The organism is Pseudomonas sp. 910_21 (assembly GCF_052850735.1).
Genome location: NZ_VXCY01000012.1, coordinates 115344 through 173014 on the forward strand (window position 1 = coordinate 115344; position 57671 = coordinate 173014).

Sequence of the window (57671 nt, forward strand, 5' to 3'; positions counted from 1 at the left end):
CCAATCCCCTAGTGCCCGGGCTGTGCAGCGAACATCTGGCCTATGTGATCTACACCTCCGGCTCCACCGGATTGCCCAAGGGGGTGATGGTGGAACACGGCACCCTGGAAAACCTCGTGGACTGGCACTGCCAGGCGTTCGACCTGGGACCGGGGCGCCATGCTTCCTGTGTTGCCGGCCTGAGCTTCGATGCCATGGCCTGGGAGTTCTGGCCGACCCTGTGCGGCGGCGCCACCCTGCACCTGCCGCCGGCCAGCATCGGCCACCAGGACCTCGACCAGCTCCTGCAGTGGTGGCGAGCCCAGCCCCTGGACCTGAGCTTCCTGCCCACTCCCGTGGCGGAATACGCCTTCAGTCAGCCGCTCGGGCATCCGACGCTGCGCACCCTGTTGATCGGTGGCGACCGTCTGCGGCAGTTCAACCAGCCGCAGAGTTTCGCCGTGATCAACAACTACGGCCCCACCGAAGCCACGGTGGTGGCGACCTCCGGGCTGATGCAAGCCGGCGGTTCCCTGGACATTGGCCGGCCCATCGCCAACGCGCGGATCTACCTGCTCGATGAGTTGCAGCGGCCGGTGCCCATCGGTGTGGCCGGTGAACTCTATGTGGGGGGCGCCGGGGTGGCCCGGGGTTACCTCAATCGCGACGAGCTGACGGCCGAACGTTTTCTCCAGGACCCCTTCAGTGACCGGCCCGGGGCACGCATGTACCGCAGCGGCGACCTGGCTCGCTGGCGGGCGGACGGACGCATCGAGTACCTGGGCCGTAACGATGATCAGGTGAAGATCCGTGGCGTGCGCATCGAGCTGGGGGAGATCGAGACCTGCCTCAACCGGTTGCCCGGGATCAAGGAAGCGGTGGTGCTGGCCCGGGAGGATCGACCGGGGCAGATCCGCCTGGTGGCCTATTTCACCGCGACCGGGGCCGTCACCGTGACCCCGGCGGCGTTGCGCAGCCAATTGCTCGGGCACTTGCCCGAGTACATGGTGCCGCTGGCCTACGTGGGCCTGGAGGCGCTGCCTTTGACCGCCAACGGCAAGCTGGATCGGCGGGCGCTGCCCCGGCCCGAGCTCGATGCACTGCTGACCCGGGACTACGTGGCCCCCCAGGGCGCCAGTGAGATCGCCCTGGCGCAGATCTGGAGCGAGCTGCTGCAAGTACAGCAGGTCGGACGTCACGATCACTTCTTCGAACTGGGAGGGCATTCGCTGCTGGCCATGCGCATGCTGTCCCAGGTGCGCCAACGCCTGGGGGTGGAGCTGGCCCTGGCCGAGCTGTTCGCCAATGCCCAGCTCAGCGCCGTGGCCCAGGCCCTGGAACGGGCCGAGCGCAGCAGCCTGCCGGACCTGTTGCCGACACCGCGCAATCAGCCGTTGCCCTTGTCCTTCGCCCAGCAGCGTCTGTGGTTCCTGGCGCAGATGGAGGGGGCCAATACCGCCTACAACATTCCCATTGGCCTGCGCTTGCGCGGGCAGCTGGACGGCGATGCCCTGCAACGGGCTCTGGAGCGTATCGTCGCGCGCCATGAAACCCTGCGCAGCCGATTTGCCCAGTACGGCGACGAGGCCGAGGTGCTGATCGCACCCGTGGAGGCGGGGCTGGGCCTGCTGCTGGAGAACCTGCGGGGTCATCCACAGGCCGACGAAGCCTTGCAGGCTCTGGTGCAAGGGGAGGCCTCGGCGCCCTTCGACCTGCAGCGCGGGCCGCTGATCCGCGGTCGCCTGATCAGCCTGGCGGACGATCATCACGTGTTGCTGCTGACCCTGCACCATATCGTCAGCGATGGCTGGTCCATGGGCGTGCTGACCCGGGAGCTGGTGGCGCTGTACGCCGCCTTCAGCCGCGGTCTGCCCGATCCGCTGCCGCCGCTGGCGGTGCAATACAGCGACTTCGCCCACTGGCAGCGGCGCTGGCTCAGCGGCGCGGTGCTGGAGCAACAGGCGCAGTACTGGCGCCAGGCCCTGGAGGGCGCGCCGCCCTTGCTGATGCTGCCCGGCGACCGGCCGCGGCCAGCCCAGCAGGATTACGCCGGCAGCAGCGTCGAAGTGCGCCTCGATGCTGCCTTGACGGCCGGGCTGCGGGCCTTGAGCCAGCGCCATGGCACCACCTTGTACATGACCCTCATGGCGGCCTGGGGGCTGCTGTTGGGGCGGCTGTCCGGGCAGGCCGAAGTGGTGATCGGCACCCCGGTGGCCAACCGCATGCGCGCCGAGGTCGAAGGGCTGATCGGCCTGTTCGTCAACACCCTGGCCCTGCGCCTGGACCTGGGGGCCGCGCCGCGAGTGGAGGCCTTGCTGGCCCAGGTCAAGGCCCGGACCCTGGAAGCCCAGGCCCATCAGCACCTGCCGTTCGAGCAGGTGGTGGAAGTCCTGCGTCCTGTGCGCAGCCTGTCCCACAGTCCGTTGTTCCAGACCCTGCTGACCTGGCAGAACGGCGACGGGCCGCAACTGGTGCTGGGGGACCTGCGCCTGGAAGCCATTCACGAGGCCAGCCACTTCGCCAAGTTCGACCTGTCCCTGAGCCTGGGGGAGGTGCAGGACCGGATCGAAGGCAGCCTGGAGTACGCCACGGCGCTGTTCGATGAGTCGACCATGAGGCGTTATGTCGGTTACCTGCAGCGGGTGTTGCAGGCCATGGTGGCGGACGACCAGACGCTGCTGGAGCAGGTGCCGCTGCTGGATGCCGGCGAACGCCGGCAACTGCTGCACGGCTTCAACGCCACCGCCCGGGACTACCCCCTGGAGCAGACCCTGCACGGCTTGTTCGAGGCCCAGGTACTGCGCAGCCCCGAAGCACTGGCGGTGCAGGCCGGTGAACAGCGCTTGAGCTATCGCCAGCTCAACCAGCGGGCCAACCAGTTGGCCGGGCACCTGCTGCACCTGGGCGTGGGCCCGGACAGTCGGGTGGCGATCTGTGTCGAGCGCGGCCTGGAAATGGTCGTCGGCCTGCTGGCGATCCTCAAGGCCGGCGGCGCCTATGTGCCCATCGACCCGGCGTACCCCGCAGAACGCATCGCCTACATGCTCCAGGACAGCGCGCCCCAGGCGCTGCTGGTCCAGGGCGCCACCCGGGAGCTGCCGGGCAGCCCGACAGTGCCCTTGGTAGACCTGGACCAGCCACTCTGGGAGCGCCAGCCCCGGGTCAATCCCCGGGTCAACGGGCTGACCCCGGGGCACCTGGCTTATGTGATCTACACCTCAGGCTCCACCGGCCAGCCCAAGGGCGCGATGAACGAGCACCGGGCGGTGGTCAACCGCCTGCTGTGGATGCAGGAGCAGTACGGCCTGACGGCCGCCGACGTGGTGCTGCAAAAGACCCCTTTCAGCTTCGACGTTTCGGTCTGGGAATTCTTCTGGCCGCTGTTCACCGGTGCACGGTTGGTGATGGCCCGGCCCGAAGGGCACAAGGACCCGGCCTACCTGCGCCAGGTGATCCGCGACGAAGGCATCAGCACCGTGCATTTCGTGCCGTCGATGCTCGATGTGTTCCTGGCCTATGGCGATACCCGGGACTGCAGCGGCCTGCGCCAGGTGATGTGCAGCGGCGAGGCCTTGCCGGGCAGCCTGGTACGGCGCTTCAAGCAGCAGTTGCCGCAGGTCGCCCTGTACAACCTCTATGGCCCCACCGAAGCGGCGGTGGACGTCACCGCCTGGGATTGCGCCGGACCGTTGGCCGAGACCCCGGACAACACCCCGATCGGCAAGCCCATCGCCAACACCCGGATGTACCTGCTGGACGGGCAGATGCAACCGGTGCCCCTGGGGGTGGTGGGCGAGTTGTACATCGGTGGGGTACAGGTGGCCCGGGGATACCTCAATCGAGATGAGCTGACCGCCGAGCGCTTCCTCAAGGACCCGTTCAGCGATGCGCCCGGCGCGCGCATTTACCGCACCGGCGACCTGGGCCGTTACCGGGCCGACGGCACTCTCGAGTACCTGGGGCGCAACGACGATCAGGTGAAGATCCGTGGCCTGCGCATCGAACTGGGGGAAATCCAGGCCCGCCTGACCCAGCTGGACGGGGTCAAGGAAGCGGTGGTCCTGGCCCGGGAGGACGTGCCCGGGGATCTGCGCCTGGTGGCCTACTACACCTGCGCCGCCGGGCACCCGGCCCTGGCCGTGGAGCAGTTGCGTCAGGCGCTGTTGGAGCACCTGCCGGACTACATGGTGCCGGCGCTGTTCGTGCACCTGGAGGCGCTGCCCTTGAGCCCCAACGGCAAGCTGGCGCGCAAGGACCTGCCGGTTCCGGGGCTGGAGGCGGCCAGCGTGCGCGAGTACGAGGCGCCGGTGGGCGAAGTGGAAATCCTCCTGGCCGGGCTCTGGGCCGAGTTGCTCAATGTCGAGCGGGTGGGGCGTCACGATCATTTCTTCGAACTGGGCGGCCACTCACTGCTGGCGGTGAGCCTGATCGGCCGCATGCGCCGGGCCGGGCTCTCGGCCGATGTGCGGGTGCTGTTTGGCCAGCCGACCCTGGCGGCCCTGGCCGCCGCCGTGGGCCGTGGCCGTGAAGTGCAGGTGCCGGCCAACCTGATCTACCGCGACTGCCCGCGCATCACCCCTGAGCTGCTGCCGTTGCTGACGCTGGATCAGGCGGCCATCGATCGGGTGGTGGCCACGGTTCCCGGCGGCACCGCCAACGTCCAGGACATCTACCCCCTGGCGCCGTTGCAGGCCGGCATCCTGTTTCACCATCTGGCCGCCGGCCAGGGCGACCCCTATGTGTTGCAGGCGCAGTTTGCCTTCGACACGGTGCCACGCCTGCAAACCTTTGCCCGGGCCTTGCAGGGGGTGATCGAACGCAACGACATCCTGCGCAGCGCGGTGCTCTGGGAAGGGCTGGACGAGCCGCTGCAAGTGGTCTGGCGCCAGGCGCCCCTGGAGGGTGAGGAAATCGTCCTCGACCCGGGTCAGGGCGACATCCTCGGTCAGTTGCAGGCGCGCTTTCACAGCACGCACTATCGCCTGGACATTGCCCGGGCGCCGCTGTTGCGCCTGGTCTACGCCCGGGACCCGGTCAACCAGCGGCTGGTGGCGCTGTTGCTGTTCCATCACCTGGTGATGGATCACGTGGCGCTTGAGGTGCTGCAGCATGAACTGCAGGCCTTCCTCCTCGGTCAGCAGCAGCGGCTGGGTGACGCCGTGCCCTATCGCAACTACGTGGCCCAGGCCCGACTGGGTATCGGCGAAGCGGAACATGAAGCCTTCTTCCGCGAGATGCTCGGTGATATCCAGCAACCGACCCTGCCCCTGGGCTTGCAGGAAGTGCAGGGCGCCAGCGCGCCGCTCAGCGAGGCGCGCCAACCCCTGGACCGCCTGTTGAGCCGGCGCCTGCGCTTGCAGGCGCGGCAGTTGGGGGTCAGCGCGGCGAGCCTGATGCACCTGGCCTGGGGCCGGGTCCTGGGCTGCCTGGCGAACCAGCAGCAGGTGGTATTCGGCACCGTGCTGCTGGGACGGATGCAGGGCGGCGAGGGCGCCGAACGGGCCCTGGGGGTGTTCATCAACACCTTGCCGTTGCGGGTGGACCTGGGGGACCTGCCGGTGCGCAATGCGCTGCTGGCCACCCATGAACGCCTGGCGCAACTGCTGGGCCATGAACAGGCGCCCCTGGCCCTGGTGCAGCGTTGCAGCGCAGTGGAGGCGGGTACGCCGCTGTTCAGCAGCCTGCTCAACTACCGTCACAGCGCGCCGTCGGCCGGCCTGTCCGGGCAAGCCGGCGCTGCCTGGGAGGGCGTGCAGTTGCTTAATGCCCAGGAGCGCAGCAACTACCCCCTGACCCTGAGCATCGACGACCTGGGGGATGGCTTCATGCTCACCGCCGTGGTGGCGGGCATCGATGCCCGGCGCATTTGCAACTACCTGCACGAGGCCCTGGAAAACCTGCTGCAGGCCCTGGAGCAGACGCCCGATCTGGCCATCGGCCAAGTGCCGGTGCTGCCGGCTGCCGAGCGTCAGCAGGTGCTGGTGAACTTCAACGCCACCGTCCGCGACTATCCACGCCGGCAGACCCTGGACCAGCGCTTCGAGGAACAGGTGCTGGCCCATCCCCAGCAGGTGGCGGCGGTCCATGGCGAGCAAGTGCTGAGTTATGCCCGGCTCAATACCCGGGCCAATCAGCTGGCCCATCACTTGCTGGGGCTCGGGGTCCAGCCGGGGGACAGGGTGGCGCTGCTGTTGCCACGCTCCCTGGACCTTTTGCTGGCGCAGTTGGCGGCCAGCAAGTGCGGCGCGGCCTATGTGCCGCTGGACATCAACGCCCCCGCCGAACGCCAGGTGTTCATGCTCCAGGACAGCGGCGCCAGGGTGCTGCTTGCGCACGCGGCGGTGGCCCCCGAGGTGGCGCCGCCGGGTGACCCACAGCTGGGGGCGCAGCTGCTGCGGGTGGAGCTGGATCGCCTGCGCCTGGACCGCTTGCCGGGGCACAACCCGGCCCTGGCCCAGTCCTCCGAGGCGGTGGCCTACATCATGTACACCTCCGGCTCCACGGGCGTGCCCAAGGGCGTGCTGGTGCCGCACCGGGCCATCACTCGGTTGGTGATCAACAACGGCTACGCCGATTTCAACCCCGGGGACCGGGTGGCCTTTGCCTCCAACCCGGCCTTCGACGCCAGCACCATGGACGTCTGGGGGCCCTTGCTCAACGGCGGCCGGGTCGTGGTGGTGGACCACCAGACGCTGCTGGACCCCGAGGCCTTCGCCGGGTTGCTGAAGGCCTGCGGAGTCACGCTGCTGTTTCTCACCACCAGCCTGTTCAACCAGTACGTGCAGCTGATGCCCCAGGCGTTCAGTGGCCTGCGCATGCTCCTGTGCGGCGGTGAGCGGGCCGACCCGGTGGCCTTCCGGCGGATGCAGGCCGAGGTGCCCGGCCTGCGTCTGGTGAATGGCTACGGACCGACGGAAACCACCACCTTCGCGGTGACCCATGAGCCCGAGGCCCTGGCGGCCGACGCCGACAGCGTGCCCATCGGCCGGCCGCTGTCCAACACCAGCGTCTACATCCTCGATGCCCAGGGCCAGCCGCTGCCCATCGGCGTGGTGGGAGAGATCTACATCGGCGGCCAGGGCGTGGCCAAGGGCTACTTGAATCGGCCTGAGCTGAGCGCCGAGAAGTTCCTCCCCGATCCCTTCAGCACTGAAACGTTCAGCTCTGAGCCCGAACCCCTGATGTACCGCACCGGCGACCTGGGGCGCTGGCAGGAGAACGGTCTGCTGGAATGCCTCGGGCGCAACGACCAGCAGGTGAAGATCCGTGGTTTGCGTATCGAACCGGGGGAGATCGAAGCGCGTCTGGCGAGCTTCCCCGGATTGCGCGATGGGGTGGTCCTGGTGCGCGAGGAGGCGCCCGGGGACTTGCGTCTGGTGGCCTACTACAGCGTGCAGCCACAGGTGCCGGAGCCGGCCGTCGAAGCCTTGCGCAACCACCTGCTGGAGCAACTGCCGGAGTACATGGTGCCCCAGGCCTATGTGCGTCTGGAGGCGCTGCCCCTGACCAACAACGGCAAGCTGGACCGCAATGCGCTGCCGGCACCGACGCCCGCGGCGCAGGTCACGGCGTGTTTTGAAGCGGCGCAAACGCCCCTGGAGCAGACCCTGGCGGCCCATTGGGCGCAGGTGCTGAAACTTGATCAAGTAGGGCGCCACGAGCACTTCTTCGAACACGGCGGGCATTCGCTGCTGGCGATCCAACTGATCAACCGCCTGCAACAGGCCGGGCTCGAAGTGAGCCTGGCGCAGTTGTTCCAGCACCCCAGCGTGGCCGCCATGGCGCGTTTGCTGGAGGCGCGCCCGGCGACCCCGCAACAGGACCCCGAGTGGGTCACGGTGCGCAGCGGCGGCAGCGGTCCGGCCCTGTTCCTGGTGCATGAGTTCACCGGCCTGGACGCCTACTTCCCGGCACTGGGGCAGCACCTGGAAGGGGACTTCCCCATCTACGGCCTGCCGGGTATCGCCATTGGCCAGCCGCAGTTGCGCACCCTGGAGTGTCTGGCCACACGCTTGCTGGAGGTCATGCGTCGGGTCCAGCCCGAAGGGCCGTATCGCCTGGCGGGCTGGTCCTTCGGTGGGGTGCTGGCCTATGAGATCGCCCAGCAGTTGCTGGGGCAGGATCAGCAGGTGGAGTTCCTCGGCCTGATCGACAGCTATGTGCCACGCCTGACCGACCAGGGCAAGGCGCGCTGGTCCGCAAATGATGCCCGCAAGCAGCACCTGCTGTTGCAGTGCAGCGCCTACTGGAGCGCCCAGGGCGCGGCGGGAGTGCAACCGCTGGCCGTCGTCGAACAGCTGCGCCAGGAACTGCACAGCCTGGACTTCCCCGGCCTGCTGCAACGTTGCCGGGAACAGGGCCTGCTGTTCGAGCAACTGGCAAGCGCGGCTCCCGAGACGCTGGGGCATTACCTGGACCGCGAGGTGGCCCACGGCCATGCGTTGGCCCATTACCGCCTGCACCCGATCGGCGTGCCGGTGCACCTGTTCTGCGCCGCCCAGCGGCCCACCGAGCTGTCCCGGCGCAGCCCGACCCTGGGCTGGGGCGAGGTGCTGCCGGGCAAACGTCTGCACTGCATCAGCGTGCCCGGGGATCACCTGAGCATGATGAAGGCGCCGCACATCCATGAGCTGGGCCAGGCCATGAGCCAGGCCATCGAGCAGGCCCGGGTCGCTGCCGGCACCGGGACAACGCCCCATCAGCCGTTGCTGCGGATCCAGAGCGGGCGCTCCGGGCAGACGCCGATCTTCTGTGTGCCGGGGGCCGGCGACAGCGTCACCGGCTTTATTGGCCTGACCGAAGCCCTGGGGCCTGACTGGCCGATCTTCGGCCTGCAGGCTCGGGGCCTGGATGGCCACGGCGTGCCTCACACCCAGGTGGAGGCGGCGGCGCGCTACTACCTGCAAGCCATCGAGCAGGAGTTTGCTCATGGGCCGCTGCACCTGATCGGCCACTCCTTCGGCGGCTGGGTCGCCTTCGAGATGGCCGGGGCTTTGCAGGCCGCAGGCCGCGAAGTGGCCTCCCTGACCCTGATCGACAGCGAGGCCCCGGGAGGCAACGGCGTGGTGGGGCGGCCCTACACCAGCACGGCCGCGCTGTTGCGGCTGATCGAGTCCATGCAACTGGCCTGCGGCCAGAGCCTGGGCATCGATCCGCAGCTGTTTGCCGCCGAGGACGACGGCATGCAGATGCACCTGCTGCATGCCGGCATGGTCCGGGTCGGCCTGCTGTCCCAGCGTGCCGATCCGCGGGCGATGCAGGGGCCGGCGCGAACCTTCGCCAGCGCCCTGCGGACCCGCTACCAGCCGCAACGCCCTTACCGAGGACCGGTGCGCCTGGTGCTGGCGGACGATCCGCGCCTGGATGCCGCCGGCAACCTGCGCGAGCAGGAGGCGATGGTCCAGGGCTGGCGCCGGCAGGTGACGGAACTGGGGTTGTGGCAGGGACCGGGCAACCATTTCAGCCTGCTCAAGGCCCCCAACGTCCAGCATCTGGCGGCCTGGTGGCGCGACGGGCAGTCGCTGCCCCAGGGGGAGGCTGTGTCATGAACCCGGATGCGGCGGTGGGCCGGGTGCCCGCCGTTGGCTGACAGCGTTTCATTCATCTGGAACACCGCTCACTACGGCAGCACGGTGTTCTGTAAGGGGGCTCGCCGCTGGCCGGTGGAGCCCGCTCTCAACGCACTTGTGGTCATCTATGGAAAAGTCGAAGTTTCGCAAAATCGGTATGGGGCTGTTGCTGGTGGTTGTGGCCGGATTGATTTTCTATACGGTGCAGGCGCCGGCAGAGCCGCCGCAGTACTTGACCGCCAAGGTTGAACGGGGGGACATCGAGAACGCGGTCCTGGCCTCGGGCCTGCTGGAGGGCATCAAGCAGGTGGACGTCGGGGCCCAGGTTTCCGGGCAGTTGAAGTCGCTCAAGGTCAAGGTCGGGGACAAGGTGAAGAAGGGCCAGTGGCTGGCGGAAATCGATCCGTTGGTGCTGCAGAACACCCTGCGCCAGGCCCAGGTGGACGAGGAAAACCTGCAAGCCAAGCGCCGCGCCACCGCGGCCCAGCTCAAGGAAACCAAGGCCATCTACGAGCGCTACCGTGACCTGCAGTCGGACGCGTCGATTTCCCAGCAGGATTTCGAGACGGCCGAGTCCAACTATGAGGTGCAGCGGGCCAACCTGCTGTCCCTGGACGCGCAGATCAAGAGCGCCCATATCCAGATCGACACCGCCAAGGTCAACCTGGCCTACACCCGCATCATCGCGCCCATCGACGGCGATGTGGTGGGGGTGGTGACCCAGGAAGGCCAGACAGTGATTGCCAACCAGCTGGCGCCGGTGCTGCTGAAACTGGCGGACCTGGACACCATGACCGTCAAGGCCCAGGTCTCGGAGGCCGACGTGATCCATATCGCCCCCGGCCAGGAGGTGTATTTCACCATCCTCGGCGAAGCCGAGCGGCGTTATTACGCCAAGCTGCGGGGCACTGAACCGGCGCCGCAGAACTTTCTCGAAACCCAGACCGCCGGCACCCCCAAGCAGAACACCGCGGTGTTCTACAACGCCCTGTTCGACGTGCCCAACCCGGACCACCGGCTGCGCATTGCCATGACCGCCCAGGTGCGCATCGTGCTGGATACCGCCAAGGATGTGCTGATGGTGCCGGTGGCGGCCCTGGGCCCGCGCAACGCCGACGGCAGCTTCGCGGTGCGGGTGCTGGACGCCAAGGGCCATGCCCAGTCGCGCAACGTCAGCACCGGGATCAACAACAACGTCAAGGTGCAGATCAAGGAGGGCCTGGCGGAGGGCGACAAGGTGGTGATCGGTGATCCGGTGCCCGGCACGGCAGGGGCCTGACCATGACCCAGCCATTGTTGGAGCTCAAGGGCATCAGCCGCAGCTTCACCGCCGGGGAGCGGGAGTTCCTGGCCCTGAAACACATCGACCTGAGCATCCAGGCCGGGGAAATGCTGGCGATCACCGGGGCCTCGGGCTCCGGCAAGTCGACCCTGATGAACATCCTCGGTTGCCTGGACTACGCTACGGCCGGCAGCTACAAGGTCAACGGCCAGGAAACCCGCGACCTGGACGATCAGGCCCTGGCGGAGCTGCGCCGGGACTATTTCGGCTTCATCTTCCAGCGTTATCACTTGCTGCCGCACTTGAGTGCCATGCACAACGTCGAGATGCCGGCGATCTACGCCGGCACCCCGCAAGTCAAGCGCCATGGCCGGGCCCGGGAGCTGCTGGCGCGCCTGGGGCTGTCCGGGCACCTGGCCAACCGGCCCAACCAGTTGTCCGGCGGCCAGCAACAGCGGGTGAGTATCGCCCGGGCCCTGATGAACGGCGGCGAAGTGATCCTCGCCGACGAACCCACCGGGGCCCTGGACAGCCACAGCGGCAAGGAGGTGATGGGCATTCTCCAGGAACTGCACGCCCTGGGGCACACGGTGATCATCGTCACCCACGACCCTCAGGTGGCGGCCAATGCCGAGCGCATCATCGAAGTGCATGACGGCGAGATCGTCAGCGACCGGGTCAATTCGCACGGGGCGCAAGAGGTGCCGACGCAGGCCCCGGTGAGCACCCGGCCGGCCGGAGCGCGACGCCTGGTGGCCAGCCTCGGGCTGTTCAAGGAAGCCTTCGTCATGGCCTGGGTGGCGCTGGTCTCGCACCGCATGCGCACTTTGCTGACCATGCTCGGCATCGTCATCGGCATCACCTCGGTGGTGTCCATCGTGGCCATCGGCGAGGGCGCCAAGCGCTATGTGCTCAAGGACATCCAGGCCATCGGCAGCAACACCATCGACATCTTCCCCGGGGCCAGTTTCGGCGACAGCCGGGCGGCGGCGATCCAGACCCTGATGCCCGCCGACGTGACGGCCCTGAACCAGCTGTACTACGTCGACAGCGCCACGCCGATGGTGGGCCGCAGCCTGTTGCTGCGCTACGGCAATATCGACCTCAATGCCACGGTCAACGGCGTCAGCCACCTGTACTTCAAGGTCCGCGATCTCAAGCTTGCGGCCGGCATCGCCTTCAGCGAGAACGATGCCCGGCGCCAGGCCCAGGTGGTGGTGATCGACCACAACACGCGCAACCGTCTGTTCGGCCCGGACGTCGACCCCCTGGGGCAGGTGATCCTGGTGGGCAACTTGCCGTGTACGGTGATCGGGGTCACCGCCGAGAACAAGAACATGTTCGCCGCCAGCAACCTGCTCAACGTCTGGGTGCCTTACGAGACGGCGGCGGGACGGGTGCTGGGCCAGCGCCACCTGGACAGCATCAGCGTGAAGATCAAGGACGGCCAGCCGAGCAAGGTGGTGGAGGAGCATGTGAAGAAACTCATGGTGCAGCGTCACGGCACCAAGGACTTCTTCACCAACAACCTCGACAGCATCATGCAGACGGTGCAGCGCACCAGCCGCTCCCTGGCCTTGCTGTTGTCGCTGATCGCGGTGATTTCCCTGGTGGTCGGGGGCATCGGAGTGATGAACATCATGCTGGTGTCGGTGACCGAGCGAACCCGGGAGATCGGCATCCGCATGGCGGTGGGGGCGCGGCAGTCGGACATCCGCCAGCAGTTCCTGGTGGAGGCGGTGATGGTCTGCCTGATCGGCGGGGCCATCGGCATCGCCCTGTCGTTTGCCATCGGCTACCTGTTCACCCTGTTCATCAAGGAATGGGAAATGGTGTTTTCCATGGGCTCGATCGTCACCGCGTTCGCCTGTTCGACCTTGATCGGCATCGTCTTCGGCTTCGTTCCGGCGCGCAATGCCGCCCGGCTGGACCCGATCGAGGCCCTGGCCCGGGATTGACCGGCCCACAGACGGAACCGCCGGCACTGGGGCCGGCGGGGTCGGGGTTACGGGATCAAGGCCGGTGTCGGATCAGGCCGGCGTGCTATCGCTGGTGCCCGGCGCTTCTTCCTGGGGCGAGTACATCCAGCGCAGCAGGGAGTGGCGACCACTGATGCCGAGCTTGATGGCGGCACGCTTGAGGTAGCTCTCGACGGTATTGACCTTGAGCTTGAGCTGCTCGGCCAGCTGCGGTGCGGTGCGTCCGGCCAGCAGCCCGACACAGACTTCCAGCTCGCGGTTGGACAGGCGCAGCCCGGACTGCTCCAGGCGCTCGGCAAAGCGCAGGCGCAAGGTCGCCAGGCCCTCGATGGCGGCGCGGTCCTGCTCGGCAGAGTCGCTGCGTGGCTGCAGGGCGCTGATGTGTTTTTCCACCATGGGCAGCAACAGCGGCGAGATGTCCTCCAGCAGCAGGCGTTCCTGGGGGGAAAAGCTCTGGGCCTGGCTGCTGCGGTACACCGACAGCACGAAGTGATACGAATCCTTGCGACCGGTCAGGTGCAATTGCGCCGGGTCCGCGTTGCCCCGGTGACGCAGCAGTGGCGGGCTGCCGCAGGGTTCGTCGGGCTGCTCGGGAAAACCGGCGCGCAGCAGCGGGTCGTTGCTGGCGTGCAGGTCGCTGTACAGCGGGTGACGGCTTTGCATCAAGGTATTGCCGGTTCTGCCGCTGGCCTGTTGCGGGTCGGCCCGCAGTTGGGTGATGTGAGTGGCGTCCACAGCCAGTTGGGTGAGTATCAGGTCGTGCAGCATGCGCGGGAAACTGCGGCTGCCGGTGCTGGCGATGACCTTGCCAATGTGTGGAAACAGTACTTGTGAGTTCATCATTTCATCCATGAATGTGAAGGTGTGGAAGGGCTGCCTTATAACAACGAGTTTGGGTCTCGCTTGATTTACCTCCTGTTTGCGCGGATCGACAAAGGGTCGCCTCGTATCCTAGTACAGGGTTGTGATGGCTGTTTGATGAAGTGCGCAAAAACTTGCACGGCAGGCGGGGCCGCTACAACCGTCGCCGCGCCTGGGGCGGCGCGGCGGCGGGGTAGGCGGGGGTTACAGGCGCGGTTGCTCCTGGGGCATGCCCAGCAGCTGGTGCAGGGTGTTGATCAGCGCCTGCTGGCGCAGCCGGTCTTGCTGGTGCCGGGCCTCGGCGGCGGCAACATCGGCGTGGCAGTGTGGGCAGGTGCTTTCATGGGCGTGGATGTACTCCAGGCAACTGCGGCACAGGGCCAGGCGCGGCGGGATGCGACCTTCCTCGGGGGAGGCCTGGCCCTGGTTGATCCAGGCCAGCTTGATCACCTGGCCGCTGTCGCTGACGCTGGAGACTGCCTCGCCGGTGTCGATGCGCTCGGTGATCAGGTCGAAGCGGCCCACCGAGAACGAGGCCGGGCCGGCGTCTTCGAGTTTGACGATGCGCTCGCGCAGGCCTTTTTTCTGCAGGTCCAGGGTCCGGTAATGGCAGTAGGGGTTGTTCCCCGGCTTGCCCAGCAGCGAGTGCGAGGTCCAGGTGCAGCCGCCACGGCAGACGTCGTTGTAGTAGCAGGTGCGGCAGTAGCCCCACAGATCGTCCACCGAGCGCAGGCGGCCGAAGTGCATGCCTTCGCTGTAGTGCCAGATGTCGTGCAGGCTCATGCTGCGCACGTTGCCGCCGGAGAAACCGACCGTGGCCAGGGACGGACAGCCCTTGACCGTGCCGTCGGCTTCCAGGGCCAGCACCGTCTGCCCGGCGGCGCAGCCGCTCCAGTGCACACGGTCGTCGCCGAAGCCGCGCCACATGTGTTCGTAGGGGCCGTAGTAGCCGATGTTGTTGCCCACATTCATCAGTAATCCGCGCTCGGCGCCTTCGCGGTACAGGCGCGCCAGCAGTGGCATCACCTCCAGCAATTGATAGGGCTGCAACAGCAACTCGGGGTGATCCACGGCGTTGCCCATGGCCACCGTCAGCTGGATCTGCCAGTGGCTGGCGCCGGCATCGATGATCAGCTCCATCAGGGCCGGCAGGTCGGGCAGGGTGGCGGCGCCGATCTGGGTGTTGACGCTGACCTTGAGGCCCGCCTGCTTGGCCCGGCGCAGGGTGTCCAGGGCCTTGTCGAAGGAGCCGGGCACGTTGCGCACTGCGTCGTGCAGCGGCGCCAGGCCGTCCAGGGACACGCCGACGCCATTGAGCCCGGCGTCCACCGCGGCCTGCATCTTGGCCGGGGTCAGGTTGCGTCCGCCGGTCTGGATCGCCACGTACATGCCGTGGTCGTGAATGGCCTGGATCAGCCGCGTCCAGTCCTTGCGCAAATAGGCTTCGCCGCCGATCAGGGTGACTTCCCGGGTGCCCAGGGCGGCGATGGAATCGATCACCGACAGGCATTCCTGGGTGTTCAGCTCGCCGGGGCGCCGATGCCCGGCACGGGAGCCGCAATGCAGGCACTTGAGGTCGCAGGCGAGGGTGATTTCCCAGACCACGTGCACCGGCACATAGCGCTTGAGGTCGGTTTCGCTGAGGTAGCGGACGGGGAGACTGTCTGACATGAAAGATCCTTGCGCACCCAGCGGTGCGCGGCACCAACCCATCGAAATAGGCGCGCCTTCCTTGTGTTGCAATGGCGCGATCGGTTTACCGCAACCCTGGGGCCGACCCTTGTCGGCCGGCCCCGGGTGCCTGAACTCAGCGACGTTCCAGGCGGCTGATTTCCGCCTGCAACTGCTGCACCGCCTGGCTCAGGTTGTCACTGTTGGCCAGTTGCTGCTCGCCCTGGGCCACCAGCGCCTTGAGCCGCGCCAGATCGCCGCTGCTCTGAGCCTGCTGCAGCGCCACGGCATACAGCGGCTGCGGGTACAGATGCCGCTGATCGTCCTTGGGCGCCAGCTCGGCGCTGGCCGCTTGATCCACGGGCGCCTGGCTCACGGCGGCATGCTGGACCACATGCCAATGGCCCTGGTACTGGTAGCGATAACTGGCGAAACCGCTGGCCCAGTCGAGGCCGAGAATGCCCTGCAGATGGAAAGTCTCGGCGATCTGGCTGGTGGGCCCGCTGGGGTTACCGGCCAGGTTGAGGACGATATGGCCTTCACTGGAGGGGTCCAGTTTGACCTGGGAGTAGTCGCCCCAGACATCCGCGAGGAAGTGCACCGGTGGCGAGGTGCTCTGAGTCACCCGGGCCACGCCGCTGACTTTTTTCTGCGGCGTGTTGACCAGCAGATCCAGGGTCAGCACCGGCCCTCCGATCACAGGGTTGGCGACGATGAGGCGGGTATGGAACAGTCCGATTGTCATGCTGCAACTCCTTATCTTTTGGAAGACATCAGGTTCTCTGGACGGCCGGAATCAGCGCCGCTCGTGCTTGCTGATCTCGGCCTTGGCCGCATCCAGCGCCGTGCGGATCAGCGGCAGCTGCTCCAGTTGCTGGGTGGCCACCTTGTGCAGACTCTTCATCTGCGCCAGGTCGCCGCTGGCGATGGCGCCGTGGATCGGTGCCGCGTACAGCGCCGAGATCGGCGGCAGTGGGCGGTTGGGCTGGCCATGGTGAGGGGCCGAGAGGGTGCTGGACTGCACGGGCTCCTGCAGATGGGCGGGGACCTGATTGACCGATACCCAGCTGTGCCCGTTGTAGTACTGGTAGTTGGCCACGCCTTCCTTCCAGTCCTCGCCGACCACCAGATGCAGCTTGAAGTTGATGACGGAGTTGGAACCGGGTCCGCCCTGATTGCCCTGGGCGGTGATGAGGATCTTGCTGGTGCTCGGCGGCATGACCGTCAGGTAGGTGTACTGACCCCAGACTTCGCTATGCAGGTCCAGGGGTGGATTGACCGCCTGAGTGATGGACGAAGTACCGCGCACGCTTTGCTCGGGGGTGTAGACCAACAGATTGAGGATCAGGGTTGGGGCCCCGGGTTGCGAGGTACCGATGCGATAGCTCAGGGGGAACAGGCCTTCTTGGGGGATAGAACCAGACATATGCTTTGCCTCCATTCAATGACGGGGAAACAGCGACTAGTGCTGTTCCAGGCGGGCGACTTCCTTGGCCAGCTGTTCGTAGGCGTTGTGCAGATCCTTGGGTTCGGACTCTTTCGGACCGCGCTTGGCCAACAGGGCTTTCATCTGGGGCAGCTTGCCTTCGGAGATCGCCGATTGAATTGCCACCCCGTAGGGTGGAATCACATGTTGAGATGCATTGCTCATGGCGTGTGCCTTCCGTGGGTGTGGATGGGTGCTGCGGTATTTGGCAGCTTTTGCAGTTAAGCAGCGCGGGTGGAAAGGGCGGGGTAATGGCACATTGATTTTGTGGGTTTCCGACAGGTGGATTCACGGGGGTTCGAGGGGGGCTGGGGGGGCATTCCAAAGGGCGAGATGGAGGGGGGGGGCTGTTTGAGGATGGCGATAGAGGGGTGGTTTTTTTCGCGGGGCTGATGCGGTGATGCGGGGTGGCCGCTGGCGGTTTTGCCTTTAGGGTGAGGGGGACGGGGTGCATATCTGTTGCTGCGGTCACGGCCGCTGGTGGGTTCGTTTTTATGGCGTGGGGGTGGGGTACATATCCGTTGCTGCGGTTATGGCCACTTAGGGTTTCGCCCTTACGGCGACTCACTTTTTTCAAACGCCGGAGTGCCGGCCCAGCGAAAAGTAAGCAAAAACGCTTGCCCCTCCATGGGCCCCTCGCTGGGGCTCGGGGTGCCCTCTCTCCGGCATTGCTCCGGGGGCCCGCCGCCACCCGGCCATCCATGGCCGGGTGGCGGCTAGCTCGGCATCCATGCCGAGCTGCCCCCTACGCAACGCCTACGCTCGGCCGGCTGGGAAGGGGCCTGAAGATCAAGATCAAGATCAAAAGCCAAGCGCGTTTACGCGCTGTCCGTAGGAGCCGGCTTGCCGGCGAAGAGGTCCGCAAGACATGCATCGCCTGGGCGGACGCCTTCGCTGGCAAGCCAGCTCCTACAGAAACGCACGCACCCTTAGCTTCAGGCCGGCCGGCAGGCCGCCGTCGCGCTCTTGATTTTGATCTTGATCTGAGCGCCCCGTTAACCACGATGGCCGAACGCAGGCATTGAGCCGTGGGTAACCCGGCAGGGATGCCGGGTTAGCCGCCACCCGGCCATGGATGGCCGGTGGCGGCGGCCCACGGATCAATGCCGGAGTGAGGGCATGCCGAGCCTAGGCGAGGCACCGAGTGGAGGGGCAAGAGCCTTTGGTTACTTTGGGCTCCTTCCAAAGTGACTCGCCGTAAGGGCGAAACCCTAAGTGGCCGTTACCGCAGGAATGGATATGTCCCCAACCCCGCTGTAAGAGCTAAACCGTAACCAGCCCCACCCGCAGCACCGGATATGTCCCCCCCCAAAAAAAAGCCCCAGAACTCAAACCACCCCCAACTCCCCCAACTGCCTCCGCGTCTCCTCCCCAGCCACATGATGAATCGCCCGCCACCCCAACGCCCTGGCCGCGACGATGTTCGGCGCATGATCATCGATGAACACCAACTCCTCAGGCGCCACCCCCGGCAAATGCGCACGAATGCGCCCCAAAGCCGTGTGATAGATCTCGGCATCCGGCTTGATCTGCTGCTCCTGCCCCGACACCACAATGTCGCGAAACTTTTGCAAAAACGGATAATTCTCCCAGGCATAGGGAAAGGTTTCCTGGGACCAGTTGGTCAACCCGAACAGCGGCATCTGCGCCTGGTGCAGCTCTTCCAACAGGGCCACGCCTTCCTCCAGTGGCCCTTTGAGCATCTCCGGCCAGCGCCCGTAATAGGCCTCGATCAGCGGTGCATGCTCGGGATGCTCGGCCACCAGGCTGCGGGTCGCTTCGGCCAGGGGCCGCCCGGCGTCCTGCCGGGTGTTCCAGGCCTGGGTGCAGACGGTGTCGAGGAACCACTGGCGACGGGCGTCGTCGGGGATCAGTTGGCGGTACAGGTGGTGCGGGCTCCAGTCGAACAACACGCCACCAAAATCGAAAACCACGGCACGAATCGTCATGAACACTTCCTGTTGAGCGGTTGTGGGCCAGGGCGTCATCCTGCGACGCTGCGCAGCGCAATGCAATTTGCCGGTGGCCATTGGTCCGCTGGCCGGCACCCTTGGAACGGATCGCGATCCAACGCCTGTACCCGTCCTTTTGCGGGCTAGCACAGGAGCTGACCATGGCTGCCAAGAACCCCACGGGGCCGCGCTCGTCCGAGCACGCCTCGAATCACCATGACCCGGGTTTTGACCCCGATTCGCCGGACCTGGCCGACCCCCAGGTCGATCCGGTAGGCCCGGCCAGGGCGCCCCTGGATCAGCCCGAACCCGAGCACCAGCGCAAGCGCTCGCGAGCCTACGACCCCCTGGCCAATCTGAGGAAATGACCCCGGCGCGCCGACATGCGGCCGTCGCCGGGTCGTTCTGCGGGTGTAAGGTAAAACGGCCAAGCCCCAGGCACGCTGACAAAAAGGAGGTGTCCATGAGTACGCCGCTGCTGAACAAGTTGCAGATCAACGGTTATCAGGTATTGAGCGTCAACCACGGCCCCTGGAAGGTCTGCACAGCGGGTGACCGGCTTGCCACTTTCGGCACCCGGGAAGAAGCCCTGGCCTTTGCTGCCGCCTTGCCAGTGCGCAGGGCATCACCGGCCACCAAGCATCGATAGCGCCCGGCAGAAAAAAGCCCCGATCGGTTCGGGGCTTTTTTGTGTCCGGGCTGCTGCCAGCGCCGGGTCAGTCGACAATCACCGGCTCGTTCGGATCATCGCTCAGGCACACGGTCAATTGCTCCCCGGCCTTGTTGAACGCGCAGCGGGGCAGGGATTGCTGCTTGATGAAGCTCAGCGGCGGCAGGATGAATACCGCCGCCAGGACCAGCGCCCACACGGTTTGCAGAAACAGCACATCGGCGCTGTGGGCGGCGGGCCGTGAGACGAGGCGTCGGCGCCAGTAGAAGTACAGGCCGCTGATAACGAACAGGCACACGATGCCCATCATGTAGTCCAGCTCCCAGGCCTCGGGGCTGAACGAGCGGCTGCCATCGTCATCATCCGGGTAGTTGAGCCGCCACCAGGCCCCCAGCAGCAACGGCACCAGCCCGGCCATCAGCCAGGCCATGCGCGCGCCGGGCATCCGGGTCAGCAGGGCCAGGACCAGGCCGATCAGGCACAGCACCCAGGCAAAGAGGTACAGCTGAAAACCCATGGCGCCGCCGAACAGCGTGCCGCTGACATCCCGCGGTTGCATCACTTGCACGTCGCACAGCAGCATCACCGACAGCGGGATGGCGACGACGATCCAGCACAGGGGGCGGTACAGCCACAACCACAGGGTAAACAGGCGAGACATGGGCACACTCATCAAGGTCGAGAAAAGGAGGAATGAAGTCAGGGGCACGCTCAGTCGACAATCACCCGGGTGCCAGGGCCCAGGCATATGCTCAACTGATTGCCGGCCCGGTCGAAGGCGCAATAGGGCAGGGGTTTGCGGGTGATGGCCTGCAGCGGTGGAAGGATGAAGGCCGCCCCCAGCACCAGGGCCCACAGGGTCCGCAGCAACAGCAGCTTGCGATGGGCGGGCGGACGCGGTTTGAGCCGCTGCTGGCGCAACAGGTAGACCCCGCTGTAGACCAGGGCAAAACCGAACACCATCACGTAGTCCAGCTCCCGGGCCTGGATGCTGAAGATCAGGTTGCCGTCGAAATCATCCGGGTAGTTGATCCGCCACCACAGGCCCAGCAGCAACTGCACCAGCCCGGCGACGATCCAGGCCAGGCGCGCGCCGGGCACTCGGGTCAGCAGCGCCAGCACCAGGCCCAGGACGCTGAGGGCCCAGCCGCCCAGGTACATCAGAAAACCCATGGAACCGCCGAACAGGGTGCCGCCAACGTCCCGGGGGACGATCAGGTTCAGGTTGCAATGGATCATGGTGGCCGTGGGCGCGGCGACGGCGATCCAGCACAGCGGGTAGTAGAGCCGGGACCAGAGGGTGTACAGGCGGGACATGAAGGAACTCGAGAGTAACAGGGACGATGAGGGAGGGCGGCTCAGGTTCAAACCAACAGCCAACCGCAGGCAACCGCGAACAGCAGCAGGGCGATGCTGATGCCCGCCAGGGGAATGCGAAACCAGTAACGTATGGCCAGGACCCAGAGGCTGGCGAGAAACCCCAGGCCGATCAGCAGCAAGCCACGGGCCTCCAGCAGCAGGGCCGGGTGCAGCCAGGCCAGGTAGCCATAGACCAGGCCGAACAGCATGGCGCCCAGGCTGTGGCTGGCGTTGAAGCCGACCCAGGCCCGCCACAGGCTGGTCTGGCCAGTGATCATCGGCGACACCTGGCGCATGCGTTCGGCCAGGGCCGGATCACGGGGCTGGAATTTGTCGGTGGCGAAGGTGTAGATCAGGTGCAGGGTGCCGAGCAGCAGCACGATGGCTGAGCTGGCGATGATCAGGGCGGGGGCCAACACGTTTCTTCCTTGGGCGGTGCTCGGGTGCGCGGAGTATGCAGCGGCGCCCGAGGTTTTGCACCTGCGGGCGCGGCTTTTTTAGCGGCACGGGGCAGGGCGGCGGGCGCCCTGCCCAGGGGCTCAGAAGTGCTCGGCGTCGAGGCCGAACAAGGAGGCACTGCCGGCGCGGATGCTCTGTTCCAGGCTGAGGATGCGCGGCAGCATGCGGCTGAAGTAGAAGCGTGCGGTGGCCAGCTTGGCACCGTAGAAACCGTGGTCCTCGGAGCGCTTGTGCTCGGCCACCTGGGCCATGCGCGCCCACAGGTAGGCATAGGCCACGTAGCCGAACAGTTGCAGGTATTCAACGCAGGCGCTGCCCACTGCGTTGGGGTTCTGCGCCGCTTGTTCGCGCAGCCAGTCGCTGAGGTCTTCCAGGCGTTGCACCGCGTCCAGCAGCTCGGCGGCGTAGGCGGCGCCGGGCAGGTAGGCGTAGTCGCGGATCTCGCCGGTGAACAGGCGCAGGGCCACGCCGCCGTTGCCCACCACCTTGCGCCCCAGCAGGTCCAGGGCCTGGATGCCGTTGGTGCCTTCATAGATCTGGGCGATGCGCACATCCCGCACCAATTGCTCCTGGCCCCATTCGCGGATATAGCCGTGGCCGCCGAAGATCTGCTGGCCCAGGACGCAACTGTCCAGGCCGGTGTCGGTAAAGAACGCCTTGGCCACCGGGGTCAGCAGCGCCACCAGGGCTTCGGCGTTTTGCCGCTCATGGGGCTGGTCGGCGAACTTGGCCAGGTCCAGCTGCTGGCCGACGTAGCTGGCGAAGGCCCGGCCGCCTTCGGTCATGGATTTCATCGACAGCAGCATGCGCCGCACATCGGGGTGGACGATGATCGGGTCGGCGATCTTGTCCTTGGCCACCGGGCCTGTGGGGGCACGGCTCTGGATGCGCTCGCGGGCATAGGTGCGGGCGTTCTGGTAGGAATTCTCGGCGCAGCCGATGCCCTGGATGCCGATGGACAGGCGCTCGTAGTTCATCATGGTGAACATCGCCGCCAGGCCTTTGTTGGCCTCGCCGATCAGCCAGCCGGTAGCGCCGTCGAAGTTCAGCACGCAGGTGGCCGAAGCCTTGATGCCCATCTTGTGTTCGATGGAACCGCAGCTCACCGCGTTGGCCGCGCCGAGCACGCCGTTGGCATCGACCTGGATCTTCGGCACCAGGAACAGCGAGATGCCCTTGGGCCCGGCCGGGGCGTCCGGCAGCTTGGCCAGCACCAGGTGGATGATGTTCTCGGTCAGGTCCTGCTCGCCGCCGGTGATGAAGATCTTGCTGCCGCTGATGCGGTAGCTGCCGTCGGCCTGGGGCTCGGCGCGGGTGCGGATGATCCCCAGGTCGGTGCCGGCGTGGGCCTCGGTCAGGCACATGGACCCGGCCCAGCGGCCTTCGTACATGGGCGGCAGGTACAGCGCCTTGAGGGCTTCACTGGCGTGGGCGTCGATGGCCAGGCAGGCCCCGGAACTCAGGGCCGAGTACAGGGCGAAGCTGGAGTTGGCGGCGTAGAGCATCTCTTCGAACTGCACCGCGAGCATCTTCGGCATGCCCATGCCGCCGTAGGCCGGGTTGCCGCTCAGGCCGACCCAGCCGCCCTGGATATAGGTGCTGTAGGCCTCCTTGAAACCGGCCGGGGTGCGCACCTGCCCGGCGTGCCAGCTGGCGCCTTCCTCGTCGCCGCTGCGGTTGAGCGGGGCGATCAGGTTGCCGGTGACCTTGGCTGCCTCTTCGAGAATGGCATCGGCGGTGTCGCCGTCCACGGTATCGGCCAGGGCCGGCAGACGGGCCCAGAGCTTGGGCGCATTGAACACTTCATGCAGGACAAAGCGCATATCGCGCAGCGGAGCGTTGAATTCGGGCATTGCAGGAACCTCGGGCAAAAGGGGAGGTTGAACGGCCGTGGCCGCATGAATCGAAAATGACCGTAAATCCCCTTTGTAGGAGCCGGCTTGCCGGCGAAGAGGCCCGCAAGCCATGCATGGTCCTGGCCGACGCCTTCGCTGGCCAGCCAGCTCCTACGGGGGGGCGGCAAAATCGCCATCGCCGGCCAGCCGGCTCCTTCAGGGGGTGTGTATTCAGGCTAGAGGTTTTTCGCCATGTCGCGCAGGACGAATTTCTGGATCTTGCCGGTGGAGGTCTTGGGTAATTGGCTGAACACCACGGTGCGCGGCACTTTGAAGCCCGCCAAGTGCTCGCGGCAGAAGGCGATGATGTCTGCTTCGCGCACGTCCTGATGATCGGCCTTGAGGGTAATGAAGGCGCAGGGTGTCTCGCCCCATTTTTCGTCGGGCCGGGCCACCACCGCCGCTTCCAGCACCGCCGGGTGGCGATAGAGCACGCCTTCCAGTTCGATGGTGGAGATGTTCTCGCCGCCGGAAATGATGATGTCCTTGAGCCGGTCGCGGATTTCAATGTAGCCGTCCGGGTGGGTCACCCCCAGGTCGCCGGTGTGGAACCAGCCGCCCTCGAAGGCCTCGGCGGTGGCGCTGGGGTTCTTCAGGTAACCCTTCATCACGGTGTTGCCGCGCATGAAGATCTCGCCGATGGTCTGGCCGTCCCGCGGTGTCGGTTCAAGGGTTTTCGGGTCGGCCACCATCACCCCTTCCAGCGTGGGGTAGCGCACGCCCTGACGTGACTTGATCTGCGCCCGCTGCTCCAGGGGCAACTCGTCCCAAGCGGCGTGCCAGGCGCACAGGGTCACCGGACCATAGACCTCGGTCAGGCCGTAGACGTGGGTCACCTTGATGCCCATTTCCTCCACCGCACCGATCACCTTGGCCGGCGGCGCGGCTCCGGCCACCATGGCGTTGACCGGGTGGTCGATGGCGGCCTTGGCGGTGTCGGGCATGTTCACCAGGGCATTGAGCACGATGGGCGCGCCGCACAGGTGGGTGACCTGATGTTCGCGAATCAGGTTGAGGATCTTCTGCGGATCGACCCGGCGCAAAAACACATGCACCCCGGCCAGGGCGGTGACGGTCCAGGGGTAGCACCAGCCGTTGCAGTGGAACATCGGCAGGGTCCACAGGTACACCGGGTGGTTGCCCATGGCCCAGGTCATCTGGTTGCCCAGGGCATTGAGGTAGGCGCCGCGGTGGTGGTAGACCACGCCCTTGGGGTTGCCGGTGGTGCCTGAGGTGTAGTTGAGGGCGATGGCTTGCCACTCGTCATCCGGCCACTGCCAGGCAAACTCGGGATCGCCCTCGGCGAGAAAGGCCTCGTAGTCCAGCTCGCTGACCGGCTGGCCTTCGCCGTATTCCGGGTCGTCGAGATCGATCACCAGAGGCGGGTGATCGAGCATGGCCACGGCGGCGTGGATCACCTCGGAGAATTCGCGGTCGGCGATCAGCACCTTGGCTTCGCCGTGGGCCAGCATGAAGGCGATGGCCTCGGCGTCCAGGCGCACATTGAGGGCATTGAGCACGGCGCCGATCATCGGCACGCCGAAGTGCGCCTCAAGCATCGCCGGAATGTTCGGCAGCATCACCGCCACGGTGTCGTTCTTGCCGATGCCGCGCCCGGCCAGGGCCGAGGCCAGGCGCCGGCAGCGGCTGTAGGTCTGGGCCCAGGTGCGGCGGATCGAACCGTGGATCACCGCCGGATAATCGGGGTAAACCGCAGCGGTGCGTTCGATGAAGCTCAAAGGGGAGAGGGCAATGTGATTGACGGCAGTCGGCGCCAGGCCTTGCTCGTAGATGGACATGGTTCGGGTACCCGGTGGCTGATTATTAGCTCTATTGGCCGAGGCTTGGATGGCGTGTGCTGTGTACCTGGGGCACCCACTGTAGGAGCCGGCTTGCCGGCGAAGGCGTTCTCAAGAACACCTGCGCCTGTAGGAGCCGGGCGTTCCCCATCAATCGTGCCCTACAGGCAGGTACGCAGCACACCCAGCGAAAGCTCGGTGACTTATCCGGGGTCTTTTATATACTGTTTGTCGATTTATATGGAAGTACTACCTGAGTTGTATAGTAGTTATACTATAAAAAGAATCCGCCACTCCGGCCCCGAGATTGATCGACCATGCCCGACTCCACCCACCTGCGTCACTGGCTACGCCTACAGCGCGAAGGCGGCTTGCCGGATTCGCCCTGGCTTGGCCATGACCCGCAACCCAGCCTGTTGCTGGACGCCCAGGCGCAGCCGCTGGACCTCAATCCGGCATTGCGCCAGTGGCTGGACGGCGCGGCCAGCGACGAGATCGCGGCCCTGCTGCCGGTCAATCACCCAGCCCTGGTGCGGGCCTGCCTGGAGCAGCAGCGGGCCATCGAACAGGTGGAGGCCCAGTGGGGCGAGCGGATCCTGCTCTGGAGCTTTATCCCCGATCCCCTGCGACAGCGGGTGCTGGCGCGCTGTCAGGAAGCCACCGCCCAGGTCCAGGCCGAGCGCGAGTCGGCCAAGGCCCGGCGCCTGTACCGGTTGATCACCGAGAACACCACCGACCTGATTTCCCGGCACACCCCGGACGGCAGTTTCCTCGACGCCTCGCCGGCTTCCTGGACCCTGCTCGGCTACTGGCCCGAACAACTGCGTGGCCTGCTGGCCCGCAGCCTGTTCCACAGCCAGGACCTCGCTGGGTTGATGCAGCGCACTCAGGACGCCCTGGAGCAGGACGGCTACCACACCATGACCTATCGCATCCGCCATCGCGACGGTCATTACCTGTGGTTCGAAACCGCCTGCCGCGGCATCCGCGACACCTACACCGGCACCGTGGTGGAAGTGGTGGCGGTGTCCCGGGACATTACTGCCCGGGTCCAGGCCGAGGAGAACAAGCGGCGCCTGGCGGAAGTGGTGGAAGCCAACCCCGACCCGGTGCTGTTCATCCAGCCCGGCGGCGCGGTGACCTACCTCAACCCGGCCGCCCGGCGCACCCTGGATCTTGCCACCGGGCAGGCGATGCCGGAACTGGCGGCGATCCTCAGCCAGGAAGTGCTGCAGAGCCTGCAACAGGAAGGCTGGAGCTGTGCCGAACGCAGCGGCCGCTGGAGCATCGAGACGCGCCTGCAACCCCCGGCGGGCGGCAGTTCGGTGCCGGTGTCGCTGATGCTCCTGGCCCACCGCGCCGCCAGTGGCGAGCGCTTCTATTCCCTGGTGGCCCACGACCAGAGCGAGCGCGAACTGCGCGAGGCCCAGCAGCGCCATCACCAGGACGAACTGGCCCACACTGCGCGCCTGGTGACCCTGGGCGAACTGGCCTCAGGGATCGCCCACGAGATCAACCAGCCGTTGGCGGCGGTGGTCAATTACGCCAACGCCAGCCAACGCTATTTGCAGGCCCTGGACACTCAGCCGGAGGCCGCTCGCAAGGTCGCCCAGGGCCTGGAGCGGATCGCCGAACAGGCAACCCACGCCGCCGAAGTGATCAAGCGCCTGCGGGCTTTTCTGCGCAAGGGCGGGCGCCGGGTCCAGGCCCTGGATATCGCCGAAGTGGCCCGGGAAACCGTGCGCCTGTGTGCCTGGGAAGCCCAGGCCTGTCAGGTGGCGATCGAGCTGCGGCTGGCGGATAATCTGCCGCCGGTGTACGCCGACCGGGTACTGCTGGAGCAGGTGCTGCTGAACCTGCTGCGCAACGCCATCGAGGCCAATCGTGAGGTGCATCCGCAGCAGGCCTCCCACATCGTCCTGGGGGCCGAAGCGGCTGCCGGGGGCGGAGTGCAGGTCAGCGTCAGCGACCAGGGCCCCGGAGTCTGCGCCGAACAGCTGCCTCAGCTGTTCACCCCGTTCTACACCAGCAAGGCCAACGGCCTGGGGCTCGGGCTGTCCATGAGCCGCAGCATCGTCGAGGGCTTTGGCGGCGACTTGCAGGCCCAACTCCAGGACCGAGGTTTGATGATGTGCTGCCACCTGCCGGCCACGGCCCCGGCCGATCCGGATGCAGCTTCCCACCCGACAACAGGAGCAAGGCAATGACCCGTGAGGCGCAGCAGGTGGTGTATGTGGTCGACGATGACCCGGGCATGCTCGACTCCACCGTCTGGCTGCTGGAGTCGGTGGGCCTCAAGGCGCTGCCGTTCACCAGTGGCCGGGAGTTTCTCGAACACTGCGACCCCAGCCTCAACGCCTGCGTGCTGCTGGATGTGCGCATGCCCGGCATGGGCGGGCTGAATGTCCAGGAACAACTGCGTCAGCGCGATATCCGTCTGCCGCTGATCTTTGTCAGCGGCCACGCCGACGTGCCCATCGTGGTCCGGGCGTTCAAGGCCGGGGCGGTGGATTTCATCGAGAAGCCCTACAACGAACAGTTGCTGCTGGACAGCGTGCAGCAGGCCCTGAGCCGCGCCGACCGCCATCAGCACCAGAGTGCCGGGCAGGCCCGGGTGCAAGGTTTGCTGGAGAGCCTGACGCCACGGGAGAAAGACGTGTTGCTGCCCCTGGTGCAGGGCTATACCAACCGCGAGATCGCCGAGCAGCTGGGGGTCAGCATCAAGACCATCGATTTGTATCGCTCACGGGTGATGAAGCGCATGCAGGCCGAGCACCTGCCGCAGCTGGTGGGCATGGCGATTGCCGCCGGGCTGGTGGACCCGCTGCAACTGCGCTGAGGTTCAGGCCACCGCGCTGCGCACGGGGATGCCACCGAGCAGGCGCTCGATGGCGCCGCTCAGCAGGTTTTCCAGCAGGGCTTCGCGTTCACGTTCGGGCAGCGGTTGTTCACTGAACCAGCTGGGGGCGCTGTTCAGCAGATTGGCCAAGGCATGGGCGGCGGCACGTTGGGCCGGCAGGCCGAGGCCGGGCGGGGTGCCCAGCAGTTGCAGCAACTGTTGCTCGTAACGCTCGCGCAATTGCCCGACCCGCAACTGCTGGTCGGGGTTGAGGCAGCCGCTGTCGCGCTCCACCAGCCGAAAATGCCGCGGCAATTCCCGGTGCAGTTTCAGGTGGGCGCGGATCAGCGCCGGCAGGCAGTCGCCCTGCAACTTGCGCCGCTGCAAACGCTTGAGGGTGCTGTGCAGCTCATCGAAGAACTCTTCGATCAGGTCCAGCAGCAGGTGCTGCTTGCTCGGGTAATGGTGGTACAGCGAGCCCGGGGTCAGCCCCAGATGGCTCGCCAGCTCACGCATGCCGACCTGGCCGAAGCCCTTGCTGGCGAACAGCTCCAGGGCCTTGTCGCGGCTTTCGGCAAAGCGTGAGCAGCGCTCAGCCATAGGTATGGAAACCCCGACCGGTCTTGCGGCCCAGGTAGCCGGCGGCGACCATTTCCTTGAGCAGCGGCGCGGGGCGGTACTTGCTGTCGTTGAAGCCGTCGTAGAAGGCTTCGAGGATCGCCAACAGGGTGTCCAGGCCGATCAGGTCGGCCAGGGCCAGCGGGCCGATCGGCTGGTTGCAGCCCAGGCGCATGCCGGCGTCGATGTCTTCGGCGCTGGCCAGGCCTTCCTGGAACACCAGGATCGCCTCGTTGATCATCGGCACCAGGATGCGGTTGACCACAAAACCCGGGCGGTTGCCGGCGGTGATCGCGGTCTTGCCCAGGCGCTGGGCCATATTCATGGCCAGGGCGTGGGTCGCGTCGCTGGTCTGCAGGCCGCGGATCACCTCGATCAAGCCCATCACCGGCACCGGGTTGAAAAAATGCAGGCCGATGAAACGCTCCGGCGCGCTGACGCTGGCGGCCAGTTGGGTGATGGACAGCGACGAGGTGTTGGAGGCGATCACGCACTCGGTGCTGACCTGGGCGGCGATCTGTTGCAGCACCTTGAGCTTGAGATCGAGGTTCTCGGTGGCGGCTTCGATCACCAGCTGGGCGTCCTTGAGCACGCTGTAATCGGTACTGATGCGGATCTTGCCCAGGGCGGCGCGTTTGTCGTCTTCGCTCAAGGTGCCCTTGCTCACCTGCCGGTCGAGGTTCTTGCCGATGGTGGCCAGGGCCTTTTCCAGGGCGCCCTGGGCGATGTCCAGCAGGGTCACGTCGAAGCCCGCCTGGGCACAGACCTGGGCGATGCCGTTGCCCATGGTGCCGGCGCCGATCACACCGATATTCGCAAGATTCATCTTCAGCTCTTCCTTTGTTCATTGCCTTCGCGGAGCATGGCGCGGTTGCCTTGCACAGCGCGTTATCCAGCGCGAGTCTAGAGCCCGGCACGGTGGCCGGCCTATGCCGAAAGCGGTCAAGGGTGCTGGCGTTTTTTGCCATAGGTCCAGCTACGGGAGCACAGCCTCTACATGCGTGAAACGGATTCGGTCGCGGTCTACTTTGTCCGGGTGATGACCCACGCCCTGCGCCAGCAGCCGGCACGCCTGGCGGCGGTGCTGAGGGAAGCCGGCATCGCCCCGGCGTTGCTCGACCAGCCCCGGGCCCGGGTGCCCGGCGGCGCCTTTGCCGCGTTGTGGCTGATCCAGATCCGCGAGTTGCAGGATGAATTCTTCCAGCTCGACTCCCGCGGCATGCCGCCGGGGGCTTTCGCCCTGATCTGCCGCGGACTGATCCAGGAGCCCAACCTGGAAAAGGCCCTGCGCCAGTGCCTGAACAACTTCGGCCTGTTCCTGCGGGACGTCGGCGCCAGCCTCAGCCTGCGGGGCAAGCGTGCGGTGCTTAGCCTCGACAGCCGCTGCGACGACCCGCTGCGCAGCCATTACGCCGAGGAAACCCTGCTGGTGCTGATCATCAGCCTGCTGTGCTGGCTCGGCGGGCGGAGGATACCCATCGACCGCGCCGACTTTCGCCATTCACGCCTGAGCCTCAGCGACGATGCGCTGCTGTGGGGCAGCAACCTGACCTGGAACGCCGGGCGCACCGAGATCGAATTTGCCAGCCGCTTTTTGCGCCTGCCGGTGGTTCAGGACCTGGCCTCGCTCAAGGTGTTCCTGCGCAGCGCCCCGCAATGGCTGGTGATCCGCTTTCGCAACCAGCACGGCCTGACCACCCAGGTGCACCAACGCCTGCGGGGCAGCCACTACAGCCAGTGGCCGACCCTGGAAGCCTTCGCCCGCGAAGTGCAGATGAGCGCCAGCACCCTGCGCCGGCGCCTGGAGCGCGAGGGCGGCTCCTATCAAGAGATCAAGGACGAAGTGCGCCGCGGCGTCGCGGTCGAGCTGCTACGGCGCTCGGCGGCCAGCATCAGCGAGATTGCCGAACTCACCGGCTTCCAGGAGCCCAGCGCCTTCCACCGCGCGTTCAAGAAATGGACCGGCGAAAGCCCCGGGCGCTACCGCGCGCGTTTTCAGCCCGGCCGCTGACACCGGGCCCCCTGTAGGAGCTGGCTTGCCAGCGAAGGCGTCCTCAAGGTCACCGCACAATCTGAAGGCCCATTCGCCGGCAAGCCGGCTCCTACGGTCGGTGGGGGTCAGGCCGGGCTGCGGCCCGGCATCTGGATGCCGTGCTGCTGCACACGGCGGTACAGGGTGGCGCGGGAAATGCCCAGGGCCTTGGCCGCTGCTACGGGTTTCCAGCGGTGGCGTACCAGGGCATCCAGCAGGGCCTGGCGCTCGGGGCTGGTGGCGGTTTCCAGGGCGGGCAGGGCGCCTTCGGCCTCGGCGCCGCGCAGTTGTTCAGGCAAATCATGCAGCTGGATCAGCGGCCCTTCGCACACGGCGCAGGCGTAGCGCAGGACATGGCGCAATTGCCGTACGTTGCCCGGCCAGCGGTAGCCCAGCAGGCATTCCAAGGCCACTTCGCCCAGTTGCACCAGCGCGCCGCAGCGCTTGGATTCTTCTTCGACTATCCGGGTGATCAGCGCCAGCCGATCGCTGCGCTCGCGCAGGGGCGGCAACTGAAAGCGTGCGCCGCCCAGGCGGAAATACAGGTCCTCGCGAAAACTGCCCTCGGCCACCAGCGCTTCCAGGTCGCGGTGGGTGGCGCAGATCACCTGAATATCCACCGCCTTGCGTTGCGCGGCCCCCAGAGGTGCCACTTCACCCTCGGCCAGCACCCGCAGCAGGCGGGTCTGCAAGGCCAGGGGCATGTCGCCGATTTCATCGAGGAACAGGGTGCCGCCATCGGCCTGTTGCAGCAGCCCCTGCATGCCCTTGTTCGAGGCCCCGGTAAAGGCCCCGGCGACGTAGCCGAACAGTTCGCTCTCGATCAGGTTCTCGGGAATCGCCGCGCAGTTCACCGCGACGAAGGGCCGGTCCCGACGCTGGCTGGCCTGGTGCAGCTGGCGGGCGAAGACTTCTTTGCCGGAACCGGTCTCGCCCTGGATCAGCACCGGCAAATGCCGGTCCTTGACCCGCACTGCCAGGCGCAGGCTCTGTTCCACCCGTGGGTCCAGCGGTTCGCCGGCCAGGCTCAGGCGCGGGCGACTCTGGGGTCGGCGCGGCGCCTGCAAGCGGCCATGCAGCTCGGCAGACAGCGGGCACAGGGCCTCGTCCCGGGCGCGCTGCAACAGCTGCGGGTCGAACACCTGGGCGATGTGCTGCGGCAGCCGCCCAAAGCGTTGTAACAGGTAATGACGCGCCGCCGGGTTCAGCGCCCGCAGGCAACCGTCGTCGTCCCAGGCCAGCAGGTAGTCCGGTTGGCTGTCGACATAGCCCGGGCTGGCATGGGCCCGCAGCACCCAGTAGCCCTGGGCGCTGTTCATGAAGAACGCTTGTTCGATCTCCCGGGCGCTCTGCACCACCATCTGCCGGATCAGGTGCTGGGAACGGCGGTCATCCGGGGAGCGCACCGCCGACACATCCAGCACCCCCAGCAGCTCGCCCTGGGGATCGAACACCGGGGCGGCGGAGCAGGTCAGGCCGATGAACGCGGCGCGAAAATGGTCGCGCTTGTGCACGGTGATCGGCGTGCGCGCAGTGAGCACCGCCGCCACGCCGCAGGTGCCTTCTTCACCCTCCGACCAGCAGGTGCCCAGGTACAGCCCGGCCTTGCGGCAGTCGTTGCGCAGGGTGGACTCCACCCGGTAGTCGATGGTCTGGCCCTGGGCGTCGGTGAGCAGCACGCAGTAGTCGGCGTCGCGCACCCGGCCATGCAGGCGGGCCACTTCTTCACTGGCGATGCGCAGGAACAGCTCGGAACGCTCGCGGCATTCCTTGAGCAGGTTTTCGCAGAGGATGCGCGGCCCTTGCAGCGAGCCGGGGTCCAGCTGGTGCTGCTCCATGGAGCGGCGCCAGGAATCGAGGATCAGGCTCGGCACCGGCGCCTGGGGCAGGTGCGCGGCATTTTTCAGGACCCGGCTGACGCAGTCCACGTGGGCTTTGGAGTGTGCGGAAAGCATGAAGGCCTCCGGTTGCAGCTTCTTATCGTTGTGGGCGCATTAAGCGCCGATCCATGCCCCTCGACAAGCACCGGCTGGTACGGCGACGCCGCTGAGACGCAACGTCTCAAGGTCTCGCCAAGGCTCCGTGCAGCCTGACATGCAACGTCTCACAGACGGCTTTCCTCAACGCTATACAACAAGCAGGTCAGCCGCTCTGGAACGGCCTTCTGCAGAGGTTTTTCGACAACTGGCACCGGCCTTGCTCTGGCCCTTGGCAACCAGTCCTTGGCAACCAGCACCGACTGGCCCATCGAAGAATAAGAACGAGGTGCCCGATGTTTTCTCCTGCCTGTGCTCCGCCCGCGGTGAGCTCATGAACCGCCGCCCCCTGACCGTCGGTATCATCGCCAACCCGGCTTCGGGCCGCGACGTGCGCCGCCTCACCGCCAATGCCGGCCTGTTCTCCAGCACCGACAAGGTCTCGGTGATCCAGCGTCTGCTGGCGGCCTTTGGCGCCACCGGCATCGAGCAGGTGCTGATGCCCACCGACATGACCGGCATCGCCGCCGCGGTGCAGAAGAACAGCCGCAGCCGCCAGGCCCGGGAGCAGCACTGGCCGGCCCTGGAGTTCCTCGACCTGACCCTGCGCCAGAGCGTCGAGGACACCCGCCAGGCCGCGCGCTGGATGGCCGAGCGCGGGGTGTCGCTGATCGCCGTGCTCGGTGGCGACGGCACCCACAAGGCGGTGGCCGCTGAGGTCGGCGACATCCCGCTGCTGACCCTGTCCACCGGCACCAACAACGCCTTTCCGGAACTGCGCGAAGCCACCAGCGCCGGGCTGGCCGGAGGGCTCTATGCCAGCGGCCGGGTGCCCGCCGAGATCGCCCTGCGGCGCAACAAGCGCCTGCTGGTGCGCGAGCCGTCCCGTGGCCTGTGCGAAGTGGCCCTGGTGGACGTGGCGGTGTCGCCCCTGGCCTTCGTCGGCGCCCGGGCCATCAGCCGCGCCAGCGATCTGGCCGAGGTCTTCGTGACCTTCGCCGAGCCCCAGTCCATCGGCATTTCCGCTCTCTGCGGGTTGTGGCTGCCGGTCACTCGCCAGGAGCCCCACGGCGCCTGGATGCGCCTGGACCCGCAGTCTCCCGAAGCGCTGCTGGTGCCCCTGGCCCCCGGCCTGCTGCAGGGCTGTGGCGTGCTGGAGGCCGGCTACCTGCAACCGGAGGTGCCCCAGCCGCTGTGCCTGAGCGCCGGCACCCTGGCCCTGGATGGCGAGCGCGAGATCGAATTCAACCCCCACGACCGGCCCACGGTCACCCTGGATGCCGGCGGCCCGCTGAGCATCGACGTCAACGCGGTCCTGGCCCACGCGGCGCGCCAGCGCCTGCTGGCCATCGACCGCGATCACCGGCAACACCCCGTGAACCTTCAGTCCGAAGACACCCTGGAGAATAAAAATGTCGACACCCCTGACCACTGATCAGTTGCTCCACGCCTACCGGGTGATGCGCACCATCCGCGCATTCGAAGAACGCCTGCACGTGGAATTCGCCACCGGCGAGATTCCCGGTTTCGTCCACCTTTATGCCGGGGAAGAAGCCTCGGCCGCCGGAGTCATGGCCCACCTGCGGGACGATGATTGCATCGCCTCCAACCACCGGGGCCACGGCCATTGCATCGCCAAGGGGGTGGACGTCTTCGGGATGATGGCGGAGATCTACGGCAAGAAGACCGGGGTCTGCCAGGGTAAGGGCGGCTCCATGCACATCGCCGATTTCGAGAAGGGCATGCTCGGCGCCAACGGCATCGTCGGCGCCGGGGCGCCGCTGGTGGTGGGCGCAGCCCTGGCCGCCAGGCTGCAAGGCACCGACGGCGTGTCGGTGGTGTTCTTCGGCGACGGCGGCTCCAACGAAGGCGCGGTGTTCGAGGCCATGAACATGGCCTCGGTGTGGAACCTGCCGTGCCTGTTCATCGCCGAGAACAACGGCTACGCCGAGGCCACCGCGTCCAACTGGTCGGTGGCTTGCGATCACATCGCCGACCGCGCCGCCGGCTTCGGCATGCCCGGGGTGACGGTGGACGGTTTCGATTTCTTTGCGGTGCACGAAGCCGCCGGCGCCGCCGTGGAACGGGCCCGGGCCGGGGAGGGGCCGTCGCTGATCGAGGTCAAGCTGACCCGCTACTACGGCCACTTCGAGGGCGACGCCCAGACCTACCGCGCCCCCGACGAGGTCAAGCATTACCGCGAGCACAACGACTGCCTGATGCAGTTCCGCGAGCGCACCACCCGTTCGGGGCTGGTGCAGGCCAGCCAGCTGGACCAGATCGATGCCGACGTGGAAGCGCTGATCGAAGACGCGGTGCGCAAGGCCAAGACCGACCCTAAACCGAGCCCCGCCGATCTGCTCGCCGACGTGTACGTCACTTACCCATAACGCCCCACAGAACAACAAGAGACCACCATCATGGCGAGAAAAATCAGTTACCAGCAGGCCATCAACGAAGCCCTGGCCCAGGAAATGCGTCGCGACCCCAGCGTATTCATCATGGGTGAAGACGTGGCGGGCGGCGCCGGAGCCCCCGGCGACAACGACGCCTGGGGCGGCGTGCTGGGGGTGACCAAGGGCCTCTACCATCAATTCCCCGGGCGGGTGCTGGACACCCCGCTGTCGGAAATCGGCTACGTCGGCGCCGCAGTCGGCGCTGCCACCCGCGGCGTGCGCCCGGTGTGCGAATTGATGTTCGTCGACTTCGCCGGCTGCTGCCTGGACCAGATCCTCAACCAGGCGGCGAAGTTTCGCTACATGTTCGGCGGCAAGGCCCAGACCCCGCTGGTGATCCGCACCATGGTCGGTGCCGGGCTGCGCGCTGCGGCCCAGCACTCGCAGATGCTCACCTCGCTGTGGACCCACATCCCCGGGCTGAAAGTGGTCTGCCCCTCGTCGCCCTACGACGCCAAGGGCCTGCTGATCCAGGCCATCCGCGACAATGACCCGGTGATCTTCTGCGAGCACAAGCTGCTCTACAGCCTGCAGGGCGAAGTGCCGGAAGAGTCCTATGCGATTCCGTTCGGCGAGGCCAACTTCCTGCGCGATGGCAAGGACGTGACCCTGGTGTCCTACGGGCGCACGGTGAACACCGCCCTGGACGCGGCCCGTGCCCTGGCCGGACGCGGCATCGACTGCGAAGTCATCGACCTGCGCACCACCAGCCCGCTGGATGAAGACAGCATCCTGGAAAGCGTGGAGAAGACCGGGCGCCTGGTGGTGATCGACGAAGCCAACCCGCGCTGCTCCATGGCCACCGACATCTCGGCGCTGGTGGCGCAAAAAGCCTTCGCCTCCCTCAAGGCGCCGATCGAAATGGTCACCGCGCCCCATACGCCAGTGCCGTTCTCCGACGCCCTGGAAGACCTGTACATCCCCGACGCGGCGAAGATCGAAAAAGCCGTGCTCACTGTGATCGAGTGGAGCCGCTGATGAGCCAGATCCATACCCTGACCATGCCCAAGTGGGGCCTGTCGATGACCGAGGGCCGGGTCGATGCCTGGCTCAAGGAGGAGGGGCAGAGCATCAGCAAGGGCGATGAAGTGCTGGACGTGGAGACCGACAAGATCTCCAGCAGCGTCGAGGCGCCGTTCTCCGGCATCCTGCGCCGGCAGATCGCCCGCCAGGATGAAACCCTGGCGGTGGGCGCGCTGCTGGGCATCGTGGTCGAAGGCGAGGCCAGTGACGCCGAGATCGACGCGGTGATCGAGCAGTTCCAGGCCAGCTTCGTGCCCGGCGACAGTGCCGACGAAGACAGTGGCCCGGCGCCGCAGAAGGTCGAACTCGACGGTCGGCTGATCCGCTACTTCGAGCGCGGCGAAGGCGGTACGCCGTTGCTGCTGGTGCACGGCTTTGGCGGCGACCTCAACAATTGGCTGTTCAACCACGAAGCTCTGGCCGCCGGGCGCCGGGTGATTGCCCTCGACCTGCCGGGCCACGGCGAATCGGCCAAGGCCCTGCAACGGGGCGACCTGGACGAATTGAGCGAGGTGCTGCTGGCGCTGCTGGATCACCTGGACATTCCCGTGGCCCATCTGGTGGGCCACTCCATGGGCGGCGCGGTGTCCCTCAACACCGCGCGGCTGGCGCCGCAGCGGGTGCGCTCGCTGACCCTGATCGGCAGCGCCGGGCTGGGCCGTGAGATCAACGGCGACTACCTGCAAGGCTTCGTCGAAGCCAGCAACCGCAACGCGCTGAAGCCGCAACTGGTGCAGCTGTTCTCCAACGCCGAGCTGGTGAACCGGCAGATGCTCGACGACATGCTCAAGTACAAGCGCCTGGAAGGGGTGCAGGCCGCCCTCGGGCAGTTGGCCGGCAAGCTGTTCGCCGACGGTCGCCAGCAGGCCGACCTGCGCCCGGTGGTGCAGGACGGCGCGCAGCCGGTGCTGGTGATCTGGGGCAGCGACGACCGGATCATCCCGGTCAGCCATAGCGCCGACCTCAAGGCGCAGATCGAGGTGCTGCCGGGGCAGGGGCACATGCTGCAGATGGAAGCGGCGGAGCAGGTCAACCGCCTGATCCTCGACTTTATCCGCCAGCACTGAGGTTTGCTGCGGCGGCCAGGGGGCCGTCGCAGCCCTATAACAATCAGGAGAAGCCAAGATGAGTGTTTCCCTCAAGTCCGTTCCGAGCATGCGCGCCGCGGTCTGGCACGGCCGCCACGATATCCGCGTCGAAGACGTGCCGCTGCCCGATGCGCCCTCGGCCGGCTGGGTGCAGATCCGCGTCGACTGGTGCGGCATCTGCGGTTCCGACCTGCACGAATACGTGGCCGGGCCGGTGTTCATTCCGGTAGACGCGCCGCACCCGCTGACCGGGATCAAGGGCCAGTGCATCCTCGGCCACGAGTTCTGCGGCGAAATCGTCGCCCTGGGTGAAGGGGTCCAGGGGTTCAGTGTCGGCCAGCCGGTGGCCGCCGATGCCTGCCAGCACTGTGGCACCTGCTATTACTGCACCCACGGTCTGTACAACATCTGCGAAAACCTGGCCTTTACCGGGCTGATGAACAACGGCGCCTTTGCCGAATTGGTCAATGTCCCGGCCAACCTGCTGTACGCCTTGCCGGAGAACTTTCCCGCCGAGGCCGGAGCCCTGATCGAGCCGCTGGCGGTGGGCATGCACGCGGTGAAAAAGGCCGGCAGCCTGCTGGGGCAGAACGTGGTGGTGGTCGGCGCCGGCACCATCGGCCTGTGCACCATCATGTGCGCCAAGGCCGCCGGCGCGGCCCAGGTGATCGCCCTGGAAATGTCCGGCGCGCGCAAGGCCAAGGCCCTGGAGGTGGGCGCGACCCACGTGCTCGACCCCAAGGAGTGCGACGCCCTGGCCGAGGTCAAGCGCCTGACCGGCGGATTGGGCGCTGATGTCAGCTTTGAATGCATTGGCAACAAGCACACCGCCAAGCTGGCCATCGACCTGATCCGCAAGGCCGGCAAGTGCGTGCTGGTGGGGATTTTCGAAGAGCCCAGCGAGTTCAACTTCTTCGAGTTGGTGGCCACCGAGAAAACGCTGCTGGGGGCCCTGGCCTACAACGGTGAGTTCGCCGATGTGATCGCCTTCATCGCCGATGGCCGCCTGGACATTGCGCCCCTGGTGACCGGGCGCATTCAGCTGGAAGAGATCGTCGGCCAGGGCTTTGAGGAACTGGTCAACAACAAGGAACACAACGTCAAGATCATCGTGTCCCCCGGTCAGTTGCGACGCTCGTAAGCGAGCGATTTGGCGATGGCCGGCCGCGGCCATCGCACTTTTTTACAGTTTTGCGTTCTATCACCAGGCCTGGCCGCGCCGATCCCCGCCGCAGCCCGTGAATTTCGACCCGGTGCCGATGGCCTACGCTCCCTCTTCTTGCATGATGCAAACCCGCTTTCAGCGCCTGTTTCTGGCGGCGCTGCTGATGTTCAGCGCCTCTGCCTGCACCCAGCAGCAAGGCCGTGATATCGCCAAACAGTTTCGTGAAGGCAAGCCTGACGAATTCTTCCAGACCAGCGTCGACCGCATGGCCACCATCGGCATGCGCGACAACCTGCAGAGCCTGTACCTGCTGATGGGCAAGCTCTACCTGCGTAATCCCAGCCAGTGGCGCAAGTCGGGTTTCCCCGATGGCACCACGGCGCAACGGGAGATTCGCAATGCCATTGAACAACGCCAACCGTTGCCGGCCCTCGGCGATCGCCGTGACTTGGCGGCCTTGAGTTATTCCTTGAGCCCGGAGTTTCAGGGCGATCGGGTCGGGGCCTTCATCTACGCCATTGGCAGCATGCTGGTGACGGCGCATGGCGGGCGGACCGAGTTCTACATGACCGATACCATCGATCCGCAGTTCATCAGCAATGCGGCGCGCAATATTGAAAAAGCCACCTGGCTGCTGAGCCAGCGCCAGGATGCCAATGGGGTGCTGTTGCTGTTTTCCAATGAGATTTCCGAGGAGGGCAGCAATCTGAGTTTTGCCGTGGAGTTTGGGAAGATTGTGGCGCGGTTGGATTTGTTGACGCGGATTCTGGATGAGCGCTATCGGCGGGTGGGGTTCAATTATGCGCAGAGTCTGCTGCTGATGAATTTTTTGCCGGTGCAGTAGTAGGGAGGCGGAGCACTCATCTTGCTCCCGCTCGGGAGCGTAGCGGTTGTAGAACCTGAGGGTGCGGTCTGATTGGTGGGCATATGCGTTGCTGCGGGTGCGGCGGCTGGCGGTTTCGCCCTTACGGCGAGTCACTTTGGAAAGCCGGAATGCCGGACCAACCCAAAGTAACCAAAGGCTCTTGCCCCTCCACTCGGTGCCTCGCCTAGGCTCGGCATGCCCGAACGAAGGCATTGATCCGTGGGCCGCCGCCACCGGCCATCCCTGGCCGGGTGGCGGCTAACCCGGCATCCCTGCCGGGTTACCCACGGCTCAATGCCTACGTTCGGCCATCGTGGTTAACGGGGCGTTCAGATCAAGATCAAAATCAAGAGCGTGACGGCGGCCTTGCGGCCGGCCTGAAGCTAAGGGCGAGTGCGTTTCTGTAGGAGCTGGCTTGCCAGCGAAGGCGTCGGCCCGGGCGCTGCATGACTTTCGGGCCTCTTCGCCGGCAAGCCGGCTTCTACGCGGCGTTTCAATCCCATGTAACAAAAAACGCTCTGATTTCAGGCCATTCCGAGTTTCTTGCGGGCCATCAGCAGGGCTACGACGCTCAGTGCTGCCGCCAGCATCAGGTAGAAACTCGGTGCCAGTGGCGAGCCGGTCAGCGCAATCAGGCCGGTGGCGATCACCGGGGCAAAACCGCCGAAGATCGTGACGCCAAGGTTGTAGCTCAGGGACATGCCGGTAACCCGGGTACGCACCGGGAAGATGTCCGCCATCAGCGATGGCAGGGGGGCGAAGTACACCGCCTTGATCAGGGCCATCATCGCCACCACCAGCAGCAGGGAGCTGGCGCTGGGGCGGCTGTTGAGCCAGAAGAACGCCGGCAGGATCGCTACGGCGTAGACCACCGCCGCCGCCAGCATGATCTTCAGGCGCCCGATATGGCCGGACAGGTAGCCGACGATGGGCGTGACGATGGTCAGGATCAGGCCGCCGGTGAGGGTCGCCAAAAAGCCCGAAGACTGGGCGATGTTCAGGCTGGTGGCGGCGTAGGAGGGCATGTACTGGATCATGTAGTTCGAGGCGGTGGACACCACCAGGGTGCCCATGGCGATCAGCAGCAGGGTCTTTTGGCTGAGCAGGACTTCGCGCAATGGGCGCTCTCCCGGTTCGCTGGCTTTGAAGTCCGGCGATTCGTCGACGGTGCGGCGGATGTACAGGCCCACCGGGCCTAGCAGCAGGCCGAAGAAGAACGGCACGCGCCAGCCCCAGTCGAGCATCTGCTGGGCATCGAGGTGCTTGGTCAGGAAGTAGCCGAAGGTCGAGGCAATGACCACGCCAAAACCCTGGCTGGCGAATTGCAGGCTGGCGACAAAGTGTCGGGTGCGTGGTGGGGCGTGTTCCAGCATGAAGGCGGTGGAGGTGCCGAATTCGCCGCCGGCGGAGAAGCCTTGCAGCAGTCGGGCCAGGAGGATGCCGATGGGCGCGGCGAGGCCCAGGGTGGCGTAGCTGGGCATGATGGCGATCAGCAGGGTGCCCGCCAGCATGATCAGGATCGACAGGGTCAGGGCTTTCTTGCGGCCTCTGCGGTCGGCGTAGGAGCCCAGTACCGCCGCGCCCAGGGGGCGGATCAGGAACGAGATGCCGAAGGTGGCAAAGGCCAGCAGCAGGGAGAAGGTCGGGTCGGCCGTGGGAAAGAACACCTGGCTGATGGTCAGGGCAAAGTAGGCGTAGATCGACAGGTCGAACCACTCCAGGGTGTTGCCGATCAAGGCGGCGCCTATGGGTTTCCACAAGGGCTTGGGTTCGACCCGGATCGCGGTCGAGGTGGCGGCTAACTCTGTCATACAGGACGCTCCTGCTTATTGTTGGATTTTGAGCGACAGGTGCCCGACTTGAGTCGGGCGGGTTGAGCGATGGCCTCAGGCCCGGGGCAGGTCCCCCAGGTCCCAGAACAAGGCCGTCATGATCTCCAGGCCCTCGCGAATCACCGGTAGCAGCAGGTGTTCGTCCGGGGCGTGCTGCGAGCAGCCGGGGTAGGAGTGGGGAATCCACAGGGTCGGCAGCCCCAACACTTCGGCGAAGATATCGTTGGGCAGGGTGCCCGCCAGGTTCGGCAGCAGGGCCAGACGCTGGGCACTGCTGTTGCCGATGGAGGCTTTGGCGAAACTGACCCAGGGGTTGTCCGGGTCCAGGCGGGTGGCCGGGGAGCAGCGCTCCATGACGATCTCTACCTGGCTGAAACCTTCGCGGTCCAGGTGCGCCCGCAACAGGCTTTGCAGCTGTTGCCAGGGCGTGCCGAGGACAAAGCGCAATTGGCAGAAGGCCACGGCCCGGGGCGGAATCGCATTCACCGGTTTTTGTGGATTGCCGGTGCTGAAGGCGAGGATTTCCAGGGTGTTCCAGGCAAACAGGCGCTCGCCCAGGGTCAGCCCCGGTTCGCCCCAGTTTTCGTCCAGAGGGCGGCCCAGGGAGTCGCGCTGGATCTCCAGGTCGGCGATGGCGGCGCGCACGTTGTCGGGAATGTTCACCGGCACCAGTTCGCGGCAGCGGATGCGGCCGTTCTGGTCCACCAGGCTGGCCAGGGCGTTGGCCAGTACCACGCCGGGGTTGCTCATCACGCCCCCCCAATTGCCCGAGTGCAGGCCCTTGTCCCGGGTGTTGACCTCCAGGCGGAACTGCGCAGAGCCGCGGGAGCCGAGGAACAGCGTCGGCCGGGCCTGATTCAGGCGCGGGCCGTCGGAGGCGATGAACACATCGGCTCGCAGCAATTCACGCTGCTCCTGGCACAGTTGGCGCAGCCCCGGGGAGCCGGCTTCCTCGCCCATTTCGAACAGCAGTTTGAGGTTGAAGCCCAGGCGCCCGTCGCGAGCCTTGAGCACCTGCTCCAGGGCGGTCAGGTTGATGCTGTGCTGGCCCTTGTTGTCGGCGGTGCCACGGCCGTACCAACGTTCGCCTTCCAGGGTCAACTGCCATGGATTCAGACCCGCGCGCCACTGTTCGGCATAACCGGGCACCACGTCGCCATGGCCGTAGCTGAGCACCGTGTGCAGGGCCGGGTCTTCCAGGCGCGTGGCAATCAGGAAGGGGCCGCCGGCCTCGGGGTTGGCCAGCAGTTGGCAGTCGAAGCCCAGGCGCTGCAATAGCGGCTGGATTTCCTCCAGCAGGTAGCGCGGCAGTTCATCGGCATGGGCCGGGTCCTGGCTGTCACTGGCAAACGCCACCCGGCGCCTCAGGTCTTGTTCAAAGTGGCCATCGTCCAGGTACTGGCGCACGCCAGCGAGGGCAGCTTGCTTGGTCATTGCAACTCCGGTCGGGCAAGGGGAACGGGCCCATGGTGGAGTGGGGGGAGGCATCTGTATATTGCTGTTTTTTGAAGGCATGATTCTAAAAATTGGATGCCTTGCAAGGGGGTGCACATGGACTATCGGTATTTTCTGGCGGTGATCGATGCCGGCTCCCTGGCGGCGGCGGGGGAGCGTTTGCATATCGCCCCCAGCGCGGTGAGCCGGCAGATTGCCCTGCTGGAGGAGAGCGTCGGCGTTGCGCTGTTCGAGCGGCGCCCGCGGGGCATGCAACTCACCGCCGCCGGCGAAGCCTTGGCCGAACACGCCCGGCGCACCTGGCTGGAGCAGGAGAACATCCTCGCCGAGCTGCGGGGCGAGGGGTATCCGGGGGCCAAGGTGATCCGCCTGGTGTCCACCGAGGGGCTGTCGCGGTACTTCCTGCCGCGGGTGCTGCTGGAGCATTACCGCCTGCGACCCGGGGCCGAGTACCGTCTGGACGTGATTTCACCCCATGAATGTGTGCAACGTATTCGCCGGGGTGAGGCGGATGTCGGGCTGACCTTCAGCACCGAACCGGTGGAGGGGGTGAATGTGTGCTACTCGATCCGCTCGCCGATTCGCGCCTTGATGCGTGCGGGGCATCCACTGGCCAACGCTGGGGTGCTGTCGTTGGAGCAGGTACAGGCATTTCCCGTGGCCTTGACGCCCAAGGGCACCACCCAGCGGCAACTGCTGGACCTGGTGTGCCAGATGGATGGCCTGAGCTTTGAACAGGTGATGACTTGCAACTTCTCCGGGGCCCTGCATGAGTTTGTGCGCCAGTCGGATACGGTGGCCTTTGCCAGCGCCATCAGTGGCGAAGGGCAGGGGATGGATGGGCTGGTGTCGGTGCCTCTGTCCAACCCGCGCTTGGGCGATCGGGACATTCAGGTGCTGACCATGCCCAAACGGGTGTTGCCGGAAAGTCTGGCGTTTTTTATCGAGACCTTGATTGTGCGGTTGCAGAAAGAGGGCTGAGCGATGCGGCTGACTGTGGAGCAGGCTGTTTGCGCCGCTCGTGGTTAACAGCGGGTGCCGATCAACCTCTTCTATACAGCTATCGACCAAGCCTTGGCTGTGGCTCCGATGCAAAAAACTACCTGTGAATGGAGGCATTCAATCGTTGAAAACGCTGAAAAAATTTACCGTGCATGGCACCGCTGTGGGCAGCGACAGGAGCGTTCAACTGGATGAGATCTCGATACTCGCCGAGCCGGATACGCTCAGGGCGCTGGGTGAGTTCCTGATCAAGGCTGCAGCTGACATGGCGGCCGATGGCCTGGAGCACGTGCACCTGCAAGACGTGATCGAGCACTTCTCACACCAGGAGCATGTGGATGTAATTGCCCTCAACCGGGCGCTGATCAAGCCTGCCTGAGGCAGCGCCGTGCTCGGCCCGGCTACATGTTGCGAATCCTCTCGTCGGCCCGCAGTTCGAACTCAAAGCCAATGCCCACGTCATTCAGGGTTTCGGTCACGCGGGCCATGAAGCACTCGGCTTGCTCGGGCAGTTCATACAAGCCCGTGACTTGAATGATCGGGTACTTGCCATAGGCGCCGGGGATCTCGGTGTAGATCTCGCCGCTTTCGATGAAGGCGATGTAGGCGTTGATTTTCTCTTGCAGCAACAGCAAGTGCTCGCCCTGCGCCGCTTTGTTCCCCCATTCCAGGTGGTCGGTAATGACCAGTAGCAGGTCGTTGGGCGCCTCCTTGGAGATTCCCCAGAAATCGATGACTTTTGGATTGGTGATGGACACGTCTGATCCTTAACGAGGTCGGCTTGCAAGCATTCCATTTACCGGGTCACTGAGCGCCATGTCACCAGCCCATCCAGGCCATGCTCGGACTTCAGGTAGTTGAGTGTGTTCTGTGCCTCGGCCTTTTCTTCGAACGGGCCGGCAAAAAGGTGCGGTGGCTCATCGAGAATGGTGGGTATATCGATGAGCCCCATCTGGGCTGCCATGCGCGCAAAGTCTTCATCGGTTTGCGGGCTGATGCGCGCCACCCAACCGCTGCGATCCCTCAAGGCGATAGGCTCCACTTCGTCGCCGCAGCGCTTGCATCGTGAGGCGCTGGCCTTGATGTCCTGGCCGCAGGCAGGACAAGGGCGCAGATCTTCATGCACCAGCGCGTCAACGCCGGTCTTTGCCAGCCGGGGCATCAACCACAGGGCAAGCAGGGCGACACCAGGAAAGAACAACCCGATTGCAAACCATCTTGGCCCCGAGCGCCCACGTGTACTGGCAGCGTAAGCGGTCATTGCCGTGAGAATGAGCCAAAGAGGGAGCGAGATGCCCATTGCAACTCCTTGTGTTGAGGTTTGAGTAATGCTCCCGCTGAACGGGGGCTGCAAAATATCCGTTCTTTGGCGGTGACGCCATAAACCATCATTCGAGCTGCCTGGTGTGTGGTAGCGGTCAGTGAGGTCAATCGGCCGCTCGGTTGAAGCAGCTGCCATTATCAAACAGGAGCGCCTTTGTGTTGCTGGCGCGCCAGGCCATTGGCTTGCTGTCGAATGATGAGGACAATCACGGCGCGGGGTGAATCAAGGCTTTTTCCCGGGCGGCTGCCACGAACCACCCGGGTGCACCTTGAGCAAGAGCGGCTAGGCGCGTGCCTGCCGGGATAGCCGATCCTTTGCCTACCGTCATTCCCGGAGCCTTTGCCCAGTGCCTGACCTGTCGATCAACGCCGCCTATGCCAAACGCTTCAACGCGGTACTCGCCTACATCAATGAGAACCTTGAAGGCGATCTGTCGGTGAGGACGTTGAGCCGGGTGGCGAACTTCTCTGAGTTTCACTTTCATCGGCAATTCACCGCCTTCGTCGGCGTGCCGGTTGCACGTTATGTGCAACTGATGCGCTTGCGCGGTGCGGCCCATCGCCTGGTGTCCCTGGCGGACTACTCGGTGCTGGAGGCCGCGTTCGGCGCCGGTTTCGAAAGCCCCGAGGCCTTTTCCAGGGCGTTCGGGCGGGCGTTCGGCATGAGCCCGAGTGCGTTCAGGAAGCAGCCGAACTGGCAGGTCTGGAATGCGGTATTTGCCATCCCTCATTTTTCCAGGAGCATCATTATGCAGGTACGAATCGTGGACTTTGCCGACACCCGGGTTGCAGCGCTGGAGCACTGCGGGCCTGCCGGGCTGGTCAATGCAAGCGTGCGCAGGTTTATCGATTGGCGGATGCAGAGTGGGCAGTCGCCGGTGGCGTCGAGTCGCAGTTTTGGCGTTCCCTTCAACAACCCCGATACCACCCCGCCGCAGGAATTCCGCTTTGCCATCTGCGGCGAGATTCATGAGGCGGTGGTTGCCAATGAGGCGGGTATTGGCGAGATGCAGATTGCCGGTGGCCGCTATGCGGTGGTGCGGCATGTGGGCTCGCCGGATCACATAGGTGAAAGCATCTACCCGATCTACCGCGATTGGCTGCCGGGCAGTGGCGAGGAACTGCGGGATCAGCCGCTGTTCTTTGAATACTTGAGTATTTATCCGCAGACCCCGCTGGAGCAGTGGCTGACGGATATTTATGTGCCCTTGCAGTAGTGGGGATGGGTCAAACCTTGCTCATGACCTGGATTTGAGCATGACCTAGGGGTACAGGATTTCGACCTTTGGAAACGTTGAAACGCTTCGGTTCTTTGGCGGCGACACCATCGGTCGAGCGCCTGCCCCTCACTCCAGGAAGAAGTCCTCCTTGATCGAATCCAGCAGTAGAGACTTGACGATTTGCAGCGCGCTGTCGTGCTTGCTGCCCACGCGCATGCCGATTTCCAGTTCGTAGGAAGGCATGGGCACAGGGCTGGGGAAGGTTTGCAGGGTGCTGATCTTGGCCATGGCACGGGCGGCATGGGTGGGCACGGTGGTGATCAGCTTCGAGCCCACCAGGAGGAAGGGCACGGCGGCGAAGTGCGAGGTCGAGGCCTTGATCGTGCGGGTCAGGCCGACGTTGTTCAGGCCTTCGTCGACGATGCCCACATAGCCTGCGGACGACACCAGCAGGTGCGGGCGCTGGGCGTAGTCCTCGGCGGTCAGTGGAATGCTGTTGTGGGCGTCGGCGATGCCCAGGTAGTTGCCGCGGCCGAGCCTGATGCGGGTGATCAGGTGCGAGGAGAAGCCGCCGGCGGACAGGGCGATGTCTATCTTGTGGCCCATGAGCATGTCTTGCACGACGCCGCTGTGGGTCTGCCGGAAGATGATGCGCAGCCCCGGCAGGCGCTCTTCCACCATGCAGAGAATCTTCTGCCCCAGGGCGATTTCACTGTCATCGGATAGGCCGATGGTCAGGGTTCGGCCCTTCACTTGCTGGCCGTCGGCGGCCATGGCCAGGGCCAGCCGGCAGCGGTTGATGGCTTCTTCCACCAGGGGGTACAGCGCGTTGGCGCGCATGGTCGGGCGTAGGCCGCGCCCTGTGCGCTCAAACAATGGGTCGCCATAGATCTCGCGCAAACGCGCAAGGGAAGCACTGACTGCCGGCTGGGTGACGCCCAGCCGGATAGCCGCCCGGCTGGCACCGCCTTCTTCGACAAGGGCGACAAAAACTCTGAGCAGGTTCAGGTCTGTGTTTTCGATATCAATTGATTTCATATCAGATAGCTTGAATGGCGCATTGATCTATATTGTACCAGCCATAAAATGACCTGCCTAAACAATCACCGGCTCCAATTACAGAGTCGACGGTCGATGTTTCCAATACTTGGCTAGTTCCAGTTAGTTCAGTTTTTCTGTGCGGGCATAAGCCTTGGCTGTTGAATGAAAGCTTTAAGCCAGAGGTTGAAATATGGTGCGCCACATTAAGTATCTTACGGCCATGCTGCTCTTTGCCTGGGCGTTTGAACTGTCTGCTTGCTTGTCTGAAACAGCCACAGGTTCCCCTTTGGGAGAAGACGTTGTGGGTAGATTGCAGCAGGCCCTGGCAGAGCGAAATTATTATCAGGGAACAATAGATGGTGTGGCGGGGGAGAAAACCGCCGAGGCCATCTTTCTGTTCCAGATGGACTGCGAACTTCCGTTAACCGGCAGTATCAACTCGCAGATCCTGCAAAGGCTGGATATAAGGCCGCCCTTGTGGCTATCGGAATAAGTTTGTTGTTTGAAGGGCCGGTACAGGGAAACGTCATTGTTTCGCTATCGAAGATTAGTGGCTGGAAAGTGGTTTTATTCTTATGGCTTTAACCCATAGCCCAGCGTCTGCTTATCCGTGGCGATTCAGGCTGGCTGTTGTTCTGGTGGGGGTGATGGCCGCAACTGTGTGCGGTCGGATCATTCAACTGCAAATTGCCGACAAGGCATTTCTAATCAAACAGGGTGATGCCCGAAGCCTGCGATCTGTGGCTATCCCGGCCTACCGGGGCTTGATCACCGATCGCCATGGGCAGCCTCTATCCGTCAGCACGCCGGTGACCACGGTCTGGCTCAACCCTCGGGAGTTGCTGAGCGAGCAGGACAACTGGGCAGCACTGGCCCAGGCGCTTGACGTGCCACAGAGCCGGTTGAGTTCGATCATTCTGCGCAACCCGCAGAAAGAGTTTGCCTACCTGCATCGGCGCGTTCCTCCCCAGGTGGCGGAGCAGATGATGCAGGCGGTGCATGCGCTCAAGGCCTCGGGCGTTTATACGCTGCAAGAGTCCCGCAGGTTCTATCCCGCGGGCGCAACAGCGGCACATGTCATCGGCTTTACCGATATCGACAACCGCGGCAGCGAAGGGCTCGAACTGGCTTATGAGAATGTGCTGCGCGGGCGCGATGGCAAGCAACTGGTACTGAAGGATCGGCGTGGCCACTTGATCGAGGACCTGGGGGTTGCACGCCTGGCCAGGCCCGGGCAGACGCTTGAGCTGTCTGTGGATCTGCGCCTGCAATACGTGGCCAATCGAGAGTTGCGCCAAGGCATTGCACGCAACGGCGCGGATGCGGGCAGCGTGGTGATCATGGATGTGCACACCGGCGAGATCCTGGCCCTGGCCAATCAGCCCAGCTACAACCCGAACAATCGCTCCGGGCTGACGCCGTCGATGATGCGTAATCGGGGGGTGGTCGATGTATTCGAGCCGGCCTCAACCATGAAGCCGTTCTCGGTGGCCGCCGCACTGGAAAGTGGGCGCTGGAAGCCCGGGGATCGGGTGCATGTGGCAACCGGCACCTTGCAGATCGGCAAATACACCATTCGCGATGCGTCCAGGACGGCGGGCGAAACGCTGGACCTGACCGGCATCCTGGTGCGTTCGAGCAACGTCGCCATCAGCCAGGTGGCCTTCGATATCGGCGGTGAACGGATTTATGACCTGCTGCACCGAGTGGGCCTGGGCCAGGAAACGGGCATAGGTTTTCCCGGTGAACAGACCGGGGTGCTGCCCATGCGCCGGGAGTGGCGGCCCACCGAAACGGCGACGCTGGCTTACGGCTATGGGGTGTCCGTCACCGCGGTACAGCTGGCCAGGGCTTACGCCACCCTGGTCAACGGCGGTGTCCGGGTGCCCACGTCGCTGCTGCGGGTGTCTGCCGCGCCCAAGGGCGTGCAGGCGATCCCGGCCAGCGTCGCCAACACCGTGAAAGACATGCTGGTGCAGGTGGTTGAAGGCCCCAGGGGCATCTATCGCGCCAAGGTTCCTGGTTATCACGTCGGTGGAAAAAGCGGTACGGCCAGAAAAACCAGCCCGGGGGCCAAGGGCTATCTGGCCCGATCCTACCGCGCCATGTTTGCCGGGTTCGCTCCAGCGGCAAACCCCAGGTTCGTGATCGTGGTCGTGGTGGACAACCCCAGGCACCACGGCTTTTTTGGCGGGCTGGTATCCGCGCCGTTATTCAGCAAGATCATGTCGGAGACTCTGCGCCTCACTAACGTGGCTCCCGATGGTATTTGAAGCCTATGCAGCCAGAGTTGCCCATGCCGGAAATCAGTCACTTCAATGACCCGCAAACAGAAGATGCCATCGTCACTAAACGAATAATGGCAAGTGCCGTGCTGGTGGTTCTGCTGACCACGGCACTGGTAGTCAGGCTTTATTTTCTGCAAGTGACGCAACATGACTACCAAGTTGCCGTTGCAGAAAAGAACCGCGTGCACATAAGGCTCATCCCGCCAGAGCGGGGGCTTATCTATGACCGCAATAACGTGGTTCTGGCCGACAACGTACCCAGTTTCAACTTGACCCTGACCCGTGAACGCGCCGGGGATGTCGCTGCCGTCATCGGCCACCTGGTGCGAATTCTGCAATTGCCCGAAGCCGAGCGCAGCAGGGTGGAGAAAGAACTGCGCCGCGCCAGAAGAGCCTTCGAGCCCGTGACGCTGATGCTGGATCTGACGGAAAAACAGATCGCACAGGTGGCGGTCAATCAGTTTTTGTTGCCCGGTGTCGAGGTCCAGGCGCAGTTTCTCAGGCAGTACCCCCAGGGCGAGCATTTTGCCCACTCGGTGGGCTATGTCGGGCGGATCAACGAGCAGGAGTACAAGCGCCTCGACCCGGCCCGTTATCTGCGCAGCCAACTGATCGGCAAGACCGGGATCGAGCGCTTCTATGAAGACGCCCTGCATGGCCAGATGGGCTTTGAGGAGGTCGAGACCAATGCCCAGGGCCGGGTGATGCGGGTGTTGCGCCGCCACAACCCGGTTGCCGGGCAGGACATCGTGCTGACCCTCGATGCCGGGCTGCAAGGTGCCGCCGAGGAAGCGCTGGGGGACCGCCGGGGCGCGGTGGTGGCCCTGGACCCGGCCACGGGGCAGGTGCTGGCGATGGTCAGCCGGCCGAGCTTCGACCCCAACCCCTTCGTCAAGGGCATCTCTGCGCCAGGCTACGCCGCCTTGCGCGATTCCGATGACATGCCGCTGTTCAACCGGGTGCTGCGCGGGCTTTACCCGCCCGGTTCAACCATCAAGCCCATGGTGGTGGTGGCAGGCCTGGACAGTGGCGTGATTACCCCCACCAGCCAGGTGTTCGACCGGGGTTACTTCGAGCTGCCCAACTACAAGCACAAGTACCGCAACTGGAACCGTGGCGGCGAAGGCTGGGTGGACATGTACGACGCGATCATGCGTTCCAATGACACCTACTTCTATGACCTGGCGCACAAGCTGGGGGTCGCAAGGCTGCACAGCTACCTCAGCGAATTCGGCCTGGGGCAAAAGGTTTCGATCGACATGTTCGAAGAGGCAGCGGGATTGATGCCGTCCCCGGAATGGAAACGCGCTACTCGCCGGCAACCGTGGTACCCCGGGGAAACCCTGATTCTGGGCATCGGCCAGGGCTACATGCAGGTCACGCCCCTGCAACTGGCCCAGGCCACCAGCCTGATCGCCAACCGCGGCGTCTGGCACCGGCCGCACCTGGCGCTGGCGGTGGGTAGCCAGGCGCCGGTGGACCCCAAGCCCATGCCCAACATCGTGCTGAAACAGGCACGAACCTGGGATCAGGTGATCCAGGGCATGCAAATGGTCATGCACAACCCCCGTGGCGTAGGCCGAGCCGCCGCCCGAGGGGTGCAGTACCACATTGCCGGCAAGAGCGGCACGGCGCAGGTGGTGGCGATCAAGCAGGGCGAACGCTACAACCGCAACAAGACCCATGAACGCCATCGGGACAACGCCCTGTTCGTCGGCTTCGCCCCGGCCGAGCGGCCGGCCATCGTGGTGGCGGTGATGATCGAGAACGGCGAGGCCGGAGCCCGGGTCGCCGGCCCGGTGGTACGCAAGGTCATGGATGCCTGGCTGCTGGATAGCCGTGGCCAGCTGAAAGCGCAGTTCGCTGCACCGGCGGCCCTGGAAACCAACCCCAGCCCGCTGACGGTGAATGCCAGTTAGGCGCGCAGGCGTTCTCCAGGTGGGGCTAACGCGGCAGGCACGAGGCCGCAGCCTGTAGCGCGCAAGACACCGGCCAGGGCTTCAGGGCCCGCCGCGTTCGAATTCAAAAACGCTCAATGAGGAAACTACGGGTGCGAGTCATACACTATCTGGGCTGGAGCCTGCTGGCGCTGATCAGCGTGCTGCTGCTCGTCGCCAGCGGCACCTACCTTTACCTGCAACCCCAACTGCCCGATGTCGAAGCCCTCAGGGACGTGCACCTGCAGGAGCCGCTGCAGGTCTTCACCCGGGATGGCAAGCTGATTGCCGAGTTCGGCGAAGTGCGGCGCATACCCCTTGCCAGCGCGGACATTCCCCCCGACTTTCGCTCGGCCTTGATGGCCGCCGAAGATGGCAACTTCTATCAGCATGCCGGTGTCGATCCGGTCGGCCTGCTGCGGGCCGCGCTGCAACTGCTCAAGAGCGGCCACGTGCGCTCCGGGGGCAGCACCATCACTATGCAAGTGGCGAAGAACTTCTTCCTCAGCCGCGAGCGAACCCTGTCGCGCAAGCTGACCGAGATCCTCCTGGCCCTGCAGATCGAGCGCAGCCTGAGCAAGGAAGAAATCTTCAACCTGTATGTCAACAAGATCTACCTGGGCAAGCGCGCCTACGGTATCGCGGCGGCGGCCAACGTCTATTACGGCAAGCCGGTATCGCAGCTGAGCCTGGCGCAGGTGGCGATGATTGCCGGGCTGCCCAAGGCGCCATCGCGCTACAACCCGATCAATAACCCGGCCCGGGCCCAGCAGCGTCGCGACTGGATCCTGGGGCGCATGTACGAACTGGGCAGCATTGATCGGGAGCGCTATCAGGCCGCGTTGGCAGAAGGGGTGGACGCTCGCTACCACGCCCCGGAGCCCGAGATCGATGCACCCTATATCGCCGAAATGGCCAGGGCGGACATGCTCCGGCGCTTTGGCGATGAGGCCTATACCCGGGGCTTGCGGGTGGTGACCACGGTGCCCAGCCAATTGCAGGCGTCGGCCACCGCGGCGTTGCGCAACGGCTTGAAGACCTACGACAAGCGCCACGGCTACCACGGCCCCGAAGGCCATTTTGCCGGCAAGGTCAGCGATCGATGGCCCGAGCAGCTCAAGCGTTATCCGGCCTATGGCGGCTTGCAGGCGATGGCGGTGACCCAGGTCTTCGAACAGAGCATCAGCCTGGTGGACGCCAGCGGCCAGCAACACTCCGTGCCCTGGAGCAGCATGAAATGGGCGCGCCCCTACCTGGGCCACAGTGCCCTGGGGCGCGTGCCGGCGCGGCCGGCCGATGTGGTCAAGGTCGGGGATGTGGTGCGCGTCGACCGGCAAAACGAGCCGCTGCTGAGCTTCAGCCAGGTGCCCAGGGCCCAGGGCGCGCTGGTGTCGATCGCCCCGGAAGACGGGGCGATCCAGGCACTGGTGGGGGGCTTTGATTTTCAGCAAAGCAGCTTCAACCGCGTGTTGCAGGCCAAGCGTCAACCCGGGTCGAGCTTCAAGCCCTTCATCTACTGCGCGGCGCTGGACAGCGGCTACACCCCGGCGACCCTGGTCAACGATGCACCCATTGTCGTGGGCGGCGGCGACGCCGGCCCGGTGTGGCGCCCGCAAAATGAGAACCGCACCTTCCTGGGGCCGATTCGCCTGCGCGAAGCCCTCAACCGTTCACGCAACATGGTCTCCATCCGCCTGCTGCAAGCCATGGGGGTGGACAAGACCATCGACTACATCGTGCGCTTTGGCTTCAACCGCGAGGACCTGCCCCACAACCTGTCCCTGGCCCTGGGCACCGCTTCGGTCACGCCCATGGAAGTGGTCGCGGGCTGGAGCGCCTTCGCCAACGGCGGCTACAAGATCAGCCCGTACTTCATCGAACGGATCGAAGACCGCAAGGGCGCGGTCCTGTTCCAGGCCCGCCCGCCAGCGGCGCCCACCCCGCAGCAGCCGGCCCCCGAGATACCGGCGGAACAGATCGTCGACAGCCGCACCACCTACCTGCTCACCAGCCTGCTGCAGGACGTGGTCCAGCATGGCACCGGCCGCGCCGCCGCGGCCATGCATCGCCCGGACATCGGCGGCAAGACCGGCACCACCAACGAGGCCAAGGACTCCTGGTTCACCGGTTACAACGGCCACAACGTCACCAGCGTCTGGGCCGGCTTTGACCAACCGCAGAGCCTGGGGCGACGGGAGTGGGGCGTGACCATCGCACTGCCGATCTGGATGGAGTTCATGACGGCGGCGCTTGAGGGCACGGCGCCTTATTCTCAGCCGGAGCCGGATGGCATCGTGACCCGCCGCATTAACCTGGAAGACGGCAGCGCCGCCAGCGCGCAGGCGCCGGGTACGGCGATGGAGGTGTTCAGGAGTGACAACGTGCCGACTGTGCCCGTGGGCGAGGGAGGGGATTCATCTCTCAACGGCTCCGCAGAGATGCAGCGCACGATGCAGGAACTGTTCTAGATGCCGGGCAATACCCGGGTGGCGAGAAGCGACTCAGTAGCCGTTATGGCCGCAGATTTTCTAACACCCGTTGCACTGAAGGTATTCCTGCGCGCTGCTCAATCGGGTCGCGCGCAGGGGGCGAGCTACGGGCTGGGAGCCTCTTCGTTCACTTTGAGCTCGAAATCGAAGCCAATGCTGCGCTCGTTGAGGATCTCGGCAATGCGTTTGAAAAACCAATCGACTTGCTCTGGCAGTTCATGCAAACCCAGTACCCGGATAATCAGGTGCTTGCCGCAGGCATCGGGAATTTCGCTGTAGATCTCGTCACTTTCGATAAAGCTGATGTAGGTGTTGATCTTCTCTTGCAGCAGGAGCAGGTGTTCGTTGTGTGCCGCTTCGTCACCCCATTCGAGAGGGTCGACGATGATCAACAGCAGGCTGTCGGGCGCGGATTTGGGGATTGCCCAGATATCGATGACTTTTGGATGGGTGATGGACATTGCTGATCCTTCAGAACGTGGGGGGCGGCATTATAGGCCGTAGCGGTTGGTTTCTTCAGTGGGCAGTTGGTGGTCGCAGTTCTGGCACGTGGGCAAGGCCAGGGTGGGCTGCCGGGTCTTGCCCCGTTCAGGCGCAACCTGCTCGAGCGGCGGCGAGCGGTTTTCAAGAGCGGTCGGATCGACGGTAGTGACAAAATGCCATTATCTGCTATGGCTTGTTAGGCCCCCGGTGGATAGACGCCGGGCTCCAGGTGCCACTGCCCAGAAGAGTCGAGACGGCGCGGGCCGCGTTATTCGACTGGACTGATGCTCACCCGCCAAGGGGAGGCAGGGGCGCAGGAGGACGGAGTGGGGCCTGCGATCCCGACAGGCCTGGATTGACCCGAGTGAGTATCGACGTTGCCGTGCCGGGTGGGCCGCTCATCCAGTCGTCGGCTTGTTTACAGCTCTCTGACACTCAGTCGATAGCGTGGAATGACAGCAGGGAAGTACCAACCATTCTATTAGAGAGATAAAAAATGAACGTCAGGACAATGAATCTTGCACCAAGGTCTGCCGCCTTTTTCTCGCTCATTGTCCTGGTGGTGTTCGCCCTGGGCATTGTCGCGGTGCTGCAAATGGGCAAGCTGCGAGACGCGGAGCAGGATGTCGAGACCAACTGGATGGCCAGTATCCGCGAGATCGGCAAGATGAAAACCGGCGTCTTGCGCCTGCGTCTGGAAAGCATCCGCATCACCGTGACCACCGACGAACAGCAGCGCCAGACCCGCATCGCCTCGTTGAGCGGTTATCGATCCACCCTGCAGAACACCATCAGCCAGTACGAACCCCTGATTACCGGGCCGGCGGAGCGTGAGCTGTACCAGGCTGTAGCGACCGATGTGCAGGCCTACTTCAAGCTGGTGGACGAGCTGGAGCCGCTGTTGCGCAGTGGCGACAATGCCGCGGCCATCACCTTGATCAACACCCGCATCAGCCCTATGACCAACGCCATGCAGGAGAAGATGGACAAGCTCTCGGACTTCAATGACGAGGGCGCGAAGCAGGCGGGGATCACTGCTGCCTCGGTCTACAGCGGCGGCCTGACGCTGGTGCTGGTATTGATGGGGGTGACGGTGGTGCTCACCGTGGTGTTGGCCACCGTACTGACCCGCAGCATCACCGCGCCCATCGGCGATGCCCTGGCCGTGGCCGAGCGCATTGCCGGCAGCGACCTGTCCCGGGAGATCGGGGTCAATGGCCGGGATGAAGCCGGTCGCCTGCTGGCCGCCCTGGCGAAGATGCAGAGCAACCTGCGGGAAACCATCGCCCACATTGCCGATTCCTCGACCCAACTGGCCTCGGCCTCGGAAGAAATGACCGCAGTGACCGAAGACGCCAGCCGCGGGCTGGTGCGCCAGAACGACGAAGTCAGCCAGGCGGCCACCGCGGTGACCGAAATGAGTGCGGCGGTGGACGAGGTGGCACGCAATGCCGAAGCGGCTGCCCAGTCGTCCCGCGAGTCCATGGAATTCACCCGTTCCGGCATCGAAAACGTGGCCCAGACCCTGAAAGCCATCGAAGGTCTGGCCGGCAACGTGGCCAGCACCGGCGAACAGGTCAAGGCCCTGTCCAGCCGGGCCCAGGACATCAGCAAAGTGGTGGAAGTGATTCGCGCGATTGCCGAGCAGACCAACCTGCTGGCGCTCAACGCCGCCATTGAAGCCGCCCGCGCCGGTGAGCAGGGCCGGGGCTTTGCGGTGGTGGCCGATGAAGTGCGGGCCCTGGCGCACCGCACCCAGCAGTCGACCCAGGAAATCGAGCAGATGATCACCGCGATCCAGGCCGATTCGACCCAGGCGGTGAGTGCCATGAACGTCAGCGCGGAGATGGCCAACAGCTCGATTTCGGTGGCGCAGAACGCTGATGTGTCGCTCAAGCAGATTGCTCAGGCGATCACCCAGATCAATGAGCGCAATCTGCTGATTGCCACGGCCTCGGAAGAGCAGGCGCAGGTGGCGCGTGAGGCGGATCAGAACCTGACCAGTATTCGTGAGTTGTCGATTCAGAGTTCGGCGGGGGCCAGTCAGACGGCCAGTGCTTGTGGGGAGATGGCCAATCTGGCGATTGAGCTGAATCGGTTGGTGGCGCGGTTCAAGGTTTGAGTTTGGTTTTTTGTCTTACGGTGGTCTGGTTCCTCTGTTGGAGCTGGCTTGCCAGCGGAGCTCGTTAATGAGGGCGCGGGGGGCATATCCGTTGCTGCGGGTGTGGCGGCTTATGGTTTCGCTCTTACAGCGAGTCACTTTGGAAAGAGCCCAAAGTAACCAAAGGCTCTTGCCCCTCCACTTGGTGCCTCGCCTAGGCTCGGCATGCCCTCACTCCGGCATTGATCCGTGGGCCGCCGCCACAGGCCATCCATGGCCTGATGGCGGCTAACCCGGCATCCCTGCCGGGTTACCCACGGCTCAATGCCTGCGTTCGGCCATCGTGGTTAACGGGGCGCTCAGATCAAGATCAAAATCAAGAGCGCGACGGCGGCCTTGCGGCCGGCCTGAAGCTAAGGGTGGGTGCATTTCTGTAGGAGCTGGCTTGCCAGCGAAGGCGTCGGTCCAGGCAACGCATGGCCTACCGGCCCTGAGGCATGGCCCTCTGCAACCGACCGCTAAGCCGCAAACCATCACGCACGTTCAACCCCATCAATGTGAGGTTGGTGGCCCCGGCGATCAGTTCGATGATCTGCACCAGGTAAAAACCCGTGTCGAAGCTGCCTGCCGACGCCCACTGGTTGAGCACAATTGCGCAGGGCACGAGCACCAACAGGCCGTTGGCGGCAATGAAGGGCATGCGTTTTTTCTTTGAGGCGATCAGGCGTCCCTGTCGGGCCCGGCTCAGCCCCATGCCGCTGGCTCCCGCCACTGCCATTGCCGGAATCAGCACCCAGAGCCCGGGGCTGACGATCAGTTGCTTGAGTTGAGCGATCGCATGCAGGGTTCCCATGCTTTCCACCAGCAGGGTCGAGACAAAGAACGTGGCGATGCACAGCAGGGCCAGCAGGCTGGCGGTGAGGTGGAGTCGTTTGAGCATGGGGGCTTCCCGTCAGTCAATGGGGCTGTGTTCAAGCCGTGCAGATGTTTGGCACGGCTACCTTGGTGAACAGATGGGGCATGGCCAAGACACTTGAGGGGTAACGGCCCAGGGCGTTGGCGAAGTCCGGGTGACTGAAGGCTTCGCGGAAGCACTCCACCGATTCCCATACGGCGTAGTTCAGGAACATGCAGCTGCCACCGATGGCCTGGTGGAGCTGCGTGGAAATGTAACCGGCACGCTGTTTCATCCAGTTGGCATCCAGCTCCCAGGCATGCAGCAGGTCGGGGATATCGTCCTGGTCGACGGTGAACAGGTTGACCAGCACCACCGGCGATTCGCTGCACTGGAGTTGCTGGTGAAGGGGAACCACGGGATCAAGCGGGCGGATGGACAGCATGATGGTCTCCAGAATGTAAACATGATGACAATGTGGTGCGATGGGTGAAAACTAGCTCGATTGACATCATGGTGTCAATGTGGAAAAGTTCGCGGCATGAAAAAACCAAACCACACCCCCGCTGGACGCGCCATGAC

General features: G+C 65.0%; 44 protein-coding genes and 2 pseudogenes (2 of these 46 cut by a window edge). 24 read left to right on the forward strand and 22 right to left on the reverse strand.

Annotation, left to right across the window (positions count from 1 at the left end):
* From FW796_RS30050 to FW796_RS30060, 3 genes are all read left to right on the forward strand, one after another.
* Positions 1-9527, forward strand: partial view of an amino acid adenylation domain-containing protein gene (locus FW796_RS30050; protein WP_446440586.1) — the 3' portion only. Its footprint begins 5104 nt before the window's first position; only the last 9527 of its 14631 coding nucleotides appear in the window; its start codon lies off the left edge, out of view; the stop codon is at positions 9525-9527.
* Positions 9528-9675: 148 nt separating this feature from the next.
* On the forward strand, positions 9676-10827 hold the full coding sequence (gene macA / locus FW796_RS30055; protein ID WP_346631646.1) for a macrolide transporter subunit MacA: 1152 nt from the start codon (positions 9676-9678) through the stop codon (positions 10825-10827).
* Positions 10828-10829: 2 nt separating this feature from the next.
* Complete coding sequence (locus FW796_RS30060; RefSeq protein ID WP_446440555.1) at positions 10830-12788, forward strand: MacB family efflux pump subunit; 1959 nt, start codon at positions 10830-10832, stop codon at positions 12786-12788.
* A gap of 72 nt (positions 12789-12860) precedes the next feature.
* Here FW796_RS30060 and FW796_RS30065 read toward each other — a convergent pair whose 3' ends face one another.
* The 6 genes from FW796_RS30065 to FW796_RS30090 form a co-directional block, all read right to left on the reverse strand.
* Positions 12861-13649, reverse strand: a complete 789-nt coding sequence (locus FW796_RS30065; RefSeq protein ID WP_446440556.1) for a helix-turn-helix transcriptional regulator — start codon at positions 13647-13649, stop codon at positions 12861-12863.
* Positions 13650-13874: 225 nt separating this feature from the next.
* On the reverse strand, positions 13875-15341 hold the full coding sequence (locus FW796_RS30070) for a GDL motif peptide-associated radical SAM/SPASM maturase (RefSeq protein WP_346631643.1): 1467 nt from the start codon (positions 15339-15341) through the stop codon (positions 13875-13877).
* Positions 15342-15477: 136 nt separating this feature from the next.
* Positions 15478-16086: a DUF1842 domain-containing protein gene (locus tag FW796_RS30075; RefSeq protein WP_346631642.1), complete on the reverse strand. Its 609-nt coding sequence runs from the start codon at positions 16084-16086 to the stop codon at positions 15478-15480.
* Between the two features lie 51 nt (positions 16087-16137).
* Positions 16138-16767 (reverse strand): DUF1842 domain-containing protein, encoded by a 630-nt coding sequence (locus FW796_RS30080; RefSeq protein WP_346631641.1) that lies wholly within the window; start codon positions 16765-16767, stop codon positions 16138-16140.
* Between the two features lie 36 nt (positions 16768-16803).
* The gene (locus FW796_RS30085; protein WP_123724079.1) at positions 16804-16992 is read right to left on the reverse strand and encodes a DUF1843 domain-containing protein; all 189 of its coding nucleotides are present in this window, start codon (positions 16990-16992) and stop codon (positions 16804-16806) included.
* Positions 16993-18155: 1163 nt separating this feature from the next.
* Positions 18156-18776: an HAD family hydrolase gene (locus tag FW796_RS30090; RefSeq protein ID WP_446440557.1), complete on the reverse strand. Its 621-nt coding sequence runs from the start codon at positions 18774-18776 to the stop codon at positions 18156-18158.
* Between the two features lie 164 nt (positions 18777-18940).
* Here FW796_RS30090 and FW796_RS30095 point away from each other — a divergent pair, with 164 nt between their 5' ends.
* Positions 18941-19147 carry a DUF6021 family protein gene (locus tag FW796_RS30095; protein ID WP_185073403.1) on the forward strand — a complete coding sequence of 69 codons (207 nt, stop codon included), beginning with the start codon at positions 18941-18943 and terminating at the stop codon, positions 19145-19147.
* A 95-nt stretch (positions 19148-19242) separates the two neighbouring features.
* Positions 19243-19428 carry a DUF2188 domain-containing protein gene (locus FW796_RS30100; protein WP_346631639.1) on the forward strand — a complete coding sequence of 62 codons (186 nt, stop codon included), beginning with the start codon at positions 19243-19245 and terminating at the stop codon, positions 19426-19428.
* 67 nt (positions 19429-19495) lie between these two features.
* Here FW796_RS30100 and FW796_RS30105 read toward each other — a convergent pair whose 3' ends face one another.
* The 5 genes from FW796_RS30105 to FW796_RS30125 form a co-directional block, all read right to left on the reverse strand.
* Positions 19496-20110 (reverse strand): hypothetical protein, encoded by a 615-nt coding sequence (locus FW796_RS30105; RefSeq protein WP_446440558.1) that lies wholly within the window; start codon positions 20108-20110, stop codon positions 19496-19498.
* 50 nt (positions 20111-20160) lie between these two features.
* Positions 20161-20766 (reverse strand): hypothetical protein, encoded by a 606-nt coding sequence (locus FW796_RS30110; RefSeq protein ID WP_346631637.1) that lies wholly within the window; start codon positions 20764-20766, stop codon positions 20161-20163.
* Between the two features lie 47 nt (positions 20767-20813).
* Positions 20814-21227: an LIC_13387 family protein gene (locus FW796_RS30115; RefSeq protein ID WP_346631636.1), complete on the reverse strand. Its 414-nt coding sequence runs from the start codon at positions 21225-21227 to the stop codon at positions 20814-20816.
* Between the two features lie 120 nt (positions 21228-21347).
* Positions 21348-23120 carry an acyl-CoA dehydrogenase C-terminal domain-containing protein gene (locus FW796_RS30120; RefSeq protein WP_346631635.1) on the reverse strand — a complete coding sequence of 591 codons (1773 nt, stop codon included), beginning with the start codon at positions 23118-23120 and terminating at the stop codon, positions 21348-21350.
* 218 nt (positions 23121-23338) lie between these two features.
* Positions 23339-24961 carry an acyl-CoA synthetase gene (locus FW796_RS30125; protein ID WP_346631634.1) on the reverse strand — a complete coding sequence of 541 codons (1623 nt, stop codon included), beginning with the start codon at positions 24959-24961 and terminating at the stop codon, positions 23339-23341.
* Positions 24962-25278: 317 nt separating this feature from the next.
* Here FW796_RS30125 and FW796_RS30130 point away from each other — a divergent pair, with 317 nt between their 5' ends.
* Positions 25279-27168, forward strand: a complete 1890-nt coding sequence (locus tag FW796_RS30130) for a PAS domain-containing sensor histidine kinase (RefSeq protein ID WP_446440559.1) — start codon at positions 25279-25281, stop codon at positions 27166-27168.
* Positions 27165-27800: a response regulator transcription factor gene (locus tag FW796_RS30135; RefSeq protein ID WP_446440560.1), complete on the forward strand. Its 636-nt coding sequence runs from the start codon at positions 27165-27167 to the stop codon at positions 27798-27800. Before FW796_RS30130 ends, FW796_RS30135 begins: the two co-directional genes overlap by 4 nt.
* A 3-nt stretch (positions 27801-27803) precedes the next feature.
* On the opposite strand, the gene FW796_RS30140 is transcribed toward FW796_RS30135, so the two are convergent.
* Together FW796_RS30140 and FW796_RS30145 are read right to left on the reverse strand one after the other, a co-directional pair.
* Positions 27804-28400 (reverse strand): TetR/AcrR family transcriptional regulator, encoded by a 597-nt coding sequence (locus tag FW796_RS30140; protein ID WP_346631631.1) that lies wholly within the window; start codon positions 28398-28400, stop codon positions 27804-27806.
* Complete coding sequence (locus tag FW796_RS30145) at positions 28393-29244, reverse strand: 3-hydroxybutyryl-CoA dehydrogenase (protein ID WP_446440561.1); 852 nt, start codon at positions 29242-29244, stop codon at positions 28393-28395. Before FW796_RS30145 ends, FW796_RS30140 begins: the two co-directional genes overlap by 8 nt.
* A 171-nt stretch (positions 29245-29415) precedes the next feature.
* Here FW796_RS30145 and FW796_RS30150 point away from each other — a divergent pair, with 171 nt between their 5' ends.
* Positions 29416-30429 carry an AraC family transcriptional regulator gene (locus tag FW796_RS30150; RefSeq protein ID WP_446440562.1) on the forward strand — a complete coding sequence of 338 codons (1014 nt, stop codon included), beginning with the start codon at positions 29416-29418 and terminating at the stop codon, positions 30427-30429.
* 107 nt (positions 30430-30536) lie between these two features.
* On the opposite strand, the gene FW796_RS30155 is transcribed toward FW796_RS30150, so the two are convergent.
* Positions 30537-32405 (reverse strand): sigma-54-dependent Fis family transcriptional regulator, encoded by a 1869-nt coding sequence (locus FW796_RS30155; protein WP_404939116.1) that lies wholly within the window; start codon positions 32403-32405, stop codon positions 30537-30539.
* Between the two features lie 355 nt (positions 32406-32760).
* On the opposite strand from FW796_RS30155, the pseudogene FW796_RS30160 reads away from it, so the two are divergent.
* From FW796_RS30160 to FW796_RS30185, 6 genes and pseudogenes are all read left to right on the forward strand, one after another.
* Positions 32761-33836, forward strand: a pseudogene (locus FW796_RS30160) (ATP-NAD kinase family protein).
* 2 nt (positions 33837-33838) lie between these two features.
* A complete protein-coding gene (locus FW796_RS30165) occupies positions 33839-34816 on the forward strand; it encodes a thiamine pyrophosphate-dependent dehydrogenase E1 component subunit alpha (RefSeq protein ID WP_236204160.1) in 978 nt (325 codons plus the stop codon).
* A gap of 30 nt (positions 34817-34846) precedes the next feature.
* The gene (locus tag FW796_RS30170) at positions 34847-35860 is read left to right on the forward strand and encodes an alpha-ketoacid dehydrogenase subunit beta (protein WP_065363510.1); all 1014 of its coding nucleotides are present in this window, start codon (positions 34847-34849) and stop codon (positions 35858-35860) included.
* Positions 35860-36972 carry an acetoin dehydrogenase dihydrolipoyllysine-residue acetyltransferase subunit gene (locus FW796_RS30175; RefSeq protein WP_446440563.1) on the forward strand — a complete coding sequence of 371 codons (1113 nt, stop codon included), beginning with the start codon at positions 35860-35862 and terminating at the stop codon, positions 36970-36972. Before FW796_RS30170 ends, FW796_RS30175 begins: the two co-directional genes overlap by 1 nt.
* A gap of 88 nt (positions 36973-37060) precedes the next feature.
* Positions 37061-38134, forward strand: a complete 1074-nt coding sequence (locus FW796_RS30180) for a 2,3-butanediol dehydrogenase (protein ID WP_404939955.1) — start codon at positions 37061-37063, stop codon at positions 38132-38134.
* A gap of 142 nt (positions 38135-38276) precedes the next feature.
* Positions 38277-39002 (forward strand): hypothetical protein, encoded by a 726-nt coding sequence (locus tag FW796_RS30185; protein ID WP_404939118.1) that lies wholly within the window; start codon positions 38277-38279, stop codon positions 39000-39002.
* Positions 39003-39547: 545 nt separating this feature from the next.
* Here FW796_RS30185 and FW796_RS30190 read toward each other — a convergent pair.
* Both FW796_RS30190 and FW796_RS30195 read right to left on the reverse strand, forming a co-directional pair.
* Entirely contained in the window at positions 39548-40834 is a 1287-nt protein-coding gene (locus FW796_RS30190; RefSeq protein WP_346631624.1) for an MFS transporter, read from the reverse strand.
* A gap of 75 nt (positions 40835-40909) precedes the next feature.
* Entirely contained in the window at positions 40910-42289 is a 1380-nt protein-coding gene (locus FW796_RS30195; protein ID WP_446440564.1) for a M20 family metallopeptidase, read from the reverse strand.
* A 117-nt stretch (positions 42290-42406) separates the two neighbouring features.
* On the opposite strand from FW796_RS30195, the gene FW796_RS30200 reads away from it, so the two are divergent.
* Together FW796_RS30200 and FW796_RS30205 are read left to right on the forward strand one after the other, a co-directional pair.
* A complete protein-coding gene (locus FW796_RS30200) occupies positions 42407-43291 on the forward strand; it encodes a LysR family transcriptional regulator (protein ID WP_077933763.1) in 885 nt (294 codons plus the stop codon).
* Positions 43292-43436: 145 nt separating this feature from the next.
* Positions 43437-43691, forward strand: coding sequence for an Imm32 family immunity protein (locus tag FW796_RS30205; protein WP_346631622.1), 255 nt, complete (start codon positions 43437-43439; stop codon positions 43689-43691).
* A gap of 22 nt (positions 43692-43713) precedes the next feature.
* Here FW796_RS30205 and FW796_RS30210 read toward each other — a convergent pair whose 3' ends face one another.
* A complete protein-coding gene (locus FW796_RS30210) occupies positions 43714-44070 on the reverse strand; it encodes a DUF6572 domain-containing protein (protein WP_346631621.1) in 357 nt (118 codons plus the stop codon).
* A 38-nt stretch (positions 44071-44108) separates the two neighbouring features.
* On the reverse strand, positions 44109-44612 hold the full coding sequence (locus tag FW796_RS30215; RefSeq protein WP_446440565.1) for an SPOR domain-containing protein: 504 nt from the start codon (positions 44610-44612) through the stop codon (positions 44109-44111).
* 370 nt (positions 44613-44982) lie between these two features.
* On the opposite strand from FW796_RS30215, the gene FW796_RS30220 reads away from it, so the two are divergent.
* On the forward strand, positions 44983-45852 hold the full coding sequence (locus tag FW796_RS30220) for an AraC family transcriptional regulator (protein ID WP_346631619.1): 870 nt from the start codon (positions 44983-44985) through the stop codon (positions 45850-45852).
* 129 nt (positions 45853-45981) lie between these two features.
* Here FW796_RS30220 and FW796_RS30225 read toward each other — a convergent pair whose 3' ends face one another.
* Positions 45982-46893 (reverse strand): LysR family transcriptional regulator, encoded by a 912-nt coding sequence (locus FW796_RS30225; RefSeq protein WP_346631618.1) that lies wholly within the window; start codon positions 46891-46893, stop codon positions 45982-45984.
* A gap of 193 nt (positions 46894-47086) precedes the next feature.
* On the opposite strand from FW796_RS30225, the gene FW796_RS30230 reads away from it, so the two are divergent.
* From FW796_RS30230 to FW796_RS30245, 4 genes are all read left to right on the forward strand, one after another.
* Positions 47087-47389: a peptidoglycan-binding domain-containing protein gene (locus FW796_RS30230; RefSeq protein ID WP_346631617.1), complete on the forward strand. Its 303-nt coding sequence runs from the start codon at positions 47087-47089 to the stop codon at positions 47387-47389.
* 82 nt (positions 47390-47471) lie between these two features.
* Positions 47472-49169: a peptidoglycan D,D-transpeptidase FtsI family protein gene (locus FW796_RS30235; RefSeq protein ID WP_346631616.1), complete on the forward strand. Its 1698-nt coding sequence runs from the start codon at positions 47472-47474 to the stop codon at positions 49167-49169.
* 23 nt (positions 49170-49192) lie between these two features.
* Positions 49193-51103 carry a penicillin-binding protein 2 gene (gene mrdA, locus FW796_RS30240; protein ID WP_446440566.1) on the forward strand — a complete coding sequence of 637 codons (1911 nt, stop codon included), beginning with the start codon at positions 49193-49195 and terminating at the stop codon, positions 51101-51103.
* 116 nt (positions 51104-51219) lie between these two features.
* Positions 51220-53589, forward strand: a complete 2370-nt coding sequence (locus FW796_RS30245; protein ID WP_446440567.1) for a penicillin-binding protein 1A — start codon at positions 51220-51222, stop codon at positions 53587-53589.
* 125 nt (positions 53590-53714) lie between these two features.
* Here FW796_RS30245 and FW796_RS30250 read toward each other — a convergent pair whose 3' ends face one another.
* A complete protein-coding gene (locus FW796_RS30250; RefSeq protein ID WP_346631613.1) occupies positions 53715-54071 on the reverse strand; it encodes a DUF6572 domain-containing protein in 357 nt (118 codons plus the stop codon).
* 533 nt (positions 54072-54604) lie between these two features.
* Between FW796_RS30250 and FW796_RS30255 the strand changes: the two are divergent.
* Together FW796_RS30255 and FW796_RS30260 are read left to right on the forward strand one after the other, a co-directional pair.
* A pseudogene (locus FW796_RS30255) lies at positions 54605-55360 on the forward strand (MCP four helix bundle domain-containing protein); the annotation flags it as partial.
* 66 nt (positions 55361-55426) lie between these two features.
* Positions 55427-56215: a methyl-accepting chemotaxis protein gene (locus FW796_RS30260; protein ID WP_446440587.1), complete on the forward strand. Its 789-nt coding sequence runs from the start codon at positions 55427-55429 to the stop codon at positions 56213-56215.
* A gap of 460 nt (positions 56216-56675) precedes the next feature.
* Here FW796_RS30260 and FW796_RS30265 read toward each other — a convergent pair whose 3' ends face one another.
* Positions 56676-57134: a hypothetical protein gene (locus FW796_RS30265; protein WP_446440568.1), complete on the reverse strand. Its 459-nt coding sequence runs from the start codon at positions 57132-57134 to the stop codon at positions 56676-56678.
* Between the two features lie 31 nt (positions 57135-57165).
* A complete protein-coding gene (locus tag FW796_RS30270; RefSeq protein ID WP_446440569.1) occupies positions 57166-57534 on the reverse strand; it encodes an antibiotic biosynthesis monooxygenase family protein in 369 nt (122 codons plus the stop codon).
* A gap of 132 nt (positions 57535-57666) precedes the next feature.
* Here FW796_RS30270 and FW796_RS30275 point away from each other — a divergent pair, with 132 nt between their 5' ends.
* Positions 57667-57671, forward strand: partial view of a MarR family winged helix-turn-helix transcriptional regulator gene (locus FW796_RS30275; RefSeq protein ID WP_346631609.1) — the 5' end (the start) only. The gene runs 424 nt beyond the window's last position; 5 of the gene's 429 nt are visible here — the first part of the coding sequence; its start codon is at positions 57667-57669; the stop codon falls past the right edge of the window.

Bases quoted from the DNA above. Each gene is read 5' to 3' on its own strand.
- FW796_RS30140 (WP_346631631.1), bottom strand. From the start codon at position 28,400: ATGGCTGAGCGCTGCTCACGCTTTGCCGAAAGCCGCGACAAGGCCCTG.
- FW796_RS30165 (WP_236204160.1), top strand. From the start codon at position 33,839: ATGTCGACACCCCTGACCACTGATCAGTTGCTCCACGCCTACCGGGTG.
- FW796_RS30150 (WP_446440562.1), top strand. From the start codon at position 29,416: ATGCGTGAAACGGATTCGGTCGCGGTCTACTTTGTCCGGGTGATGACC.
- FW796_RS30230 (WP_346631617.1), top strand. From the start codon at position 47,087: ATGGTGCGCCACATTAAGTATCTTACGGCCATGCTGCTCTTTGCCTGG.
- FW796_RS30225 (WP_346631618.1), bottom strand. From the start codon at position 46,893: ATGAAATCAATTGATATCGAAAACACAGACCTGAACCTGCTCAGAGTT.
- FW796_RS30235 (WP_346631616.1), top strand. From the start codon at position 47,472: ATGGCTTTAACCCATAGCCCAGCGTCTGCTTATCCGTGGCGATTCAGG.
- FW796_RS30170 (WP_065363510.1), top strand. From the start codon at position 34,847: ATGGCGAGAAAAATCAGTTACCAGCAGGCCATCAACGAAGCCCTGGCC.
- FW796_RS30125 (WP_346631634.1), bottom strand. From the start codon at position 24,961: ATGTCCATCTACGAGCAAGGCCTGGCGCCGACTGCCGTCAATCACATT.
- FW796_RS30245 (WP_446440567.1), top strand. From the start codon at position 51,220: ATGAGGAAACTACGGGTGCGAGTCATACACTATCTGGGCTGGAGCCTG.
- mrdA (WP_446440566.1), top strand. From the start codon at position 49,193: ATGCCGGAAATCAGTCACTTCAATGACCCGCAAACAGAAGATGCCATC.
- FW796_RS30110 (WP_346631637.1), bottom strand. From the start codon at position 20,766: ATGTCCCGCCTGTACACCCTCTGGTCCCGGCTCTACTACCCGCTGTGC.
- FW796_RS30075 (WP_346631642.1), bottom strand. From the start codon at position 16,086: ATGACAATCGGACTGTTCCATACCCGCCTCATCGTCGCCAACCCTGTG.
- FW796_RS30175 (WP_446440563.1), top strand. From the start codon at position 35,860: ATGAGCCAGATCCATACCCTGACCATGCCCAAGTGGGGCCTGTCGATG.
- FW796_RS30185 (WP_404939118.1), top strand. From the start codon at position 38,277: ATGATGCAAACCCGCTTTCAGCGCCTGTTTCTGGCGGCGCTGCTGATG.
- FW796_RS30090 (WP_446440557.1), bottom strand. From the start codon at position 18,776: ATGACGATTCGTGCCGTGGTTTTCGATTTTGGTGGCGTGTTGTTCGAC.
- FW796_RS30270 (WP_446440569.1), bottom strand. From the start codon at position 57,534: ATGCTGTCCATCCGCCCGCTTGATCCCGTGGTTCCCCTTCACCAGCAA.
- FW796_RS30070 (WP_346631643.1), bottom strand. From the start codon at position 15,341: ATGTCAGACAGTCTCCCCGTCCGCTACCTCAGCGAAACCGACCTCAAG.
- FW796_RS30065 (WP_446440556.1), bottom strand. From the start codon at position 13,649: ATGAACTCACAAGTACTGTTTCCACACATTGGCAAGGTCATCGCCAGC.
- macA (WP_346631646.1), top strand. From the start codon at position 9,676: ATGGAAAAGTCGAAGTTTCGCAAAATCGGTATGGGGCTGTTGCTGGTG.
- FW796_RS30080 (WP_346631641.1), bottom strand. From the start codon at position 16,767: ATGTCTGGTTCTATCCCCCAAGAAGGCCTGTTCCCCCTGAGCTATCGC.
- FW796_RS30135 (WP_446440560.1), top strand. From the start codon at position 27,165: ATGACCCGTGAGGCGCAGCAGGTGGTGTATGTGGTCGACGATGACCCG.
- FW796_RS30195 (WP_446440564.1), bottom strand. From the start codon at position 42,289: ATGACCAAGCAAGCTGCCCTCGCTGGCGTGCGCCAGTACCTGGACGAT.
- FW796_RS30190 (WP_346631624.1), bottom strand. From the start codon at position 40,834: ATGACAGAGTTAGCCGCCACCTCGACCGCGATCCGGGTCGAACCCAAG.
- FW796_RS30145 (WP_446440561.1), bottom strand. From the start codon at position 29,244: ATGAATCTTGCGAATATCGGTGTGATCGGCGCCGGCACCATGGGCAAC.
- FW796_RS30095 (WP_185073403.1), top strand. From the start codon at position 18,941: ATGGCTGCCAAGAACCCCACGGGGCCGCGCTCGTCCGAGCACGCCTCG.
- FW796_RS30120 (WP_346631635.1), bottom strand. From the start codon at position 23,120: ATGCCCGAATTCAACGCTCCGCTGCGCGATATGCGCTTTGTCCTGCAT.
- FW796_RS30265 (WP_446440568.1), bottom strand. From the start codon at position 57,134: ATGCTCAAACGACTCCACCTCACCGCCAGCCTGCTGGCCCTGCTGTGC.
- FW796_RS30155 (WP_404939116.1), bottom strand. From the start codon at position 32,405: ATGCTTTCCGCACACTCCAAAGCCCACGTGGACTGCGTCAGCCGGGTC.
- FW796_RS30180 (WP_404939955.1), top strand. From the start codon at position 37,061: ATGCGCGCCGCGGTCTGGCACGGCCGCCACGATATCCGCGTCGAAGAC.
- FW796_RS30260 (WP_446440587.1), top strand. From the start codon at position 55,427: ATGACCGCAGTGACCGAAGACGCCAGCCGCGGGCTGGTGCGCCAGAAC.
- FW796_RS30200 (WP_077933763.1), top strand. From the start codon at position 42,407: ATGGACTATCGGTATTTTCTGGCGGTGATCGATGCCGGCTCCCTGGCG.
- FW796_RS30085 (WP_123724079.1), bottom strand. From the start codon at position 16,992: ATGAGCAATGCATCTCAACATGTGATTCCACCCTACGGGGTGGCAATT.
- FW796_RS30250 (WP_346631613.1), bottom strand. From the start codon at position 54,071: ATGTCCATCACCCATCCAAAAGTCATCGATATCTGGGCAATCCCCAAA.
- FW796_RS30130 (WP_446440559.1), top strand. From the start codon at position 25,279: ATGCCCGACTCCACCCACCTGCGTCACTGGCTACGCCTACAGCGCGAA.
- FW796_RS30100 (WP_346631639.1), top strand. From the start codon at position 19,243: ATGAGTACGCCGCTGCTGAACAAGTTGCAGATCAACGGTTATCAGGTA.
- FW796_RS30060 (WP_446440555.1), top strand. From the start codon at position 10,830: ATGACCCAGCCATTGTTGGAGCTCAAGGGCATCAGCCGCAGCTTCACC.
- FW796_RS30215 (WP_446440565.1), bottom strand. From the start codon at position 44,612: ATGGGCATCTCGCTCCCTCTTTGGCTCATTCTCACGGCAATGACCGCT.
- FW796_RS30105 (WP_446440558.1), bottom strand. From the start codon at position 20,110: ATGTCTCGCCTGTTTACCCTGTGGTTGTGGCTGTACCGCCCCCTGTGC.